A 55,654-nucleotide genomic window follows, 5' to 3' on the forward strand; every position below is an offset into this window, starting at 1 on the left:
GGCCTCCTCCGCCCCGCTCGCGGCCGAGGTCCTCAAGAAGCTGGCCTGAACAACGAGGAGCGCCGGCCTCTTCGAGGAGGCCGGCACGGCCGGGGGCCGGAACAGCCGCGGGCCCGAACGACCGGGAGCCCGGGCGGGGCCGCAACGGCCGGGGCCGGGACCAGGCGGTGGGGCCGGGCGAGGCACCGCCCTCACGCCCGGCCGGAGTCGTTCGCAGACGGACCGCGGCCCGGCGGAGACGCGGCGGAGGGGCCCCGATCGGGCCTGCGGCCGGGAGCCCCGGGGCACGCCGGTCGGCTGCCGCCGGATCCGGCGCCAGCCGTCGCCACCCTGGATACCCGTCGACACCAGTCGACACCCGTCGACACCCGGCGCTCCCGGCGACACCGGCCACACGGAGGACTCCCGGCCGTGCCCGGGCGGCGCCCAGGCCCCGGCGTCGGCGCCCCCGGCCCCCGGCGGCACCCCCCGGCCCCCGGCGGCACCCCCCGGGCCCGGGCAGCGCCCCCGGCCCGGCCGGCGCCCGTCAGCGCCGGTGTGATCCCGTCCGCTCGCCCGCTGCGGTCACTCCCAGTCGTCCCACGGAGGCTCCTCCTCCGGGTCGAACGGGTCGAAGGGCGGTTCCTCGTCCGGCGCCGCCTGCCGTCGCGGGGGCGCGGCGGTCTCGGCCTGCGGGGTCGCAGGCGCCGGCACGGCGGGCGCGTCGGTGGCGGGAGCGGGAGCGGGGGCGCCTGCGGTGTGCTCGGCCAGGGCGGCGAGGACACCCTCGCCGTACTTGGTGAGCTTGGCCTCGCCGACCCCGCCGATCGTGCCCAGCTCGTCGACGGTGCCGGGGAGCCGGGTCGCGATCTCGCGCAGGGTGGCGTCGTGGAAGACGACGTACGCGGGGACGCCCTGCTCGCGCGCCGTCGCGGCCCGCCAGGCGCGGAGCGCCTCGAAGACCGGTACGGCGGCCGGCGGCAGGTCGACAGGGACGCGGGCGGCGCCCTTGCCGGACCGGGCACCGGAGCTCTTGCGGGAGGCGGCGGCCGGTGCCTTCTCCTTGCGCAGGGGGACGCTGCGGCGGCCGCCGAGGACCTCGCCGCTGCCGTCCGTCAGGACGAGCGTCCCGTAGTCTCCCTCGACCGCGAGCAGCCGCTGTGCGAGCAGCTGCCGTACGACGCCGCGCCACTCCGCCGTCGACAGGTCCTCCCCGACGCCGAACACCGAGAGGCTGTCGTGGTCGAACTGGATCACCTTGGCGGTCTTCTTGCCCTGCAGGATGTCGATGATCTGGCCGGCGCCGAACTTCTGGCGGCGCTCCTTCGCCAGCCGCCACACCGTGGACAGCAGCTTCTGCGCGGCGACCGTCCCGTCCCAGGACTCGGCGGGGGTCAGGCAGGTGTCGCAGTTGCCGCACGGCTCGGCCGTCTGGCCGAAGTACTCGAGCAGGCGCACGCGACGGCACTCGACCGTCTCGCACAGGGCGAGCATCGCGTCCAGGTGCGCCGCGAGGGAACGCCGGTGGGCCTCGTCGCCCTCCGAGCCGTCGATGAGCTTGCGCTGCTGGACCACGTCCTGGAGCCCGTACGCGAGCCAGGCCGTGGCCGGCTCGCCGTCCCGCCCGGCGCGGCCGGTCTCCTGGTAGTAGCCCTCGACCGACTTCGGCAGGTCGAGGTGCGCCACGAAGCGCACGTCGGGCTTGTCGATGCCCATGCCGAAGGCGATGGTCGCGACGACCACGACCCCGTCCTCGCGCAGGAAGCGCGCCTGGTTCGCCGCCCGCGAGGCCGCGTCCATGCCCGCGTGGTACGGCACGGCGTCGATCCCGTGCTCGACGAGGAAGGCGGCGGTCTTCTCGACCGACGAGCGCGAGAGGCAGTAGACGACGCCGGCATCGCCCTCGTGCTCCGTGCGGATCAGGTCGAGGAGCTGCTTGAGCGCGTTGACCTTGGGCGCGATGCGGTACTGGATGTTCGGCCGGTCGAAGCTGGCGACGAACTGCCGGGCCTCCTGGAGGGCGAGCCGCTGGGCGATCTCCGCCCGGGTGGCCTCGGTGGCGGTGGCGGTCAGCGCGATCCGCGGCACCTTGGGCCAGCGCTCGTGCAGCATCGAGAGGCCGAGGTAGTCGGGCCGGAAGTCGTGGCCCCACTGGGCGACACAGTGCGCCTCGTCGATCGCGAAGACCGACACGGTGCCGCGGTCGAGCAGCCGCTGCGTGCCCTCGGTGCGCAGCCGCTCGGGGGCCAGGTAGAGGACGTCGAGTTCGCCGGCGAGGAAGGCCTGCTCCACGGCCTGCCGCTCGTACGGGTCCTGGGTCGAATTGAGGAAGCCGGCCCGCACGCCGAGCGCGGTGAGCGCGTCGACCTGGTCCTGCATGAGGGCGATCAGCGGCGAGACCACGACGCCGGTGCCCTGTCTGACCAGCGCCGGGATCTGGTAGCACAGCGATTTGCCGCCGCCGGTCGGCATCAGCACGAGGGCGTCCCCGCCCGACACGACCTGCTCGATGATCGCTTCCTGCTCGCCGCGGAAGGAGTCGTAACCGAAGACGCGGCGGAGCACCTGCAGGGCGTCGGAGGTCTCGGAGGAGGCGTCGGTGAGGGTCATTCCAAAAGCCTAGCGGCCTGCACGGACACCCCCGCCCGCCCGCCGGAAACCTGTGGATGACGCGGGCGGAGTTCCCGGCCGGCCCCCGCGGCCGCTCCCGCTAGGCTTCGCCCAGCACGCGGAGGGCGACGGGCGGGGCAGGGGGACGCATGACGGCGGAAGCTGGGCCGGTACGGACGTGGGGGTCGACCCTCGCGTCGGTCGTGGTGTACGCGCAGGGCGCGCTCTGCCGCCGGGTGGCGCGGGGCACCCTGCCGCCCGGCGGACGGCTCCGGGTGACCGGACTGCCCCGCTCGCTGGACCCGGGGTCCCTCCGGGCCCGTGTGGTGGGCGACGCACCCGGCGTCCGCGTCACCGAGGCGCGGGTGGAGACGCGGGCCGAGCCGCTGGGCGGCGAGTCCCCCGACGAGCTGCGCCGCGAGGTGGACCGGCTGCGTGACGCGTACGCGGCGGCCGAGGCCCGCCGGGACCGGCAGGCGACCCTGATCAGGGAGACCGAGGGCATCTCCCCGGTGCCGCCGCCCCGTCGGCGCGAGGAGCCGCACCGCCGCACCCCGGTGGACGCGTGGCTGGACCTCGTCGCCTTCGTCGACGAGCGGCTCGCCGTGCTGCACGCCCGTCTCGCCGAGTTGGAGGAGGCGCTGCGCGAGATCGGGCACGAGCTCGACCTCGCCGCCGACCGGCTGGCCCGGGCCTCCACCGACGCGGCACGGGACTCCGTGCGGACGACGGTCTCGGCGGTCCTGACCCTCGACGTCCCCGACGGCCCGGCCGACGGCCTCGGCACCGGCGAGGTGGAGCTGGAGCTGGAGTACGGGGTCCCGGGCGCCGTCTGGGTGCCCACCTACCGCCTGGACCACCGTCAGGGCGACGGCACCGGGCGCCTGGTGCTGCGCGCGTCCGTCGCCCAGCGCACCGGCGAGGACTGGAACGGGGTGCGCCTCGCCCTGGCCACCGCCGACCTGCGGCGCCGGACGGACCTGCCCAAGCTCCGTTCGATGCGGATCGGGCGCCGCCAGCCGGTCGCCGCGCCGTCCGGCTGGCGCGAACCCCCGGCGGGCCTCGCCGACCTCTTCACCGGGTACGACGCCGCGGGGCCCCGGCCGGCCGCGCCGAGCGGGGTCCTCGCCGGCGGTCCCCCGGCCGTTCCTCTTCCCGCGGGCCCGCCCCCTCCCCCTCCCCCGGTGACGATGGTCCCGGCGATGGCGCCTCCCGCCTTCGGCGCACCGCCGCCCCCGCCCCCCGCGCCCGGCGGCGGGTACGGGGGGTCCGCGGAGGCCTACGGTTCGCCGGCCGGCGGTCCGCCCGGCGCGGTGAGCCGGTCCGCGGCGGCCGCTGCCCCCAGGGCACCGGCCGCGCCCGGCGCGGCCCCGCCCCCGCAGGCCCGCGCGGCGGTGCCCGCGCCGGCCGCCGCCCCCGCACCCGTGGCGCCTCCCCCGCCGGGCCCGCCGCAGCCCAGTGGTGCCGAGCTCGACTACGCCGGGCTGGTGCTGAGCGGCCCCGACGAGCCGGGCGGCCGCCGCGGCAGGCTGTTTCCCGAGGCCTCCGCCGATCCGGTGGCGACGGAGCACCGCCGCCTGGCCGGGACGGTGGCGTCGCTGCCGCTGCCCGGGCACGCCGTGCGGCCGCGGGAGTCGGCGGGGTCCTTCGACCACCGTTTCGACGCCGCCGCCCCCGCCGACATCCCGTCCGACGGCACCTGGCACACGGTCACGGTGGCCGAGCTGCGGGTCGGTCTGCGCACGGAGTACCTGTCGGTGCCGTCCGTCGAGCCGGCCGTGTACGCGACGCTGGTGGTCTCCAACACCACCGACCAGGCGCTGCTCGCCGGGCCGGTGGAGGTCACGGTCGACGACGACTTCCTGCTGACCGCCGCACTGCCGACGCTCGCCCCCGGCGGGGTCCGGCGGGTGGGGCTGGGACAGGCGGAGGGCATCCGGGTCACCCGGCGCACGCACCTGTACGAGTCGACGGCCGGGCTGCGCAACCACATCGCCGTCCTGGACCACCGCGTCCACGTGGAGCTGGCGAACCGGCTCGCCCGGCCGGTCACCGTCGAGGTCCGCGAGCGGGTGCCCGTCACCTCGGAGCCGGACGTCCGGATCGAGGAGCGGGCCGACTGGGTGACGCCCGAGGACGGCACGGGGCCCGAGCAGCCCGTCCCGGGCACACGCGTCTGGCGGGTGGAACTGCCCGCCGGCGGCAGCACCGCCCTCGACGGCGGCTACGAGATCCGTATCCCGGCCGGCAAGGCCCTGACCGGCGGCAACCGCAGGAGCTGACGACCCCATGTCCACGGATTCCCAGCCGATCGCCCTTCCCGTCACGGCCGTCACCTGTCTGGAGGACCGCGCCCACGTCGAGCGCCGCACCGTGCTCGACCTGGTGGCCGGTGTCCAGCGGCTGCGCCTGGGTCCGGTCGCCGCCCCGGCCGTCGACCGCACCCTGCACGCCGAGCTCGCCGCCGGTCACCCGGCGAGCGTCCTCGACGTGCGGATCGTGCGGGCCTGGACCCCGCGCGGGCCGCGCCCGTCGGCCGGCGACTCGGCGCTCCTCCGGCGCGTCCACGCGCTCGGGGAGGAGCGGTCCGTCCTGGAGCGGCGGCGCGACCGGCTGCGGACCCGTCTCGACCTGCTCGGCCGGCTCGCCGCCGACCTCCTGCGGGAGATCGGCGAGGGCACCGGTCACGGGGAGAGCGAGGCGCCGCGCTGGTCGGCCGAGCTGGCACGGGTCGACGCGGAGCGCGACGGGCACGGAGAGGAGCTGCGTGCCGCGGAGGCCCGTCTGACGTCGCTCGCGGCCGAGCTCGGCGAGGTCGAGCGGGCCGGGGGGCTGGCCGAGACGGAGCCCGCCGAGCTGCTCGCGTACGTGGACCTGACCGTCGAGAGCGAGGTCGCGGGGCCCGTCGGGCTGCGGCTGAGCCACCTCACGCCCTGCGCGCTGTGGCGGCCTGCCTACCGGGCCGTCCTGGAGGGGGACTCCCTGACGCTGGAGACCGACGCCGTGGTGTGGCAGCGCACCGGCGAGGACTGGTCGGACGTACGGCTGACGCTGTCGACCGCCCGGTCCGCCCTCGCGACCGATCCGCCACGGCTCACCGAGGACCGGCTGACGCTGACGGACCGCTCCGCGGCGGAGCGCCGTACGGTCGACGTCGAGCTGCGCGAGGAGGAGATCGGGGACCTCGGCCCCGCCCCGGTGCTCGGGCTGCCGGGCGTGGACGACGGCGGGGAGGTGCGGGTCCTGAGCTCCCCCGCGCCGGTCTCCGTGCGCGCGGACGGTCGCGCGCACCGGGTGCCCGTCTCGTCCTTCACGACCGCCGTGACCCGTGAGTACGCCTGTGCCCCCGAGCTGTCGCCGCTGGTCACCCAGGTGGTGCGGGGCGCCAACCGGTCCGGCCACGCGCTGCTCGCGGGGCCCGTCGACCTGGTCCGCGGGAGCGGCTTCACCGGTCGCGGCACGCTCGACTTCACCGCCCCCGGCGCGCCCCTCGAGCTCGCTTTCGGCAGTGGTGACGACCACCGGGTGGTCCGGCGGACCGAGGAGTCCCGCGAGACCACGGGCCTCACCCAGCGCACCGTGGTCACCCGGACGGTCCGGCTGCACCTGTCGCGGTTCGCCGCGCCGGGCGAGCGGGGCGACCGGGTGGTCGTGGTGCGGGAGCGGATCCCGGTCTCCGAGGTCTCCGCCGTGGAGGTTCGCGTACGCGACGAAGCCTGCTCCCCGGCCCCGGACGCCGTCGACGCGGAGGGCATCGCCCACTGGGCCGTGCCCCTCCCGCCCGGCGGCCGCCGCACGCTCACCCTGGTCTACGAACTCTCGGCGACGGCGAAGGTCAGCGGCCTGTAGCCCCCTGCCGTCGCTTCCCGCGCGGTCCGGCCCCGCCGCCGGACCGCGCCCGGGCCCGACGGCGCCCCGCTGACCGGCCGGTACCGGGCCGGGCGGGCCGAGCCGGTCCTGCGGCGGGGACCGCTACACCCGAACAGCGGCCCGAACAGGGCCCGTCTTCGGCCGGCGCAGGGCGCGTGCCGGCCCGGACATCCGCAGGCGTACCGCCGGCTCACCACCTCAGCACTGCCCGAGCAGGACTCCACCGGACCGCGAACGGGGCCACGGTGAAGCCCGGACCCTTACTTGCAAGCGAGGGTTAACCCTTGCCGCAACACACTTCACTTGCATTTATCCAGCGCATGCAATTATTGTTCTCGCTCGTAAGGCTTCTGCGCAAACACACCTCGGAAGGGTTCGTCCCATGCCTCTCGCGCTCCTGGCCCTGGCCATCGGGGCCTTCGGAATCGGCACCACCGAGTTCGTCATCATGGGCGTCCTGCCCCAGGTCGCCGGTGACTTCGGGGTCTCGATCCCCACCGCCGGCTGGCTGGTGACCGGCTACGCCCTGGGCGTCGTCCTCGGCGCGCCGCTCCTGACCGTGCTCGGGACGAAGGTGTCCCGCAAGAAGATGCTCATGTTCCTCATGGGCCTGTTCATCGTCGGCAACGCGCTCTCCGCGTTCGCGCCGAGCTTCGGCCTGATGCTCGCCGGCCGGGTCGTCGCCTCCCTCGCCCACGGCGCGTTCTTCGGCATCGGGTCCGTCGTCGCCGCCGACCTCGTGGCGCCGGAGAAGAAGGCCTCCGCGATCTCCCTGATGTTCATGGGCCTCACCGTCGCCAACATCGTCGGCGTCCCCGGCGGCACGTACGTCGGCCAGGCGATCGGCTGGCGCGTCACGTTCCTGCTCGTCGCCGCGCTCGGCGTCCTCGGCCTCCTCGGCGTGGCGCGCCTCGTGCCCGGGACGGGACGGCCGCCGGCCGCGAACGTCCGCGCCGAGTTCGCCGCCTTCCGGAACGTACAGGTCTGGCTGGCCATGGCGATGACCGTCCTCGGCTACGGCGGCGTCTTCGCGGCCGTCACCTACATCACGCCGATGATGACCGAGGTCGCCGGCTACACCGAGGGCGCCGTCACCTGGCTGCTCGTCCTCTTCGGCGTCGGCATGTTCCTGGGCAACCTGCTGGGCGGGAAGTTCGCCGACCGGGCCCTGATGCCCATGCTCTTCGTCGCGCTGGGCTCCCTCTCCGCCGCCCTGTTCCTGTTCACCGCGACGGCCCACGACAAGGTCCTCGCGGCGGTCACGCTGACCCTCGTCGGCGCACTCGGCTTCGCGACCGTCCCGCCGCTGCAGAAGTGGGTCCTCGACCAGGCCTCCGCCGCGCCGACGCTCGCCTCCGCCGCCAACATCGGCGCCTTCAACCTCGGCAACGCCCTGGCCGCCTGGCTCGGCGGCGTGGTCATCGCCAGAGGTCTCGGCTACACCTCCCCCAACTGGGTCGGCGGCCTCCTCGCCGCGTCCGCCCTGCTGCTGGCCTTCCTCGCCGCGTTCCTCGACCGGCGCACCCGCCGCTCCCGGATCGTCGCCGGCTCCGCGGAGTCCGTGACCGCGGCGACCGTCCCGGACGCCCGGCAGGTCCCCGCCGGCCTCGGCCGCTGACCGTCCCCCGCACGCCCCGCCCGCACTCCCGCACCACAGATCCAAGGAACGTCATGACCCCCTCCGTCCCCACCGTCACCCTCAACAACGGCGCGGAGATGCCCCGCCTCGGCTTCGGCGTCTTCCAGGTGCCGGACGAGGAGACGACCGCCGCCGTCGCCGCCGCGCTGGAGGCCGGCTACCGCTCGATCGACACCGCGGCGGTCTACGGCAACGAGGCCGGCGTCGGCAAGGCGCTCGCGGACTCGGGCCTCGCGCGTGACGAACTGTTCGTCACCACGAAGCTCTGGAACGCCGACCAGGGCCACGACACCACCCTCAGGGCCTTCGACGCGAGCCTCGCCAAGCTCGGCCTCGACCACGTGGACCTCTACCTCGTCCACTGGCCGGCCCCGGCCCGCGACCTCTACCTCGACAGCTGGAAGGCCATCGAGCAGCTCGTCGCCGAGGGCCGCGTACGCACGGCGGGCGTCTCCAACTTCCGCCCCGCGCACCTGAACCGGCTCCTGGACCACAGCGACCTCGTCCCGGCCGTCAACCAGATCGAGCTCCACCCCGGACTGCAGCAGCGCGAGCTCCGCGAGCTGCACGCCCGCCACTCGATCGTCACCGAGGCCTGGAGCCCGCTCGCCCAGGGCGCGGTCCTGAGGGAGCCGGCGCTGCGGGAGATCGCCGCCCGGTACGGCCGGAGCACCGCCCAGGTCGTGCTGCGCTGGCACCTCCAGCTCGGCAACGTCGTGATCCCCAAGTCCGTCACCCCGGCGCGCATCCGCGAGAACATCGACGTGTTCGACTTCGCCCTCTCCGCGGACGAGATGACGGCCGTCGCCACGCTCGACCGGGGGCTGCGCACCGGCCCCGACCCGGACACCCTGAACTGAGAACGGAACGACGGAGCTCCCGCACCCGGCCGAGGCGGCCGGGTGCGGGAGCACGTCCACGCGCGTCCGCGGGCGTCAGTAGGCGCCGAAGACGTTGTCGATGGAGCCGTAGCGGTCGGCCGCGTAGTTGCAGGCCGCCGCGATGTTGGCGACCGGGTCGTACGGGTCGTTGGCCGTGCCCTCGACGTGGTAGGCCTGGAAGGTCGGGTCGATCACCTGCAGCAGACCCTTGGAGGGGGTGCCGGCGACGGCGTTGGAGTCCCAGTTGTTGATGGCCAGCGGGTTGCCCGACGACTCGCGCATGATGTTGCGGTGAATGCCGTCGTAGCTGCCGGGGATGCCCTTCGCGGCCATGATGTCGAGCGCCTCACGGATCCATCCGTCGAGGTTGTCCGGGTACGAGGTCGCCTTCGCCGGGGCCACGGCCTGTACCACGGCACCCGCGCTCGCGGCGCTCGCCGTCGCCGGGGTCCGGGCCGCCGCGGGCTTCACGCCCGACAGGGCCGCGCCCCGCGCGTCGACGGTCAGCCGCATGCCGGGGCGGATGAGGGCCGGGTCGGCACCGACGGCGGTCCGGTTGTCCTGGTAGACCTTCTTCCAGCCGCCCTTTACCGCGTACTTCCGGGCGATCTTGGAAAGGGAGTCACCCGCGACGACCGAATACCGCACGGTTCCGGGAGCCTTCGTCACCTGCGCGACACGGGCCGTCGCCTTTTCGACTGCGACGGTGTGTACCGCCTGCGGAGTGACCGCCCCGGCGGTCGTCGCGCCGGCCAGCGGCAGGGCCAGGGCGGCGCTGCCGGTGATGCCGACGGCGGCGATGCCACGGGTGAGCGGGAACTTCTTGGAACGGCGGTGCTTGGCGTGTCCACGCATGGCGGGGTCCTCTCCTCCGCCTGCGAGGTGAGCTGTCGGGTTCGGGCAGGAGATGCCCGGCCGTGCCTGAGGCACGGCTTCACCCCGAGCCGCTCCCGGAGTCCGGGGGCGGCGGAGAACCTGGGTCCCCCGCTCCTGCCTGAAGTGGTCGTGTATGCGGTACCCGGGCGGTGGCAGGATTCGGCGTTTCCGTCCGGTTGCCGGGTGACCGTAAGCGAATTCTTCCGGCGAAAACAAGACGGGAATTCATCAAAGCAAATGGATCATTCGGGGAAAGGGAAAGGATCATTCCCCCTCTTTCACCATCACCGCGCCAACGACTCCCCCGGGACTCGGATCTGACGTCACGACAGGATTCTCCCGGCTGGAAAGGCCGTGACCCACATCACGCACTCCCGCCTTTGCGCGCTTCGGGCACAGAAAAGCTCCAATGCCGGAATTCCTTGAGCATTCCGGCATTGGAGCTCAATAGCGGGACATCTACCTCTTTGTCCGAATGGGTACGTTACGGGTCACCGGGCCGGCTCGCGGCCCGGCTCCTCGTCCTGCTGCAGTGCCGCCTCCCCCTCGGTGTCGAGGTGCGGGAGGATGCGGTCCAGCCAGCGCGGGGTCCACCAGGCACGGGCGCCCAGCAGGGTCATCACGGCGGGGACGAGCAGCAGCCGGACGATGGTGGCGTCGATGAGGACGCTGACCGCGAGGCCCAGGCCGAGCATCTTGATCACGATGTTGTCGGACACGATGAAGGCGGCGAAGACGCTCACCATGATCAGCGCGGCGCAGGTGATGACCCTCGCGGTGATCTCCAGGGCATGGGCGACGCTCGCCTCGGCGTCGCCGGTGCGCAGCCACGCCTCGCGCACCCGGGACAGCAGGAAGATCTCGTAGTCCATGCTCAGGCCGAAGACGATGGCGAACATCATCATCGGCACATAGCTCTCGATGGGCACCTTGCCGGAGACACCGAGGGAGGGGCCGCCCCAGCCCCACTGGAACACGGCCACGACGACGCCGTAGGACGCGGCGATCGACAGCACGTTGAGGACGGCGGCCTTGACCGCCACGAGGAGCCCGCGGAACACGGTCAGGATGACCAGGAAGGCGAGCGCGACCACCACCGCGATGATGAGCGGCAGCCGGCTGGAGACGATGTCGAGGAAGTCGACCTGGGCGGCCGTGGTGCCGGTGACGTAGGTCTTCGCGTCCGTACCGGCCACCGCCTGCGGCAGCACGTCGTCCACCAGGTGGTTGGTGAGCTCGGTGGTCTTCTCGTCCTGCGGCGAGGCGACCGAGTAGGCGGTGCCGATCAGGACGTCACCGTCGGGGGTGGGCTTCAGCGCGGTGACCGTGGCCGCGTCGGGCACGTTGGCGAGCGCCTGCTGGAGCTTGCTCGCGAGCGCCGAGCGATCGGAGGCCGGGACCGAGGTCTGGTCCACCACGACGGTCAGCGGCCCGTTGGCGCCCGGACCGAAGGCCGTGGAGATCAGGTCGTAGGCGCGCCGGTCGGTGAACGACTTGGGGTCGGCGCCGTCGCCGATGTGCCCGAGCTGGATGAAGAACACCGGGAAGGCCAGGATCACCAGGGCCACCACGCCGCCGACCAGGAAGTACCAGGGCCGCCGCTCCACCCGCTGGGCGTAGCGGTGCCAGGTGCCGTGCGCGGCTTCGCCCGGTTCGGCGTCGGTCTCCGCGACCGGCTTGCGCACGTGGTAACGGTCGATGCGGCGGCCGACGAGTCCGAGCATGGCCGGGACGAGGGTGAGCGCGGCGATGACCGCGGTGACGACCGTGAAGGCGGCCGCCAGGCCCAGTTTCCCGATGAAGGTGACACCGGAGACCCAGAGGCCGGACAGGGCGATGATCACGGTGCAGCCGGAGACGAGCACCGCCCGGCCGCTGGTCGTCGTCGCCAGCCCCGCGGCGTCGGCGGGATGATGCCCGTTCATGACGTTCTGGCGGTGACGGGTGATCAGGAACAGCGCGTAGTCGATGCCGACGCCCAGGCCGATCATGGTGGCCAGGGTCGGCGAGACCGTGCCGAAGGTGAAGGCCGCCGCCGTCAGACCGAGCAGCGCGAGTCCGCAGATCGCGCCGATGAGAGCGGTGACCAGCGGCATGACTGCGGCGATGATGCTGCCGAAGCCGATCAGGAGCACGACGATCGCGACGGCGAAGCCGATCGCCTCGCTGGTGCGGTCGTCGGCCGTCGGCCGGGCCAGTTCGCCGAGGGAACCCCCGTACTCGACCGTGACACCGGCGTCGCGCAGCGGCTGGACGGCCGTGTCGACGCCGTCGAGATAGCCCGTCCCCAGGGTGGAGGGCGGGACGCTGAAGCGGATGGTGATGTAGGCGGTCTTGCCGTCCGTGGACAGCGGGCCCGTGTTGGGCGTGCCGGGGGGCGGGGTCGGCGGCGGCGTGCCCGGTGGCGGCAGCGGGTTCTGCACGTTGATCACGTCGGGCAGCTTCTGCAGCGACGCGACGGTGGAGTTCACCGTGGAGGCGTCCTGGGTCAGCGGCTCGGAGGGGTTGTTGAGGACGATCTGGGCGCCGTATCCGCCGGCGGCGGGGTCGTGTGCCTGCAGGACGTCGAGCCCGTCGGTGGACTGCACACCGGGGAGCGAGAAGTTGTCCGAGTACTCGCCGCCGAACGCGCGGTCGGCGATCTGCAGTCCGGCCACGGCCGCCAGCCACAGGGCGATGACGATGACGAAGTGCCGGGCGCACCAGCGCCCCAACCGGAAGAGTGAGCCCTTCTGCACCGCGGGGCTGACCGTGGCCTGACGCCCTGATGATCCGCTGCCCTGGGCCGGGCTTGCTGCATTCATGGCACCGCCGAGTCCGGATAGGAGATCCCCGAGCGGAAGTACTGCTCCGACGATGTGCGGATGTGCCGGTCCTGGAGTCAATTGTTCGCCTTCCCCCTGTCGGCGGCATCTCGGCACCCGGAGACGGGCCCCGACCGGCCCCGGGGCCGGGGGCGCACCGCACCCGGCCCACGGCGGGGGCCCGCGCGGACCGGTCGCGACGAGGCCCGCCCGGCGCCGCGGCATCCCGCAAGCGCCCGGCGGGCCGTCGCGCAGGACGGGACGCCCTCCGATGTCGCCATCCCACCGCGTCGCCGATAGTGGAAGCATGAAGCGCTATCCGCTCATCGCCGATCACGGCCTGGTGGGGGATCTGCAGACCGCCGCCCTCGTCTCCGACGAGGGCGTGGTCGACTGGTTCGCGGCGCCCCGCTTCGACTCGCCGGGCATCTTCGCGGCGCTGCTCGACCACGACAAGGGCGGCTACTTCCGGCTCTCGGTCGACGGCCCCGACGTGACGGTCAAGCAGCTCTACTACCCCGACACGGCGCTGCTGGTGACCCGCTTCCTGTCGGCCGACGGCGTGGGCGAGTTGATCGACTGGATGCCTCCCGACCGGACCGGACGGCCCACCGACGAGCACGCCATCCTGCGGGTGATGCGGTGCACCCGCGGGAGCGTCACCTTCGCCCTGGAGTGCCGGCCCCGGTTCGGCTTCGGCAGCAATCCGCACGAGACGCACGTCGACGGGAGCACGGCGACGTTCCGGGCCCCGGGGATCACCGCCTTCCTCCAGACGAACGTCCCGCTGGAGCAGGACGGTCCGTTCGACGTCCGCGGCCGCCTCACCCTGACCGAGGGCAGCATGGCCGGCGCCTCGTTCACCGTGGCGGGCCCGGACGCGCCCGTTCCGCCGCTGCCGGACGAGCAGGGCGTGGAGGCGGCACTGTGGGAGGCCGTCGACTTCTGGCAGACGTGGGTGCGCACCACGCGCTACCGGGGCCGCTGGCCCGACATGGTGCACCGCTCGGCCATCACACTGAAGCTCCTCACCTACCTTCCCACCGGTGCCCCCATCGCCGCGGCCACCCTCGGACTTCCCGAGTTCGTCGGCGGCGAGCGCAACTGGGACTACCGCTACACGTGGATCCGGGACGGCTCGCTCGCCGTGCGGGCGCTGCTGGACCTCGGTTTCGTCGAGGAGGCCGCCGCGTTCACCGGCTGGCTGACCGACCGCGTCACGGAACGGTCCGGCGCGCCCGGTTCCGGCGCCCGCCCGCTGCAGATCATGTACCGGGTGGACGGGGACCCGTGGCTCCCCGAGGAGATCCTGGAGGACTTCGAGGGCTACCGGGGCTCGGCGCCCGTGCGGGTGGGCAACGGCGCGGCGGACCAGCTGCAGCTCGACATCTACGGGGAGGCCATGTACGCCCTCGCGCTCGGCCGCGGCCTCGATCCGCAGCCCACGTACCACGGCTGGAAGGCCGTGTCCGGCCTGCTCGACTGGCTGGCGACGTCCTGGGACAGCCCCGACGAGGGGATCTGGGAGACCCGGGGCGGGCAACAGGACTTCACCTTCAGCCGGGTGATGTCCTGGGTGGCCTTCGACCGGGGGCTGCGGCTCGCCGAGGAGTTCGGCCGGCCCGCCGCCCTGGACACCTGGCGCGCCGCGCGCGACGAGATCTTCGGGCAGATCATGCACCGCGGCTGGAGCGAGCGGCGCCAGGCCCTGGTGCAGAGCTTCGGCGGCGAGGTCCTCGACGCCTCCCTGCTCCTGATCCCCCGTGCGGGGCTGCTGAACCCGACCGACCCGGCGTGGCTGAGCACCCTCGACGCGATCGAACGCGGCCTGGTCCGGGACAGTCTGGTGCACCGTTACGACCCGGGCGCCTCCCCCGACGGCCTGCGGGGCTCGGAGGGCACGTTCAGCCTGTGCACCTTCCTGTACGTGGACGCGCTGGCCCGCGCCGGACGGGTGCGCCCGGCGCGGTTCACCTTCGAGAAGATGCTCACGTACGCCAACCACGTGGGTCTGTTCGCGGAGGAGATCGGCCCGCGCGGCGAGCAACTGGGCAACTTCCCTCAGGCGTTCACCCATCTCTCGCTCATCATGGCGGCGACCACCCTGGACGAGGTCCTGGACCGCGCGAGCTCCGGGTAGGCCCCTCCGGCCGGGGCACGGGCCCGGGGACCCGCGTCCCGCAGGCCGGAACCGGAGGCCGGAAACCGACGGGGCGCCGGGGAGTGTTCACTTCCTGTTCCGTTCACGGGCCAGGCACCGTGCCATCGCACGTCACACCCCGCTTGAACGCTGCGTGCGGATGTGTCCGTGACATGAAGGAGCTTGCAGTGTCCCACCCCCGCACGTGGCGTTCCGGTGTCCTCGCCGCGGCCGTCGTTCCGGTGCTCGCCGTGCTGCTGCCCGGCCAGGCGGCGCAGGCCGCGCCGCTCGGTGCCCTGCCGGAGGTCACCGCCCGTGCCGAGACGGCCGCCCTGTACGACGACGAGGAGGGTGGCAACGCCGACGCCGACGATCCGGCGATCTGGCGCAACGCCGCCGACCCGGGCCGCAGCCTGGTCGTCGCCACCGCCAAGGAGGGCGGCCTGCGGGTCTACGACCTGGACGCCCGCGAGGTGCAGACGGTGCCCGCCCCGCCGGGTCCCGGCGCGGACGACGCCCCCGGCCGGTTCAACAACGTCGATCTGGTGCACGGGCTGCGGCTGTCGACCGGCCGGGCCGACCTCGCCGTGACCACCGACCGCGGCAACGACCGGCTGCGCTTCTACCGGATCGACCGTTCGCGTCCCGGCGGCCCGCTGACCGACGTGACCGCGCCCTCCGTCGCGCCCGTCTTCTCCGCCGACCAGGCGGAGGTCAACGAGCAGCGCACCGCGTACGGGCTCGCCACCTGGACCGACCGGACCAGCGGGCGGTCGTACGCGCTCGTCAGCCGGCGCGAGACGACCCGCGTCGCGCTCCTGGAGATCCTGCCGGCGCCGTCCGGCACCGTCACCTACCGCACGGTCCGCACGCTCGACCTGCCGTCCGCCTTCCGGCTCCCGAACGGGGCGTCGTGGTCCCCGTGCGCCGAGCCCGGCGAACTGCCGCAGGTCGAGGGCATGGTGGTGGACCCCGCGAACGGCACGCTGTACGCCGGTCAGGAGGACGTCGGCATCTGGCGCCTGCGCGCCGACCTCACGGGTACCCCGGTCCTCGTCGACAAGGTCCGCGAGTACGGTGTGCCCGCCACGTACGACGAGGAGACCGAGGAGTGCGCCCCGGGCGCCGACCCCGGCTTCGGCGGTCGCCGGATCAGCGCCGACGTGGAGGGCCTGACCCTGGTCACGGAGCGCGACGGCGACGGCTACCTGCTCGCCTCCAGCCAGGGCGACGACACCTTCGCCGCCTACGACCGCGAGATCGGCGACCACAACGCCTACGAAGGCGGCTTCCGCGTCACGGCCGCCGGCCCGGTGCTCGACGGCTCCGAGGAGTGCGACGGCGCCGCGGCCCTGAACGCCCCGCTGGGCGACCGGTACCCGAACGGTCTGCTCGTCGTGCAGGACGGCCACGCCGGTCCCGAGGACGGCGAGCGCGACGCGACCGGTTTCAAGTTCCTGGACCTCGGCGACGTGCTCGACGCCCTCGACGACTGACCCCCGGCGCACCGCGCGGCAGGAGGGCGGCCCCCGGACCGGACGGTCCGGGGGCCGTGGCGTCAGTCCGCCGGATGGCTCGACACGACCTTGCCCTTGTCGTCGGCGGCGAGGTAGCCGGTCGCGCTGTACTCGTTGGTGAGGTAGAAGCGCATCGTGGGACGGTCCTCGTTGAACGTCCAGCGTTCGACGACGACGTAGCGCATGTTCGGGTCGTCCACCTTCAGTTCGCTCTCGCCGCGCTTGATCAGGGCCGGCAGCTTGTCCCACGCCATGGCCGCCATGTCCATCGGCTGGTCGTCGGCGAAGCCCGCGTTGATGGTGCCGCCGGGGCCGAGCTTCCGTGCGACGCCGCCGCGGTACTCCCACGAGTCGTAGGACTTGGCACCGGGCCGGGTCGGGATGGCGGCGAGCGCGTACTCCTCGTAGATCGTCAGGTCCTTCATCGTCGTGCTCCCGGCGGCCTTGCGGAACGCCTCGATGACGGTGCGGGCGGAGGCCGGCGTCAGGAGGGTGCCGCCGGACACCGGGGCACCCGGTGCGGAGGCCCTCGGCGTGGCTCCGCCGGTCGCGGCGCCCGGCGTCCGGCTGCCGCTCGTCGACGTCGTCCCGCCCTTCGCCCCGTCGCCCTTGTCGTCGCCGTCCGGGAGGAGGTTGACGACACCGACCACCACGAGCGCCGCCACGGCGAGGGAGCCCGCGAGGACCGTGACGCGCCGTCCGGGGCGGCCGCCGGCCGGGCGGGCCGCCCCGGACGGGACGGTCGGCGCCGGTACGGGCGGGCCGAAGCCGCCGGGCGCGGGGTGACCGTGCGTCGCGGGCGGCACTCCGTAGCCGGCGGGCCGCCCGTAGGCGGGGTGGGCGTAGGGCGGGGCGTACGGGCCCGGGGCGCGCGTCCCGGCGTCGGCGGGCGCCGCCGGGGCCTCCGGGCCCGGTCCGGTCCCGGCCCGGGTCTCCGCCTCGGCGAGCAGCTGGTCCAGCCGGGCGCCGTCGGGCCGCAGGGCGGGGTCGCGGACGAGGATCCGGTCGAGGACGGGTGCCAGGGCCCCGGAGCGTACGGGCGGCGGGATCGGGTCGTCCAGGACCGCGACGACCGTGGCCAGGCTGGTGGCGCGGCGCAGCGGGTGGTGGCCCTCGGCCGCGACGTACAGGAGCATGCCGAGCGACCACAGGTCGGAGGCCGGGTTGCCCTCCTCGCCCCGCACCCGCTCGGGGGCGATGAACTCGGCGGAGCCGATGAGGTCGCCGCTGGAGGTGAGCCGGGAGGTGGCCTCGTCGAAGACGGCGATGCCGAAGTCGGTGAGCACCGCTCTTCCGTCGGGCCGCAGCAGGACGTTGGCCGGCTTGACGTCGCGGTGCTGGATGCCGGCCGCGTGGGCGGCGCGCAGGGCGGAGAGTACCTGGCGGCCGAGGGTCACGACCTCGGCGACGGGCATCGGGCCCTCGGCGAGGCGTTCGTAGAGCGAGCGCCCCTCGACGAGCTCCATCACGATCCACGGGTGGGAGCCGTCCAGCGGGTCCACGATGTGGTGGATGGTCACGACGTGCGGGTTCGACAGGCGGGCGAGAGCCCGGGCCTCGCGGACGGCCCGCTCGCGCAGCTGCGCGGCGAATCCGGGGTTGGCCTCCTCGACCGCGGGGTCGGGCGGCCGGACCTCCTTCAGGGCGACATCGCGGTCGAGGGCGATGTCGCGGGCCCGCCAGACGGTGCCCATGCCGCCGCTGCCGAGGCGGGAGATCAGGCGGAACCGTCCGTCGACCAGGGGTCTGCCGTCGTCGTCACTCGTGTTCATGGGCGGTCATCGTAGGCGGTGCCGGTGACAGGCCGGTGCGCGGGCGTGGCCTGCGGGGGTGCGGCCCCCGGCCCGGGTCCGCGGACCCGGGCCGGGGGCCGGCCGCCGGCCACGGCCGGCCCGGCTACGCGGGCATCTCGTACGCGCCCGCGAGGCCCTCGACCCGCTGCCAGACGCGCCCCGTGCGGGCCTCGTCGACGACCGGGCGGCGGACGGCGCCGAGTGCCCACTCCTGCTGCGGGGCGGTCGCGGAGTCCTTGCCGTGCAGTTCGACGGCATGGGCGGAGAAGTCACGGACGAGGACGGCGAACAGCTCGTCGAGCACGTCCTCGTCGAGACCGGTCAGGCCGGCCTGCTCCAGGACCAGCTGGCCGTGCACGACCAGGGCGAAGAGCTGGCCGACGGCCAGGAGGAGGTCGAGGTCACGGCTCTGCGCCTCGTCGGGGGCGGCGGTGGTGACGAACGCGCAGAGGGCGTCGGCCTGCTCGCGGAAGCGGGCGACGTTGGGCAGGTGCGCGTACGCGTCGAAGGCGGGCCGCCAGTCGTGGAAGCGCACCGAGCCCAGGCCGCGGGCCGGCCCCTGCCGGAAGAGGAAGGTGTCGTCGGCGGCGTCGAGGCGGGTCGGGACGGGCTCGTAGGCGACCGGGTCGAGCAGGTGGTTGCGCATGAACTTGAGGATCAGCGCGAGGTTGACGTGGACCGTGCCCTCCAGCTTCGGCAGTCCGCGGATCTCCACGGCGGCCTGGGCGAAGTAGTTGTCCTTCTCGAAGCCCTTGGCGGCGATGACGTCCCACATGAGGTCGATGACCTTCTCGCCCTCGGTGGTCACCTTCATCTTCGTCATCGGGTTGAAGAGGAGGTAGCGGCGGTCGTCGGGGCCGGCGGAGCGGAAGTAGTCCACGGCGCGGTCGCTGAACAGCTTCATGCCGACGAGCCGCACATAGGCGTCGGTCAGCTCGCGCCGCACGTGCGGGAAGGCCGTGACGGGGCGGCCGTAGAGGATGCGCTGGTGGGCGTGGGTGACGGCCTCGTACATCGCGTGCTCGCAGATGCCGATGGAGGCGGTGCACAGGTTGAACTTGCCGACGTTGACGGTGTTCAGGGCGGCGTCGAAGGCGGCGCGCCCGGTGTGCAGGACGTCCTCGGCGGCGACCGGGTAGTCCTCCAGGCGGAACTCGCTGACGAACTTGGAGGAGTCGACGACGTTCTTGACGAGGTGGTAGTCCGGGTGGCGGCTGTCGGCGGCGAAGAAGACGTAGCCGTCGGGGCCCTCGACGTCGGTGCGGCGGCCGAAGACGGAGACGAGGCCGGCCGCGTTGCCGTTGCCGATGTAGTACTTGGAGCCGGTGGCGCGGAAGCCGCCGTCGCCGTCGGGCTCCAGGAGCATGTCGGTGGAGTAGATGTCGGCGCCGTGGGTCTTCTCGGACAGGCCGAACGCGAACACCTCGCCCTGGGTGAGGAGTTCGGTGGCGCGGGCGCGGGCGGCGGCGTTGTCGCTCTGCCACACCGGGCCGAGGCCGAGGATGGTGACCTGCCAGGCGTACCAGTAGTCCAGGCCGTAGAAGCCGAGGATCTCGTTGAGGGCGGCGATCCGGGCGGTGTCCCAGCGCTTGTCGGGGTGCCCCTCGGCGGCGGAGTCCGGGGTGAGGAAGGTGGCGAAGAGGCCTTCCTTGGCGGCGAAGGCGAGGAAGTCGCCGAGCCAGGCGCGGGTGCGGTAGTCCTCGATCAGCCGGCGCTTGCCGCGCTCCTCGAACCAGTCGACGGTGGCCCGCAGGAGCCGGCGGGTCTCGGGGTCGAAGTGCGCCGGGTCGTAGGTCCGCGGGTTGAAGAGCAGCGGGTCGGCCATGGTTGCCGCCTTTCGGCTGTCGGGTTTCGGGTTCGGCTGTCGGGTTCGGCTGGGGTCCTCGGCCGGTGGCCGGGGGGCGATGACGCGGAGCGCGGTGGGGGCGGGCGCCGGGCTCAGGGCCCGGACCTGAAGCGGCCGAGGGTGGCGAGGACGTCGTCGAGCCAGGCGATCATCATGCGTTCGTACGCGACCCCGCCGCGCAGGACGACGTGCTGGAGTTCCCGCTCGGCGTCGGGGGCGCCGTCCGGGGCCGCGGGCATGCGGGCGTCGGGACCGGTGAAGTCGCGGATCTCGCCGGCGAGGTAGTGGGCGAGGCGTTCGGTGTGCGCCCGGCGGTGCCGCTCGACCTCGCGGACCAGGGCGGCCGGGTCGTCGAAGGCGGCGCCGCGGATCTTGACCGCGAGGTCGTGCCGGACGCTCTCGGGCTCGGTCGGCTCGTTCAGCCAGGAGGAGAGCGCCGCCCGGCCGAGGTCGGCGACGGAGTACTCCCGCTTGTCGGGCCTCCCGTGCTGGGGCACCTCCCTGGCCTCCACCCAGCCGTCGCTCTCCATGCGCTTGAGCACGCGGTAGATCTGCTGGTGGGTGGCGGTCCAGAAGTAGCCGATGGACCGTTCGAAGCGCCGGGCCAGCTCGTAACCGGATCCGGGCTTCTCCAGCAGCGAGACGAGGATCGCGTGTTCGAGCGCCATGCCCTCGATCCTTCTATGCAACGAGTTGCATAGCAAGGTGGTCCGGCTCCGATGAGACACGGCTCACCCCGGCGGGGCCCTTCGGGGCAACCGGTGGCGGGCTGCCGCGCGGCACCCGCGGAGCCCGGGGCCGGCGGGCTATCAGTGGTCGCAGTCCCTGTCGTCACTGCCAGGAAAGGCGGGAACCATGGCCGTCCGGCCCGTCCCCGAAGGACACCCGCGCGTCACGCCGTACCTCTGCGTGGACGGAGCCGCGGAGGCGATCGACTTCTACGTCGCCGTGCTCGGCGCGACCGAACGCATGCGGTTGTCCGCTCCCGGCGGCAGGATCGGCCACGCCGAACTGGAGCTGGGCGACTCGGTTCTCATGCTCGCCGACGAGTACCCGGAGATGGACTTCCGCTCGCCGAAGGCGATCGGCGGCACGCCCGTCACCCTGCACGCGTACGTCGAGGACGTCGACGCCGTCTTCGCCGAGGCGCTCGCCAGGGGCTCCAGGGAGCTGCGGCCGGTCAGGGACGAGTTCTACGGCGACCGCAGCGGCCGGTTCGAGGATCCCTTCGGGCACTGCTGGAACATCGCCACGCACATCGAGGACGTGTCGGAGGAGGAGATGGAGAGGCGGGCCGGGGAGGCCCTGCGGTCCATGGAGCCGCCGGCGAGCGGCGGTTGATCCCGGTCCGCGGCCGTCCGCGCCGAGGCCCTCGTCAGGTCCAGGCGAGGGCTGCCCGCGTGCGCCAGTAGGTGTCGGCGGGCTCGGCCAGCGTGGCGAGGCCGGCCAGCTCCCGCGGGCCGAGCGCGAGGGTCGCCGCCCTGAGGTTGGAGGACAGCTGTTCCTCCGTCGCGGCGCCCGAGAGCACCACGTCCGCCCAGGGCTGCGCGGCCGCCGCGGCCAGGGCGACGGCGTCGCAGCCGGCGCCGGTCCGGGCGGCGACGGCACGCAGGGCGGCCGTGTCGGGGCCGGTGGCGTTGCGGTCGGCGAGCCGGCCGTTGGCCATGGCCTCCTTCACGACGACCCGCCAACCCGCGGCGTGCGCCTCGGCGAGGGCCGGCCCCGCGGACGGTTCGAGCGGGTTCCAGGTCGACTGCACGGCCGCGAACAGCGGCTCGCCGCCCACCGTCACGTCCAGCGCCGCACGGATGGTGTCGCCCTGCGCCGGGCCGCTGGTGGACAGGCCCACCCGGACGCCCTCGGCGGCCAGATCCGCCAGCCGGGCGTGCAGCGCGGGATCGGAGAGCGCCGGGCTGTCCGGGGTCACCGAGTGCACGAGGTACAGGTCGGGATTCCGGCCGAACAGTGCCCGGGACTCCGGGACCTGACGGTCGAACACTGCCACCGAGTGCTCCTTGACCTCGTGGGCGGGTACGCCGGAGACCTGCCAGCCGGCCGTGTAGGTGTAGCCCCACTTGCTCCCGACCGTCACCTGGCCCGCGGCCTCGGGGCGGGCGTCGAGCCACCCGGCGAGGAACTCCTCGGCGCGGCCGTAGGAGCGCGCCGTGTCGAAGTACCGCACGCCCGCGGCGTAGGCGGCGTCGAGCAGGGCGTGGGTGCGGTCGCGCAGGGCCCGGACGCTGCGGTCGGCCAGCAGGTCGAGTTCGCGGCCGAGGGTGATGTAGCCGGGGCGCCCGACGGCGGCGGTCCCGAGGCCGAACCGCGCGGGCGGCGGGCCGGCCGCGGTTCCGGTGACGTGCTCGGCCGGCGTCATGTCTTCCCCTTCAGTGGTACGGCGGTGACGGGTCGGGGCCACGGCGGCCGCGCGCGGCCCGCCCGGCCCCCGGCACGACCCTAACCACCCGCGCACGCTCAGGCCCCGCCGGGCGCCGCCGGCGGGGTCGCGCCACGGATCGTCCGAAAGAGGTGCGGCCGAAAGGCGCCGCCCGGTCGTTGGTCCGGACGACACCGGGAACACACGTGACCGCAACCGAGGAGAGGTGAGTGCCGTGTCCGCTTCCGGCTCCGCTTCGGCGCACCGCCGCACGGACGGCCTCAGCACGGCCGTACTGATCGTCAACAGCCGTGGCCAGTACCTTCTGCACCTGCGCGACGCGCACAAGCCGATCCACGATCCCGGGACATGGTCCCTGGTGGGCGGCGCGGCCGAATCGGGCGAGGCCCCGGACCAGGCCGTGGTGCGCGAGATCCGGGAGGAGACGGGCCTCGTCCTCGACGAGGTGGTGCCGTTCACCTCGGCGCGGGCCGGGGGCCCGTACGTCGCCGCGGGCCACATCCTGGTCTACACGGCCCACTGGGACGGCGAGGCCCACACGCTGCCGGTCACGGAGGGCATCGCGTTCCTCTGGGCCGACGTGGACACCATGGCGCACATGACCATGTGCCCGTGGGCGTACGAGGCCGTCAGGACCCATCACGCCGAGTCCCCCGCCGCGCCGCTGCCCGGGCCGCGCGCGGCCGGCGGCCGCGGCGGGCGGCGGGCCTCGGGGGCCGTGCCGAACGTGGTCGGTGCGCATCTGCTCCTGGAGCGCGACGGCACGACCCTGCTGGGCCTGCGCCACCCGGACGTGGCGTTCGCCGGGGGCGAGTGGCACGCCCTCGCGGGGCACGTCGAGCGGGAGAGCGCACGCGCGTGCCTGGTACGGGAGGCGTACGAGGAGGCCGGACTGGTCCTCGAACCGGCCGACCTGACCCTCGTCCACACGGTCCATATGCTCCACCGGCCGGGCGCGGAGCCCCGGATCCAGCTGTTCTTCGCCGCGTCCCGGTGGTCCGGCGAGCCCGCCGTGCGCGAGCCCGACAGGTGCACGCGCTGGGACTGGTGGCCGCTCGACGCCCTGCCGGATCCGATGGTCGGCTACACGCGGGCCGCGATCGAGGGCGTCCGCGCGGGCAGCGCGTACACCGAGACCGGCTGGGACGCCCCGGTCGCCCGGGAAGGACGTCCGGTGTGAGCGAGACGTGGCTGCCGACCGAGGAGTACGCGGCGTCCCTGCCGAAGGCGACGGTGTTCGGCTGCGTGTTCTTCACCGACGAGCGGGACCGGCCGCTGCACCTGCGTTCCGTCTACAGCCCGGAGCACCCCTGGCAGTGGGCGGGCGGTACCGCGGAGGCCGGGGAGCGCCCGTGGGAGACGGCCGTCCGGGAGACGGCGGAGGAGACGGGGCTCGTGGTGTCCGGGCCACCGAGGATGCTGGCGGCGGTCTTCGGGCTGCCGGGTGCCGCGTGGCCGCACGCGTCGGCGGGTTACGTGTTCGACGGCGGCCGGCTGACCGACCGCCAGATCGACGCCATCACGCTCTCCCCGGCGGAGCACGACGAGGTGCGGGTCCTGCCGGTGGAGCAGTGGCGGGAGATCATGCCGGTGCGGGACTTCGACCGGCTCACCGCCGTGATGGACGCCCGTCGCACCGGCACGGCGGCCTATTTCGACACCTGGGACTGGGACCTCTAGGCGGGGGTCGGATCGGACCGGCGTGATCCGGACGACATCGGTCGGGACGCGGGGGCGGCCGCGGGGCGGTGCGCGGGGTGGCATGGTCCGGACGGCATCGGTCGGGATGCGGGGTGGCGGGGTGGTGCGCGGGGCGGCATGGTCCGGACGACATCGGTCGGGATGCGGGGTGGCGGCGGGGCGGTGCGCGGGGCGGCGGGACGGCGGGTCCGCGGGCTGCCCGCCGGGACGGTCGGGGGAAGACGGGTCCGTCGGCGGCGGGCGGCGGGCAGGGGCGCGGGACGGCGGGGCGGGCCGGGCGGTAGGCGGGGCGGCCGGGGCGGTGGAACCGCCCCGTTCCCCCATTCCTCACAGGTCACTGACGTCACATCAGAGATCAGCCAAATCCGACGGGCCACGCAACCTCCGGTCCCTCGCCACCGTCCTCCGGGATCGAGTGGGGCGCCGGGGACCAGGGGGTCCGACGTCGGGTCTCCCGGGGGTGCCCTGACGAATCGGATCGTGAGGAAGACGTCTTGATACGTGTCACACGCGGCGTGACCACCGCCGTGGCGCTACTCGCACTGGCGGGCGCGGCGCCGGGACCGGCGTACGCCCAGCCTTCACCGGGACCGGGGGCGGCGACGCCCTCAGGGAGCCCGGAGACGGGCACCGGGATGCCCGACGGATGGCGGATCACGGGGAGCGGAACCGACCGGCACCTGGTGTGGACGGCGGACGAACGGGTCCCCATGGGCGACGCCCGGGTCGAGTTCCGGGCGGACGGGCGGCTGCTCGGCCGCCCCGTCCAGGAGCCGGACGGACGCTCCTTCCGGCTGCCGCTCGGCGACGAGCGGTTCCCGGAGGGCACCCGTTTCCGCGTGACCGCCGGCGGCCGGGACCTGGACGGGGCCGGTCCGGCCCGCTCCGCCCGCAGGGCGCCCACGGCGCCGCCGGCCGCGCCGGCCGGCACCCCCTTGCCGGCGAACCCGGTGGACCCCGGAAAGGCCGGCCGCTTCCGCACGGTGAGCGGCGAGTACGACCTGGCACCGGTACGGCTGCCCGGGTTCGCGGAGCCCGTAGAGATGCGCGCCGCGGTGGTGGGGCCGGCGGACGCCCCGGGGAAGCGGCCGGTGGCCCTCTTCCTGCACGGCCGGCACGGCACCTGCTACACGCCGGGCACCGAGGACGTGAACGGCGCGTGGCCGTGCCCGGCCGGCATGAAGCCGATACCGAGCCACCAGGGCTATCTCAAGGCCCAGCGTCTGCTGGCCTCCCAGGGCTACGTGACGCTGTCCATAGCGGCCAACGGCATCAACGGCCAGGACCACGCGGCCGAGGACGGCGGCGCCCAGGCCCGCTCGTCGCTGGTCCGCCTGCACCTCGCACGCTGGGCGGACTGGGCCGCGAAGCCCGCGACCGCGCCGGCCGCCGTACGCCGTACCGCCGCGGCGGACCTGTCGCGCGTGCTGCTCGTCGGGCACTCCCGCGGCGGTGAGGGCGTCAACCGGGCCGCCGTCGACAGCCTCGACGCCCCGCCCGCGGACCAGGACGGCTACCACGGCCCGGTCCGGTGGAAGATCCGCGGCAACGTCCTCATCGGCCCCACGATCTTCGGCCAGAACCCGGCACCCGACGTGCCCTCCGCGACGCTCCTGCCGGGCTGCGACGGCGACGTCGCCGACCTCCAGGGCCAGATCTACGCCGACGGCACCCGAGGCGTCAGCCAGGGCGCCGCCCTGCACAGTTCGGTCTACATGGTCGGCGCCAACCACAACTACTTCAACAGCGAGTGGACCCCGGGCCAGGCCAAGGCGCCCGCCATGGACGACTTCTCGTCCGAGGACGGGACCGACCCCGTCTGCTCCCCCGGCACGCCGACCCGGCTGACCGCCCCTCAGCAGCAGACCGCGGGCGCCACCTACATCGCGGCGGCCGCCCGGCTCTTCGTGGACGGTGACGACCGGATCCGTCCGCTGCTCGACGGCACCGGCCGCCGCGCGCCCTCGGCCGACCCGGCCCGGGTGATCACGAACGCCGTCGGCGCGCGGCGCACGCCCGCCTTCCTGCCCGGTGCGTCGGTCTCCGTGTCGGGGGCCGGCCGGCTGTGCGCACAGATCGACCCGGACGCGGCCAAGGCCTGTCTGTCACCCGACGAGCCCGGCCGCTCGCCGCACTTCGCGTACTGGGAGACCTCGTCCGAACCGGGTCGCGACGCCGTCGCGATGCGCTGGACCCGCGCCGGCACCCCCGTCACGGTCCGTTCCGCACGGCCGGTGTCGCTGGCCGGCGCCCCGTCCCTGGCCATGCGGCTCGTCGTGCCGCCGAACAGCACCGGGACCGTGCTCGACGTCGCCGTGACCGACGCGGCGGGCCGCCGCGCGCAGCTCGGCCGGGTCCGTGTGGACGGCCTGCCGGGCACCGAGCGGACCGCCTCGTACTGGGCGCGGGAGATCCGCGTGCCGCTGGCCGCCGCCGCCCGCGCCGGCCTGGACCTCAGGCGGATCGGCGCGCTCCAGCTGACCCCGCGCACCGCCACCGGCCGCGCGTGGCTCATCGACGCCTGGGGCTGGCGGCCCGGCACCCCCGCGGTGCGCCCCGCCGCACTGGCCCGCGTGGACGTCGGCCGGCTGACGGTCGACGAGGGCGACTCCGGGGTCCGCACCTACCGCGTTCCGGTGCGCGTCTCCGGCAAGGGCACCGGGCAGGTGCGTCTGTTCGTGCCGACGCCCGGCAGCGACGAGGTCACGTCGCGCCTGGTCACGGTCCGCCCGGGCCGCCAGGACATCGACGTGCCGGTCCAGGTGAAGGGCAACGACCGCTACGGCTACGACGAGACCCACGACGCCTTCGTCAAGGCGGTCCGCGGCGCCGTGGTCGGCGCGCACCGCGGCGGGGTCACCGCACGGAACGACGACCCGATGCCCACGGTGTCCCTCACGCCCGTCGCCGACGACGTGGCCGAGGGCGAGGCCCTGACCTGGCGGGTGACGCTGTCCACCGCCGCCGACGCGGACATCATGGGCGGCTTCGAGTTCCGTCCGGTCGCCGGCGGCGCGGAGCTGTCGACGGCCGACGTGGACCGCCGCTGGGTCGAGGACACCTTCTTCTTCGTGCCCGATCCGCCCCGGCCGCTGTCCCTGCCGGTCGCCGCCGACGCGTACGCGGCGTTCTCGGTGCCCGCCGGCCGGACGAGCACCGAGGTGCGGGTGCCCACCGTGAAGGACGACGTCGCCGAGCCCACGGAGTCACTGCGGGCCGCGTTGTTCACGTACGACGGGAACTGGGAGCGGGTCCAGGGCCCGGAGATCACGGGCACGGTACGGAACGTGCCGTGACCGGAGCGCTCCCCGCGCCCGGCTGACGGCGGGCAGCGGACCTGCGGCGGCCACCGCCCCCGGATCAGGGGTACGGTGGCCGCCGCAGGCAACTCCGCGAGGCGTCCCGGCGTCCTTCCGGACGACACCGCGCCGGCCGGTCCGGCCGGCCGGCCTGAGCTCCCAGCGGACAGGACAGACGATGAGTGACAAGGCCCGGATCCTCTTCGACGCGCTCGACCTCGACCAGGACGGCACCCTGACGCGCACCGAGGTCATCGGCGCCCTCCGCTCCAAGGGCCCCACCCTCGCCGCGCGGGGCGTACTACCGGTCTGGGGCGTGGGCGATGCCGACGACTCCTCGGCCCTGTTCGACGAGGCCGACCAGAACGGCGACCGGGTGCTGAGCTTCGAGGAGTTCGCGGCCCTGGTGAACCGCCGATTCGGCTGGTGAGCCGGGGCCGGCGGCGCTCCTGCCGCTGCGGCGGGTGCGTCCCGGCATCCTCGTGCCCCGCATCGTCGGATGCCGCGGCCACGGCGTGGAGGAGATGCGCTACGCGAGTCCGGAAGATCGCGGCGGGCACCGGCTCCGGCCGTCCCGGTGCGGGACCCTCGTCGAAGGGGCGGGTCCCGGGCGCTGGGCGATCGGGTCACCACAGGGTTCGGCTCGTCGGGCAGCCCGGCGGCCGGCAGCGCACGCCTCGCCCGGTAGGGGTCACCGCGGCGCGGACCACGTCACCCGGGGCGGCCGGACGGCGGCGCACAACGGCCGGCCCCCGGGGTCGGTGAGGCCGAGCCGGGCGAGCAGCCGGCCGGAGCCGGCGGCGGCCCGGGCGACGTCGTCCGGAACGGCGTCGAGCATGAGCTTGGCCCGGCGGAAGAGTGCCGGGTCCCCGCCGGGGCCGATCGCGACCCAGGACAGGTAGACGAACCGCGCGGCGGGCCGGCCCTGGAGGTAGGGGCCGCGGAAGTCGATGCCGTCGGCGGTCGGGATCGCCGTGCACTCCAGCGTCCAGGCGGCCGAGGGCGCGTCGCCGGGGTGCGGGTCGAGCAGTTCGGCAGGGCGGCCGCGGCGCTGGACGGCGACGTGGATGCCGTCGTAGCCGGGGAATCCGGGTGCCGGGGCGCAGGAGCGGCCGGGGAGGTCGAACGCTTCGATCCGGATCTGCATGTCCCCATCCTGCCCCGGCGCCCGGGAGGGCGCGGGTGCCGGGCGCGGGGGCGCTTCCGTCGGGCGGTGGGCGCCGCCGGGCGGACGTATTCTCGGCGGGCATGCGCGGCGAGGGACGGAAGTGGACGTGAAGAGGTCGAAGCGGGTGGCGGACGTCGGGGGCGTGGCGGTGCCGGACGGCGGTGCGGCGGCGCCGGGCGGCGGTGAGCGCTCGGGCGGCGGCGCCCCCTCGCTGAGCGCGCAGGCGCGCGAGGCCGTGCTGCAGCGGATCGTCGACCGGCGGTACGCGCAGGGTGCACGGCTGGTCGAGCGGGAGGTCGCCGAGGAGCTGAACATGTCCCGCGTCCCGGTGCGCGAGGCGCTGCGCGCGCTGGTCGCCGAGGGGCTCCTCGAACTGCTGCCGCACAGCGGTGTCCGCGTGCGCCGGCTGGAACGCGCCGACGTGGAGCATCTGTACGAGGTGTGGGAGCCGCTCGCCGTACAGGCGTCGCGGCTCGCGGCGCGGGCGGTCGCGGCCGGGGACGTCGAGGGGCTCGCCCGCCTGGAGGCGAGCCTGCGGCAGGCGGAGTCGGCGGCCGCGGAGGACGAGGGGACGCGTGAGGTGGCCGCGCACACGGAGTTCCACGAGGGTGTCGTGGTCATGGCCGGCAATCCGCTGCTCGCGCGGACCATGGAGCAGCTGAGCTGGCAGCTGCGTCTCCTCTTCGGCCTGCGCGCGGAACCCGCGCACATGCGGGCCCAGCACACGGAGATGCACCGGCACATCGCGGCCGGCGACGCGGAGGCCGCAGCCGCGAGCACGCTCCTGCACGTACGCGACAGCAGGGCGGTGGCCTTGCGCACGCTCTTCGGCGAGGCCTGAGAGCTCGTAACCAGGCTTTTGTCGACGGTCCCTGGCCGGCCGCGACGGGTGTGACGATTCGGCCGTTCGGGATGGTGTGAGTACCCGGCGGTGGATCGCCCAGGGCGCGTGTCCTGCCGACTCGGCATCGGCCGGCCCACCGACGTCCCGGTCACCACATTGAGCAGAAGGTGACGGTGACCTGAGGGCCGGCAACCGTCCTAGGCGAGCCTGTCCTGGTCGAGACGAACGCTCAGCTGTGTCCCCAACTCCCGAAAGCCGAGGGCGGCCGCGACCCTGCGGGATTCCACCGGCCGAGCCCGCCACTGAGGCATCAGGTCCGCGGCGAGCGCATGCGCCACCGCTGCGGAAGCGACCTGCCGGGCAAGTCCGCGGCCCCGGTGGTGCGGGGCCGTCAGCACGCTGATGTGCGCGGTCGCGGCCGACCACGTCTGGTACCCGGCCGCGGCTGCCACGTCGGCTCCCTCGCGGACGATGAAGGCAGGAGAGGTGATCTCCTCCATCCCGCTCTCGTCGGCATCCTTCAGCCCTGCCGATCTCACCAACTCGTGGAGCTCTCGATGCCCGGGAGTCAAGGCCTCGATGGCCGCACCGGCCGCCGCGGGGCGGAAGTCGTCCGAGGACGCGTATCCCAAGGTGGCCGGGCCGAGTACCTCGGCAACGGGCAGGATCGTCCGGACCACGTCGGCCTCAGCGAGCGATTCCGCCGGCACCTTGGCCACGGCACACCGCATCGCTCGCGCGGCGGCCTCCGTCGGAGCGGTGACGATCGCCGCGTCACCCAGCACCACCATGCCCGCCCAAGAGGGTGGACAGAGCCCCGAGGCGGGCGAAGCGACCACCGTCACACCGCCGGACGGCGCGAACGAGACGGGCGCGGCGGCCAACATCTCCCACAGGCCACGGGCACGGATCAACAACGGATCAACGCTCATGTCGTGATCCTGCCACCCCAAGATCGCCGCACACCGGGAAAATCGGCCCCCGGCACGACCAGCTCGCGCAGCCCCACCCGAGCCTGGCGCCCGTGGGCGCCAGGCTCACCAACAAGTCCACCCTCCAGCCCAAGAAGCGCGTCTCCGTCCCGAGCGAGATTCAGGGAAAGACTCGACACGCAGAACGTGGCAGGGAACCGCCATGCCAGGCGCGGAGCATGGCGGGCAAGCGTCTTGGGCTGATGGACCAGCCTCTCGCCTGACAGGCTGTCGCCGGCCTTGCCGCCGGCCACCGACCCGGGACACCCGTGAGAAGCCCCTGGCCTCCTGCCGGGACGAGCGGTCCCTCCTCGCGGCAGAACGATCCTCTGATCGAAGGGCGCCTCAGGGTGGCGTTCAGCCATCCCCGGCCCCGAGCACCGAGCCGACACCAGTCATGACGTCGTCTGAAGCAACGACGTCTCAGTTGAGGCAGGTGTCTGTCGCCGTACCCTTTCGGGCGTTGTTCCTGAGGTTGGCGAAGGGCAGGGCCCCTCCGTGGAGTTGTTTGAACTCGTCGACCAGGTCCTGCTCGGCTTCACCCGGGTCGTCCCCGGTCATCAGCCGCCAGGCGACGAGCAGTGCGTCCGAGTCGGCCAGCTGCCAGATGTAGCGGCCGCCCCAGTGGCCGGCCAGCAGACCGAGACCGTGTCGGCGGTAGTCGCCAAGCCTCTGGTTCAGCCCGTTCCGACCCGCCGCCTTGCCGATGTACACGACCGTCGCCCCGTCCACCCAGGCATCGCCGAGCTTCTCTGCGGACACGGACGGGTCGCGGCCCTTGAGGTGCCCGGCAGGGCTGGTGGGGAGGAACGACGGAGGTGCGGTGTCCGCGCGGATCACCACGTAGATTCCGTGCCCGGTAGGGACCTTGCTGCCGGGCAGTTCACGGAACGGCACGAAGCCGCGGAAGCCGCGTGCGGTCAGGGTCCCCTGTGTCAGCTCTGGTATCGGGCTCATCCTGGCATCGTGCCAGGCGATGCTGACCAGCCCGAACGCTTCGCCGTCGCTGGGCCTGAGCGGCCCAGACCATGGCATCTCCAGCCACACGGTGCCGCCTGGGACTGCGGAGGGCCGCGTGAACCTGTGGGGGCCGAGCCGACCCGCCGCAGGAGCCTTTGTATACCGAGTGAGCGGCGATCCTCTACTCCAGCCCGACATATCCCCACAGCGATGCGGAGTCCTTGTTCGTCCTGGCGTGCTTGGTATACAAAATGGGGAGCGGGAGTCATGGTCCCGGCCTGACGAGCCCCCTGTTTGGCGCGCCCTGCTTGACGGCTCCCTCCGGCGCTCCGCTCCCCCTCACCCGTCCGCCGCACCCGAGGAGACCCCGTGCACGCTCCCGCCCCGTCCGCCTCCCCCTCCGCCGCCGGGCCCCTGTCGCGGCGCACCATGCTGGCCGGCGCGGCGGCACTCGCCGGGACCGCGGCCGCCGTGGCCCCGTCCGCCACACCCGCCCAGGCCTCGGTCCCGGCCGGCGCCGGGGGCGCCTCCTCCACCGCCGCGGTGCAGGGCGCCGAGCGGCGGGCGGCCCGGGCGGTCGTCTTCCGCCAGGTGCGCCCCTTCGGCGTGGCGCGGGCCCAGGACCTCGTGGTGGTCGACGGCCGCATCGCCGAAGGACCGGCCCCCCGGGGCGCGAAGGTCGTCGAGGGCGGCGGGCGGATCGCCCTGCCGTCGCTCGTGGACGCGCACATCCACCCCGACAAGACGACCTGGGGCGGTTCCTGGGTGTCGCGGAAGCCCGCGAGCACCATCGCCGACTACGTCGCCCAGGACGCGGAGCTGTTCCGCAGCCGGCGCCGCCCGGTCGCGGAGCGCGCGTACGGCCTGATGTCCCACGCCGTCGCCCGCGGCACCCGGGCCATGCGGGCGCACGCCGACGTGGCCCCGGCCTTTGGCCTGGCGGGCGTGCAGGGCCTCAACGAGGCCCGTGAGCGGCTGCGTCACGCCCTCGACGTCCAGATCGTGGCCTTCCCCCAGCACGGTGTGATCCGCACCCCGGGTACGGCGCGGCTCCTGGAGGAGGCGGCGCGCACCGGGGGCGTCGACATGATCGGCGGCATCGACCCGATCGGTTTCGACCAGGCGCCGGACGAGCAGCTCGATGTCGTCTTCGGCATCGCGGAGCGCCACGGCGTCGGCCTGGACATCCACCTGCACGACCGGGGCGCCAACGGCGTCACGACGCTGCGCGGCATCATCGACCGAACGCGCGCCCTGGGCCTCGCGGGCAGGGTCACGGTGAGCCACGTCTTCTGCCTGCCCGCCCTGTCGGACGCCGAACTCGGTGCCCTCGCGGCCGGCCTGGGCGAGCTCGACATCGCGCTGACGACCGTCGCGCCGTCCGACTCGCTCGTGCTCCCGATCGCCAGGCTGCGCGAGCACGGCGTGCGCGTGGGGCTGGGCTCGGACGGGGTGCGCGACTCGTGGAGCCCGTTCGGCGACGCGGACATGCTGCACCGCGCGCACATCCTGGGCTGGGTGACCGACATCCGCCTCGACGAGGAGCTCGCCGAGTGCTACCGCGTGGCCGCGCACGGCGGCGCGGACGTCATGCACCTCCCGCACGCCGACTTCACGGCCGGGGCGCCGGCCGACTTCGTCCTCGTGCGGGGCGAGTGCCTGCCCCAGGTCGTGGTGGACATGCCCCAGCGCGACCTGGTCGTGCACGGCGGACGCGTGGTGGCCCGAGACGGCGAGTTCCTCGCCTGAGCGACCCCGGGGCCCCGGCGGCCGCAGCAACGCCGCCGCCCCGGCCCTGGGCAGGAAGCGACCTCGGCCGCCCCGGCCCCGGGCGGAGGACGTCCCCGGGCGGGGCACTGCCGAGCCCGCCCGTCCCGCCCTACGCAGCCGTCGGGTGGGGCGGGCGGCTCGGGGCCTTCACGGGACCGACGACGGTGAGCGGGATGCCGAGCGCCTCGCAGAGCCGCCGGGCGCGGGACAGCGCGCTGAGGGAGGCGGGCGACGGGTCGGCGGTGGGGAGCTGCACCCGGACCAGCCGCGGCCGGTGCGAGTGGAGGAGGGCCTCGGTCTCCAGGAACGCCGCGGCCCGGCTGGTGACGTCGAGGTCGCGCAGGAGCGACACGTGCAGAACGCCGTCCTCGAAGGCGTGACTGATGAGCATGACGATCTCCTTCCGGCCGCGCGGTGGATCCCGCCACGTGGCGGGGAGGTCAGGACAGGCGGCTCACCAAGTATCGGGAGAAACGTGCTGCATGCATCCTTCCACGGGGCGTGTCGGGCAGGAACTCCCGACAGGTCGCGGGCGGGCGGACCAGCGGGGGCCTCCGCGGCCCCGGCGACGCCTCGACGGGCGTGTACGAACAGGCTAGGCAGACGCCCCTCGTGATCGCACCCCCACGCCCCGTGAGGCCGGGGACGCGGCCCAGGCCCGGCTTCCCCGTTGCGGCCTGCGGCCGCGCGCGCCTCTGTCAGCGGCGCGGGAGACCCGCCGGTCCGCCGCCCTGCCCGGCCCACCGGTACCCGGTCGCGGCGGTGGAGCAGCCGGTGGACGCCTTGGCCGAGCGATACGAGCGGGTCGTCCGGCGGTCGGCGGGGCGCCAGGAGGAGGCGGTGCGACGGGAGTTCGTCGACGACCTGCTGTGCGGACGGAGTGGACCGGGCCGGCCCGTGGAGGGCCGCGCGCGGCTCGGGCCGCTGCTGTCCCGGCGGGCCGCTGCTGTCCCGGGCGTACGTCGTGGTCCTCGCGCCGGGACCGGAGCCGAGCCGTACGCGGCCGGGTCCGCGGTCGGCCGCGCCCGGTCGAGGGGGCGACGTCAGGTGCGGTCGAGGGCGGCCGCGCCGAAGGACACGTCGAAGCGGTCGCACCAGATGCTGACGCTCGGATAGGCGGCCCAGTCGACGCCGGCGGGCAGCGGGTAGTTCTGGTCACCCTTGTTGCCCTTGAGCCGGGACAGGTTCAGGTACCGCCCCTCGTCGAAGACGCGCCATCCCCCGATCCCCTCCTCGACCGCAGCGTCGCTCAACCAGACGCGCAGGTCGGGCCCGTTGCTGGTGTCCAGGCCCTCGATGCGCAGCACGTGGCTCCCGTCGGCGAGGCGGACGACCTTCACCGTGCCGGTCGTCGTGTGCTCGTGGCTGACGAAGGTCCCGCGCGCGACGACGGTGGGGGCGGCCGGTGCGGCGGAGGCGGGGCCCGGTGCCGGGCCACTCGTGGACGTGACCGGGGGCGCGGACGCCACGACGGGACTGCCGGGGAGCGCGTCGTGCACCGTCTCGTCGATCCACAGGGCCCAGGGCCTGAACCAGACCAGTCCCGCCGCGACGAGCACCGTCGCCACGACGACGGCCCCCCACAGCTTCCTTCCGCGGCGTTCCACGGCACTCCCCCTGATCTCGGCATCGGCTTCCGAGGTCTCATCCAACGCGCGGACGTGGCGCTCCGGAAGGCGCCACGGGATGACGAAACCCTTACGGCGCCCGGCGATGGCGGCGGAGCGCGTCGCGGCGCGGCGCTCGCGGCGCCGTAAGAATGACGGAAGTCTTACGCGCGGCGCGGCCGGGCCCACCGGGGCGGGGGATGTCCCTAGCGTGCCCCTCATGCGCGTACTCGTCACCGGAGGAGCCGGCTTCGTCGGCTCGCACATCGTCACGGCCCTGTTGTCCGCGGGGCACGAGCCCGTCGTCCTCGACGCGTTGCTGCCGAGCGCGCACGCCGCCGCCCCGGAGCCGCCCGCGGCCCCCTTCACCCACGGGGACGTGCGCGACGCCGCCGCCGTGCGGGCGGTACTGGCGGGCGTCGACGCGGTCTGCCACCAGGCGGCCATGGTCGGCCTCGGCAAGGACTTCGCCGACGCGCCCGCGTACGTCGGCTGCAACGACCTCGGCACGGCGACCCTTCTCGCGCAGATGGCGGAGGCCGGGGTGCGCCGGCTCGTGCTCGCGGGCTCGATGGTCGTGTACGGCGAGGGACGCTACGAGTGCCCACGGCACGGCCTCGTCCGGCCCGGCCCCCGCCTTCCCGGCGACCTCGCCGCGGGCCGCTTCGAACCGCGCTGCCCCGACTGCGGCGCCGACCTGACCCCCGGAGCGGTCGGCGAGGAGGCACCGACCGATCCCCGCAACGTGTACGCCACGACCAAGCTCGCCCAGGAGCACCTGGCGGCGGCGTGGGCACGAGCCGTGGGGGGAACGGCGGTGTCACTGCGCTACCACAACGTCTACGGGCCCGGCATGCCCCGCGACACCCCGTACGCCGGCGTGGCCTCCCTGTTCCGCTCGGCCCTGGCCCGTGGGGAGGCCCCCCGCGTGTTCGAGGACGGCGGCCAGCGCCGGGACTTCGTCCACGTGCGCGACGTGGCCGCGGCCAACGTCCTCGCCCTGGAGGCCGTCGGCGCCTTCCCGGCCGGCGCGCTCACGCCGTACAACACCGGCAGCGGACACCCGCACACCGTGGGCGAGATGGCGACGGAGCTGGCGCGGGCGCACGGCGGCCCCGTGCCGGTCGTGACGGGCGAGTTCCGTCTGGAGGACGTCCGGCACATCACGGCCGACTCGGCCCGGCTGCGGCGCGACCTCGGCTGGCGCCCGGAGGTGGGCTTCGCCGAGGGCATGGCGGAGTTCGCGCGGGCCGGGCAGCGGGCGCCGGCGGCGGCCTGAGGGGCGGAGGGGTGAGGCTCGCGTCGGGACGCCGGCGCGAGCCCGCCGTACGGCGGCGAGGGCGCGCGACAGCGGTCCTCGGGACGGCAGTGAGGGGACGCGCCGGGGAAGCGACAGCAGCGGGAAGCGGCGCGTCGGGGGAAGCAGTACGACGGGAATCCCTGCGGCGACAGGCCGCACGGCGGGTCCCCAGGCGACTCCCCCGGGAGGAGCGACCGACCCGCACGGCACGTCCCGCCCAGCCACCGGCCCGCACTGCGGCGGGGCCCCAAACGGCTCCCCCCGGAGCCACCGGCCTGCCCGGCACCCGTCCCAGCCCCGTAGGTATAACCACCCCGCGCCACCCCGCCACGTCGGAGCGACCGGCCCGCACGGCACGTCCCCCGGCGCGACGCCCGCCCCGGGGTTCCGCCGCAGCGGCCGCCCCGCGTCACCGGCCGCGCCGGGATCACCCACCCCACATCCGCCCCGTTATCCGAACGGGGCGGCGGTCAGCTGCCGAGGACGAGCCGGCCGGCCGTGGGGAGCGTCACGTCGAAGCGGCAGCCGCCCGGGACGTTGTGGACCTCGGTGCTGCCCGCGTGGGCTTCGACGATGCCGCGGACGATGGCGAGGCCGAGGCCGGCGCCGGGTGGGGTGCGGGCCTCGGAACCTCGCCAGCCGGTGTCGAAGACCCGGGGCAGGTCCTCGTCGGGGATGCCGCCGCAGCCGTCGGTGACGGACAGGACCACGGCGCCGTCGAGGCGGCGGGCGGCCACCGCGACGGTGCCGTCGGCCGGGGTGTGGCGGATCGCGTTGACCAGGAGGTTGGCCAGGACCCGCGTCATCTCCTTGCCGTCGACCTCGACCGGCACGGCCTCGACGCCCTCCCCCACCAGGCGTACGCCCTGCTCGCGGGCGAGCGCGTCGGCGCCGCTCAGGGCGTCGCCGACCAGGTCGTACACCGACATGCGACTCGGGGCGAGGGTCAGCGCACCGGCGTGGATGCGGGAGAGCTCGAAGAGGTCGGTGACCATCGCGGTGAGGCGTTCGACCTCCGTGCGCATCTGGCGGTGGTAGCGGGCCGGGTCGGCGGCCATGCCGTCCTCCAGGGCCTCGGCCATCGCCCGCAGTCCGGCCAGCGGGGTGCGCAGGTCGTGGGAGATCCAGGCGACCAGCTCGCGGCGGGACGCCTCCAGCGCGCGTTCGCGACTGCGCGAGGCGTCGAGTTTGGCACTGGTGGCGGCCAGTTCGCGGGTGAGGGCCGCGAGTTCGGCGGTGCCGGTGCCGTCGGGCGCCGAGAAGCTGCCGCCGTCGCCGAAGTCGCGGGCGGCCCGGGCGAGGGCGCGGCTGCGGGCGACCACCCACCGGCCGAGCACGAGGGCGGTGCCGAGCGAGACGAGGGCGGCCATCGCGACGACGACGGTCACCACCCACAGGTCGTGCGCGGACAGGAACATCGCCTGGGCGACGGCGAGCGTCCCGGCGAGCATGGCCGTCACGGTGACGGCCGCGACGACGGTCAGCGAGACCGCGACCGAGCGACGGCGCACCAGGCGCAGCACGACCGCTCCGGCCAGGGCGGCACACAGCGCCCCGGCGAGCGCGAAGGCGGCGATGAGCAGGACGTCCTTCATGGCGTGGGGTCCTCTTCCGGTCCGGGCTCGAAGCGGTAGCCGACGCCCCACACGGTGCGGATCAGCGAGGGTCGGGCCGGGTCGTCCTCGATCTTCGACCGCAGTCGGCGTACGTGCACCGTGACGGTCGACAGGTCGCCGAAGTCCCAGCCCCAGACGCGGCGCATCAGCTCCTCCCGGGTGTGGGCGGTGCCGGGATGTTCCAGGAAGTACGCCAGGAGGTCGAACTCGCGGAGCGTCAGGGCGAGTTCGACTCCCGCGCGGGTGACCCTGCGGGTCGCCGGGTCGATGGCGAGCGGGCCCGCCCGCAGCGGGGCCGGGGCGGGCCTCCCCGGGGGCGCGGCGCGGCTCCGGCGGAGGACGGACTCGACGCGGAGCACCAGTTCGCGCGGGCTGAACGGCTTGGTCACGTAGTCGTCCGCGCCGACCTCGAGGCCGGTGATCCGGTCCTCCTCGTCACCCCGGGCGGTCAGCATGATCACCGGCACCGGGCCGGCGGCCCGCAGCCGCCGGCACACCTCCAGGCCGTCCGGTCCCGGCAGCATCAGGTCGAGGACGACCAGGTCCGGCCGCCGGTCTCCGGCCCGCCGCAGGGCGTCGTGGCCGTCGGCGGCGTGCTCGACGGCGAATCCGCTCCGCTCCAGGTAGCCGGTGACCACCTCGGCGACCGTCGGGTCGTCGTCCACCACCAGGATCCGGGCCGGGGTCGCCGGTCCGCCGCTGCTCTCGCTCATGCCGCACAGCGTCGCATCCGGACGGGGCGACGGTCACGGCCGATCGGGGTACGAAACGCGACGTCCGCGTTTCGTAAGGTCTTCCGGGGCCTCCGGCCGCCTTCCGATTCCTACGGTGGGACCTGTGATCCCCATGACCGTAGACGTCGTCCTCCCCTGTCTCGACGAGGCCGAGGCCCTGCCCTGGGTCCTGGCGCGGGTCCCCGCCGGCTGGCGGGCGATCGTCGTCGACAACGGCTCCACCGACGGTTCCCCCGACCTCGCGGCCGAGCTCGGCGCGACCGTGGTGCACGAGCCGCGGCGCGGCTTCGGTGCGGCCAGCCACGCCGGGCTGCTCGCCGCGGACGCCGAGTTCGTCTGCTTCTGCGACTGCGACGCCAGCCTGGACCCAGGACTGCTGCCCGGCCTGGTCGCCCCCGTCGCCGACGGCTCGGCCGACCTCGTCCTCGGGCGGCGCCGCCCCACCCGGCGGGGCGCCTGGCCCGTTCACGCCCGGGCCGGCAACCTCGCCCTCGCGCGACTGCTGCGCCGCCGGACCGGGCTGCGGCTGCGGGACCTCGGCCCGATGCGTGCGGCCCGGCGTGAGGGGCTCCTCGGTCTCGGCCTGACCGACCGGCGCAGCGGATACCCGCTGCAGATGGTCGTCCGTGCCGCGGACGCGGGCTGGCGGGTGCGGGAGACCGACGTGCCGTATCTGCCCCGGGCCGGCCGTTCCAAGGTGACCGGCACGTGGAAGGGGACGTGGCAGGCCGTGCACGACATGCGCACGGTGCTCGACGAGCCGGCGATCGTACGGGGGCCCGAGGCCGCCGTCTCTCCCGAAGGCGGGTTCCGCCCGTGACCTCGCTCCTCGTCATCGCGAAGCAGCCGGTCCCCGGCCGGGTGAAGACCCGCCTGACGCCGCCCTTCAGCCCCGGGGAGGCAGCCTCCCTGGCCGAGGCCGCCCTCGCCGACACCCTCGCGGTCGTGCGGCGGGTTCCCGCCGCACGGCACGTGCTCGTCCTGGAGGGTGAGCCGGGGCCCTGGCTGCCGCCCGGTTTCGAGGTCGTCCCGCAGACGGCCGGTGGGCTCGACGCACGGCTCGCGGCGGCCTTCGCCGTCAGCCACGGACGGCCGGCCCTGCTCGTCGGCATGGACACCCCGCAGATCACCCCCGACCTGCTGGCACCGGCCCTGTGCTGGGAGTCGTACGACGCGTGGTTCGGGCCCGCCGCGGACGGAGGCTTCTGGGCCCTCGGTCTCGCCCGGCCCGATCCGGCCCTGCTGCTCGGCGTGCCGATGTCGCGGCCCGACACGGGCGCCGTCCAGCGGGAGCGGCTGCGCGCGGCCGGGTTGCGCGTCGGCACGCTGCCCGTGCTGCGGGACGTGGACACCGCCGACGACGCGCGGCGGGTGGCGGCCGAGGCGCCGGCCACCCGCTTCGCCGCACGGCACGCGGCCCTGACCGCGACCCCTGCGGGCACGGGCCGGTGACGGCGACGACGGCGTGGCGCGCCGATCCGTACAACGACGCCCTCCGGACGGGCCGCGGTCCGCTCTTCCTGCGGCGCGACGACGGCTGGCTGCTTCCTCTGGAGGTGGAACGCTGGTGCGAGGCTCCCGACCGGGCCGACCGTTCCGTCCTGGACCGCTGCCGCGGCGCGGTCCTCGACATCGGCTGCGGCCCCGGGCGGCTGGTCGCCGCCCTCGCCGCCGGGGGTGGGCGGGCGATGGGCATCGACATCAGTCCGGAGGCGGTGGCCCACACCGTACGGCTCGGCGGCACGGCCCTGTGCCGGTCGGTGTTCGATCCGCTTCCCGCGGAGGGCCGTTGGGACACCGCGCTGCTGATCGACGGCAACATCGGCATCGGCGGCGACCCCGCCGCCCTGCTCCGGCGGCTGCGCCAGGTCGTGTCCCCGACCGGGACGGTCCTCGTCGAATGCGCGCCGCCGGACGTGGACGAGCGGTGCGCGGTGCGGGTGGACGACGGCCGCGGCGGGCTGGGCGCCCCGTTCTCGTGGGCCCGCGTCGGTGTCCGCGCCTTGACCGCCCACGCGGAACGCGCCGGGTGGGCGGTCTCGGAGCGGTGGGCCCTCGGCGGGCGCCCGTTCGTCGCGCTGATACCTCAGGCGTCGTCCGCGTCGCGCGGCTGAGGCCGCGCCCGGCGCCGCCGGACGAGGAGGAGCGCACCCGCCGTCACGGCCACGGCCGCGAGGACGACGGCGAGGTTCCGGCCGTACGGGAGGGGCAGCGCGGACGGGTTCGGCGGCTCCCCAGGGCGTACCAGCAGCGGCAGCGTCACCAGGGTGACGCCGCCCATGACGATGAGGGCGCCCCGCAGTACGCCGCGAGCGGGGCGGGCGGCGACGAGCAGCCCGACGGCGAGCACCAGCGGCGCGATCACACCGTCGTGCAGGACGACGGCTCCGGCCAGCCAGAGCGGCACCGCCGGGGCATGGGGCAGGACGGCCAGCTGCCAGGCCCCGATGCCGGTCAGGGCGAGTCCCGCACCGCCGAGCACGTACCGCAGCACGTTCGCGTTCCTCACAGCACCTCCAGGCGGTGGACCCACTTGGTCTGCAGCACGCCGGGACGGTTCGGCGCGATGATCCGGGCCGGGAAGCCGTGGTCCAGGGAGAGCGTCCGCCCGTTCAGGGTGAGGGCGAGGAGGGTGAGGGGATCGTCGGCGTAGCCGGCGCCCATCTCCATGACCCGGTAGGCACCGCTCGCCTCCAGCGAGGTGACGCGCAGCGCGTCCGTCCCGGGCCGGCCGCCGGCCAGCCGGATCAGGTCGCGCACGCGGATCCCGGCCCAGTCGGCCGCGACGCTCCAGCCCTCGACGCAGGCGATCGGCAGCCGGACCCGGGTCTGCGGCATGGCACGCAGCGCGTCGAGCGTGAGCGTGCGGGGGCGGGGGCCGACGACCTCGAGCCGCCAGTCCGCCAGGGCACGCCCGGACACTCCGGCCGCGGCGGCGGTCCGGTTCACCGGCAGGCCCTGGGGACCGTGGTCCGGATGCCGTGGGGCGAGCAGGTCGAGCGCCTTCAGCGGGGTGAGGGCCTGCCCGGCCGTGGTCACCGTGACGACGCCGACGGCGGCGCCCACGCCGAGCAGCAGCGACCGGCGGTCGCGGACGTCCTCGGCGGGCAGTTCGCGCGTGCCGGGCGACAGGCGTCCCCAATGGGCCCTGATCTCGGGGGCCTTGACGGCGATGTGCAACAGGATCGAACCGGCGGCGATCCAGGCGACGGCGAAGTGCACCGGGACGAAGGAGAACGGCCAGGGGTACCACTCGGCGATGTTGAGCAGTCCGCTGAACACCTGGAAGACGGCGGCCGCCACGAGGACCGCGACGGAGAGGCGTTCGAGGGCGTGCCGCACGGACCGGACCGGTGGCCACACGAAGAGCCGCGGATACACCGCCCACAGCTTGACCGGCAGCAGCACGATCGCCGCCAGCCCGGTGGCGACGTGCAGGCCCTGGCTGAGCCGGTAGCCCCACACCGGCCGGGGCGGTAGGAGGTCGGCGAGCCATCCCGGCGGGTGCTGCAGGTAGTGGCTGACGAGCCCGGTCACGAAGCACACCGCGAAGGCGGCGCCCAGCCACCGTCCGACGGCGGTCGCCGTGCGCGCGTCGTGCAGACGCCCGGAGAAGGCAGGGGGCCGGAAGGCCGGCGGCGCCCATCGCGGCCGTCGGGGCATGGGTGAAGTCATACCGACCATGACACCGCCGCGCGGCGCTGCACGGGGCGTCCGACACCTTACGAAACCCGAACGGCGCGGCGGGGAGCGCCGAACCGCCGCCCCCGGCTGCCCACCGCGCACCGGGCGCCGGCACGACGGCGCCCACGCCCCCGCTCCCCAGTCCTTACGAAACCCGAACGCCCCGCCGGGTCGCCCCCCGGGCGCCCGCGGGCGGTGCCAGGCTGCGCCCATGACCCACCCCGCCCGCATCGTCGCCCTCACCGCGTCCCTGCTCGCCGCCCTGGTCACCGCGCTCGTGGCGCTGCTCCGCGGCGGGGACCGCGGGGCCGCGTTCCTGGGGCCCTATGCCGTCGCCTGGCTGCTCTTCGGCGCGGCGGTGGTGGTCCTGCGCCGGGTGCCGGCCTGGGCCGTCGTGCCGTCGGTCCTCGCCGGGGCGGTCCTGGTCACGCTCACGGGCCTCGTGGCGCCGCCGCGGACCAGCACGGACTCGTTTCGCTATGCGTGGGACGGGCGGGTGCAGGCCGCCGGGATCTCCCCCTACGACCACGCGCCCGCGGACCCCGCGCTCCTCGGGCTGCGGGACGGCTGGCTCTTCCCCGACAGGGCCGGGTGTGCGCACGGCGCCGACCTGTCCGCGCTCGGCGGCGGGCTGTGCACCCGGATCAACCGGCCCGGCGTCCACACCGTCTACCCGCCGGCCGCGGAGGGCTGGTTCCTCCTCGTCCACCGGCTCTCGCCGCCGGGCGTGCGGCACAAGGCGCTCCAGGCCGGCGGCGCACTGCTGTCCCTCTCCGTCAGTGCCCTGCTGGTCGTCGTCCTGCGGCGGCGGGGCGATCCGCGGCGGGCGGCGTGGTGGGCGTGGTGCCCGGCGGTGCCGGTGGAGGGGGTGAACAACGCCCATGTCGACGTGCTGGCGGTGCTCCTGTCCGTGGCGGCACTGGTGGTCGTGGCACGGCGGCGGCTGTGGGGCGGGGTGCTGCTCGGTCTGGCCGTCGCGGCGAAGCTGCTGCCGGCGCTGCTGGTGCCGGGGGCGCTGTCCGGCGTGCGGAAGCCCCGTACGGCGCTGACGGTCCTCGGGTCTGCGGCGGTCACGGTCGCGGCGCTGTACGCGCCGTACGTGCTGTGGTCCGACGGCTCCGTCCTGGGCTATCTGGGCGGGTACGCGCAGGAGGAGGGCTACGACGACGCCGGCGCGGGCGGGCGCTACGCGTTGCTGCGGCTCGTGCTGCCCGATGCCTGGGCGCTGCCCGCCGCGCTGCTGTGCCTGGCGGCGGTGGCCGTGCGGGTCGTCGTGCGCGGTGACCCCGAACGGCCCTGGCAGGGTGCCCTGCTGACGATCGGCGCGGCGTTCCTGCTCCTGACGCCCGGCTATTCCTGGTACGCCCTGCTACTCGTCGCGCTCGTGGCGCTCGACGGCCGGTGGGAGTGGCTGGGCGTCGCCATGGCCGGGGCGGTCGCCTATCTCGCGGGGGCATGTGCCGGGGGCGCGGCGGTGACGGCCGCCTACGCGACGGCGGGCCTCGGCGTCGCCGCGGGCGCATGGCTCCGGCGGCGCTCCGGAACCCCGGTGGCGTCCTCGGGGGACCCGGTCGGGGTGCCGGGCGGGCAGACGGGCGGGGGGCCGGGCGGGCAGACGGGCGGGGTGCCGGGCGGGCAGACGGCCGGCGACACGGCCGGCGGCGGGTGACGGGCCGGGGACATGGCCGACACCACTGTCCGCCCCCTCGGCGTGTGACGGGCCGGGGTGCCCGCCCCGCCGAGAGCGAGAGGGGGCAGGACTCGGGCCGTGACGGTTACGGCAGGGGCTCACGGGTATCCGCGCTGCCGACGGCGCAGGTGACCACCGAGGGAGATGACGCGCGATGGTGCACGACACGATCGAGGTCGAGGCTCCCCTCCGGCAGGTCTACGACCAGTGGACCCAGTTCGAGGAGTTCCCCCGCTTCATGGACGGCGTGGAGGAGGTCCGGCAGCTGGACGACCGGCTCTGCCACTGGCGCACCAGAATCGCCGGGGTGACCCGCGAGTTCGACACGGAGATCGTCGACCAGCTCCCGGACGAGCGGATCTCGTGGCGCACGGTCGGCGGTGACGTACGGCAGCGGGGCGTGGTGACCTTCCGGCGCGTCGACGACGACCACACCAGGGTGAGCCTGACGATGGACGTCGAGCCGCAGGGCCTGGTCCAGAGGGCCGGAGCCGCGCTGGGCATGGTGGACAGCCGCGTGGAGGGCGACCTGTACCGGTTCAAGCAGTTCATGGAGGGCCGCGACCGGGCCACCGGCGCGTGGCGCGGCAGGCTCCGGCCCGGCGACGCGCCGGCCCACCCTCCGCACGCGTCTCCGGAACCCCCGGCGGCCCCGGACCTCCCGGGCGCCCCTCCGGGCGACCCTGGGCCCCCTGATCCCGTACCCCCGGGCCACATGTAGCCCCGGGCCCGACCCGAGGTGGGGGTGCTCCGGTCCCGCTGCGCGGCGCGGGCAGCCGCGGATGATCGCCCACGGGACCCGGATCGCCGTAGACTCGCCGTAGACGCCTTGCGCCCTCCGCGGCCGGCCGAGCCCGGCCCGGTGCACCGCCCCCGTTCCGAAAGGCGGTGACCCGTCGTGAACGACGACCGGGTCGAGAAGGACTTCGAACTTCTGGACGTCTGCCTGCACACGGAGGAGCTGGGGCGCGTCGAAGTGCCCCTCCAGGACACCGAGGGGCGGGAGCCCCTGGTGATTCCCGAGGGGTCGGTGGTCAGTCTGGGACTGACCTTCCGGCTGGGCCGGGAGATCGACGGCCTGACCTACGAGGACACCCGCGAATGGGACGGCGGCGTGCTGGGGAGCACCCGAACCCTCCTCGGCGGCTTCCGGCCCGGCGGCCCGTACGAGGTCCGGCTGCCCCCGGAACGCCTGCCGGTGGGCCGGGCGCATTGCGGTGTGTACGAGGTGTCCGGCCGTTTCACCGACGCCGACGGCCGCGAGCTGGCGGCGGAGCACCACCGTCTCGTGGTGCAGCACCAGCCGGCCCCGCCGCGGGCGCCCCGCGCGTACGGGCCCGCCGGGTCCGCGCCGGGGGCGGGTGCGCGCACGGTGCCGCCGTCGGCGGCGGCGTGACGCCCCGCGCGTGACTTCTGTGGCGGAATGCGCGACAGAAGGGACGTGCCGGCCGGCACGCGGCGTGTCCCCGCTCCGGCGTCCGGTCCCGGTACCCGCGGTCCCCGGCTCCGAGCCTCCGATGCCCCGTGCCGGGTGCCACGGTGTCCCGGTCCCCGTACACCCCTGCTCCGGAGACGGCTCCGCTTCCGGCACGGGAAGCACCGGAAGCGGGGGGACCTGGCCTGGTCGGCTGTCGTTCCCGGTCAGCTGTCGTTCGCGGCGGCCGCGGGATCGGCGTCGTCGCCCGCGCCGGTCACGGAACCGTCGTCCGCGTCGGCGAGCAACCCCTCGCGGAGTTCGGCGAGGATGCGGGTGAGCAGACGGGAGATGTGCATCTGGGACAGACCGACGCGCTCGCCTATCTCGGCCTGGGTCAGGTCCTCGCCGAAGCGGAGGACCAGGATGCGCCGGTCGCGCTCGTCGAGGCGGGCGATGAGCGGCTTGAGCGAGGTGAGGTCCTCGATGAGCTCGTACGAGGGTTCCGCCGTCGCGAGGCGGCGCAGCCCGGACTGCGGGGGGGCGCCCTCGTCGGTCGCGGTGACGTCCAGGGAGCGCGCGGTGTAGCCGCGGGCGGCCAGTTCGGCCTCGGCCACCCGGTCCTCGGGCAGGTGGAGGTGCGCGGCGACCTCGGCGCGGGTGGGGCGGTGGCCGAGCCGCTGTTCCAGGGTGTCGCCCGCCTTGGCCAGGTCGATCCGGAGCTCCTGGAGGCGCCGGGGGACCCTGACGGCCCAGCTGGTGTCCCGGAAGAATCGTTTCATCTCGCCGACGACGGTCGGCAGCGCGAAAGCGGAGAACTCGATGCCGCGGTCCGGGTCGAAGCGGTCGATCGCCTTGATCAGGCCGATCGTGCCGACCTGGACGATGTCCTCCCGCTGCTCTGGCCGGTTCCGGAACCGGCGAGCGGCGAACCGCACCAGGCTCACGTTGAGCTCCACCAGGGTGTTGCGTACGTAGGCGTGCTCGGGGGTGCCCGGGTCCAGTTCCCGCAGCCGGGTCAGCAGGGCGGCGGACAGCGTCTGGGCGTCGTCCGTGGAGACCTGCGTCGGCCGGTCGATCTCGGGCAGGCCGTGCAACGCGTCGCGCCGCACCGCGGCCCCCGAGGTGGGGAGAGCGGAAGGGGAACGGCCGGTGTGGGGGGACATGAGGCTCCTCCGACGGTGGCGACGGACCTTGGCCGCCCGGGTGGCGACGGGGGTCCGTCTGTCCAGCGTCCATTAACCATGATTCCCGATTTGCACCACTTTGACACCCTGGCCCGCATGAACCGGGCCGGTCGGGGCAGCGGTCGAGAGAAGGCCACCCGCCGTCGGAAGGACCGGGAGATGCCCCGCGGATCGAACGCCAAACGCGAACGCCAGTACGAGCACATCAAGGAGAGCGCCCTGGAGCGGGGTGAGAGCACCGACCGCGCGGAGGAGATCGCGGCCCGCACCGTGAACAAGGAGCGCGCCCGCGCCGGCGAGTCCAAGACCGCCTCCCGGAGTTCCCTCCAGGACATGTCCTCCTCGCGCCGCGGCGGACTGCGCTCGCACAGCGGCTCGCAGGGACCCACCTACGACCAGCTGTACGCGGAGGCCCGACGGCGGAATCTGCACGGCCGGTCCCGGATGAACAAAGCCGAGCTGAAGCGGTCACTGGGCCACTGACGCGCGGGCACCGAAGGAGCGACGAACGTGACGCTGGACGGGACGAACATCCTCTTCCTGACGACGAACTACGGCACCGAGCAGGACGAGCTGCGCAGACCGATGGAACACCTGCGGGCGGCGGGCGCCCGCGTCACGGTCGCGGCGCGGCGCCACGAGCCCGTGCTCACCGTGGTCTCCGACCGCCGGCCGGGCCTCGTCGTCGAACCGGACACGACCCTCGAAAAGGCCGACGCCGAGGAGTACGACGCCGTCGTCGTGCCGGGCGGCACGGTGAACGCCGACCGGCTGCGCACCGACGTGACGGCGCAACGCCTGGTCGCCGCCTTCGCGGACGCCGGCAAACCGGTCGCCGCGATCTGCCACGGCCCCTGGCTCCTGCTGGAGAGCGGTGTCGCAGGCGGCCGCGACCTCACCTCGTACCCCTCGCTGCGCACGGACCTGGAGAACGCCGGGGCGAGCTGGCACGACCGGCAGGTCGTCGTCGACCGCTCGGGCGGCCATACGCTGATCACCTCCCGCCGCCCGGCCGACCTGGACGCCTTCGCGGCGGCGATCGTCGACGCCCTTGAGGAGAGCACGCGCGCGGGCGGGCGCCGGACGGCGACGAGGTGAACACGCCGGTGCTCCTCACCCTCCACGGAGGGTGAGGAGCACCGTCGTGGGGCGGCGTCCCGGATCACCGCTGCGGAGGCTCCTCCGGAGGCCGCGGCGCCGATCCGCCCATCTGGTCCTTGAGCCTGTCCTGGGCCGTGTCGACCTGCCCGCTGTACTTGCCCTGCGTCTTCTCGTCGACGAGGTCGCCGGCCTTGTCGACGCCCTTGCCGGCCTGCTCCTCATGGCCCTTGAGCATCTGCTTGAGCTTGTCCATCACGGACATCGCGGCCCTCCTAGAGTGGCCCCCCTGTCCCGTACAGGATCCCGGACCGCGCGGCGGGCCGCATCCGCAGACGGCGGCCGGAGCACCCGATCGCACCGCTCACGCGCCATGAGGGGTACGGCGGCGTCCGCCTTCGGGGCTACCCGGACGGCAGGGGTTCCGACCGTGGTCTGACGCGGGTCGCCCGGCGCCCGCCGTAGCGTCCTGGGCATGGTCAAACTGACTCGTGCGGCCGCGGCCGCCCTTCTCGCCTGCGCGGTCGTGTTACCCGCGACCGCCCTGCCCGCGACGGCGGCGAGCCCTGCGGCGCCCGCCGCCACCGCCTTCCGTTCCTCCGTCCCCGTCACCGCCTCACCCGGCTCCCCCGCCTCGGCCGCCGCTCCCGCCTCCGTCGGCCGACTCGAGCTTCCGGCGCCCACCGGGAAGCTCGGCGTGGGGACCTCCGTGCTCCATCTCGTCGACCGCTCCCGGCCCGACCCCTGGGTCCCCGGGGCCGACGGACGCGAGCTCATGGTGACGCTGCACTACCCCTCGTCCCGCAAGGGGCACGGGCCGTCCGCTCCGTACGCGACCGAGGAGGAGGCGCGGCTGGTCCTGAAGGGCGTCGGCGTCACGGACCCGGCGTCGGTGCGCGCGCTGGCCGGCATGGGCACGTACAGCACCCGGGACGTACGGCCGGCTCCGGGGAGGCATCCGCTGGTGATCCTCTCGCCCGGGTTCGGGGTGCCGCGCTTCACGCTCACGAACCTGGCCGTCGACCTCGCCTCGCGCGGCTACGTCGTCGCCTCGGTCGACCACGCCTACGAGACCTCGGGCACCTCGGTGCCGGGCGGGCGGGTCCTCACCTGTGTGGCCTGCGAGGCCCTGGAGGACGGCCGGGCGAAGGGCGGGGACGTCACCGCGGCGCGGGCGGCGGACGTGCGCTTCGTGCTCGACCGGCTGACCGGTGCCCGCCCGTCCTGGGCCTACGCGCGGACGATCGACCGGACCCGGATCGGCATGGCGGGGCACTCGATCGGCGGCGCGAGCGCCGCGACGGCGATGCTCGCGGACCGGCGGATCGACGCAGGCGTGAACATGGACGGCGCCTTCTGGGACACTCTGCCGGCCGGTGGCCTGGGCGGGCGTCCCTTCCTCTTCCTGGGCACGGACGACGAGACCCACCGCCCGGGTGGCGAGGACGCCACCTGGGACACCACCTGGCGGGCACTGGACGGCTGGAAGCGCTGGCTGACGGTCGCGGGCGCCGACCACTTCACGTTCTCGGACGCTCCGGTGATCCAGCACCACTTCGGGCTGCCCGCCGGGCCCATCCCGGCGGACCGGGCGTCGGCCGTGACGCGCGCCTATCTCGCCGCGTTCTTCGACGAGCACCTGAAGGGCGTCCCCCAGCCGCTGCTGACGGGGCCGAGCGCCACCCATCCGGAGGTGCGGTTCCAGCAGCCGTAGCGACGCCGAGCGGCGACCGGAGCGACCCCGGGCGGGCGCTCCGGCCGCCCGGGGTCGCGGGTCGTGCCTCCGAGCGGGATCAGGCGCGCCCCGCGGCCTTCTGGCTGCGGCGGGACAGGGAGTCGACGACCACCGCGGCGAGCAGCACCGCGCCGGTGATCATGAACTGGACGGCGTTGCTGACGCCCATGATGTTCATGCCGGACTGGATGGAGCCGATCACGAGGGCGCCGAGCAGGGCGGACCAGACCGAGCCGCGGCCGCCGAAGAGGCTCGTGCCGCCGATGACCGCCGCGGCGATGACGTTCATCAGGAGGTTGCCGCCGCCGGAGGTCTGGCTGGCCGACTGGATCTGGCCGGCGAGGAAGATGCCGCCCACCGCGGCCATGGTCCCGGCGATGGTGAAGACGCTCATCCGGACGAAGGCCACGCTGATGCCGGCCCGCCGGGCGCCCTCGATGTTGCCGCCGACCGCGAAGATCTGCCGGCCGTAACGGGTGCGCCGCAGCACGAAGTCGAGGACGACCAGCAGGATCAGGAAGATCAGCAGGGCGAGCGGCAGCCCCTGGTACTGGTTGAGGATGTAGGCGGCGGCGAAGGCGATGGCGCCGATGAGGACCGTGCGCAGCACGATCTCGGCGATCGGCCGGAACGGCACGTGGGCCGTCTGCCGGCGCCGGGCGTCCTGGAGCGAGGCGAGCAGGAAGAGTCCGACCCCCACGCCGGCGGCGACGTAGGCGGTGGCGGGGCTGTGGAAGATGGTCGAGTAGAGCTTGGAGACGATGCTCTCGCTGGGGATGTTGACGGTGCCGGTGCTGCCGAGCACCTGGAGCATGAGCCCGTTCCAGAAGAGGTTGCCGGCCAGGGTGACGACGAAGGCGGGCACGCCCACCTTGGCGAAGAAGAAGCCCTGGATGAGTCCGACGGCGGCTCCCCCGGCGATGGCGACGAGCAGCGCGAGCCATTCGTTCATGCCGTTGAGGACGTTGAGCACGGCGAAGATGGCAGCGCACAGTCCGCTCACGGAGCCGACGGAGAGGTCGATCTCGCCGAGCAGCAGGACGAAGACGATGCCGACGGCGATCATGCCGGTGCCGACGATCTGCTGACTCAGGTCGGAGAGGTTCTGGGCCGAGAGGAAGGTGCTGTCGAGGCTGCCGAAGACGGTCCAGATGATGGCGATGGCGACGACGACCGGCAGGGAGCCCAGCTCGCCGCTGCGCAGCTTGCGCCGGAACTCGCCGAGGTAGCCGCGGAAGCCCTCCTCGCGGACGATCAGCCGGCTGTCGACGGCCGGTACGGCCTCGGGCGCGGCCCGCTGGTCGGACGGGCCACCGGGGTCGCCGGGTGCGCCGCTCCTCCGGTCACCGCTCATCACTCCTCCTCCCCGCGGGCCTGCCGCTGTTCCCGGATCCGGGCCTGGCGCCGGGTCACGGCGCTCTCGCCGGCTCCGGTGATGGCGGAGATGATCTCCTCGGTACTGGTGGCGCGTTTGTCGAAGACGCCGTTGTTGCGCCCCAGCCGCAGCACCGCGATGGTGTCGGCGACGGCCATCACGTCCACCATGTTGTGGCTGATGAGGATGGTCCCCAGGCCGTGCTCGCGGAGGCGTTCGACCAGGTCGAGGACCTCGGCGGTCTGCTCGACGCCCAGCGCGGCGGTGGGCTCGTCCAGGATGACGACCTTGGGGTCGCCGATGAGGGAGCGGGCGATGGCCACCGTCTGGCGCTGGCCGCCGGACAGGGAGGCGACCGGGATGCGGACGCTGGGGATGCGGATGGACAGCGTCTCCAGGAGTTCGCGGGAGCGCTGCTCCATGCGGACCTCGTCGAGCACGCCGAAGCGGCGCAGTTCGCGGCCGAGGAAGAGATTGCCGACCACGTCGAGGTTGTCGCACAGCGCGAGGTCCTGGTAGACGGTGGCGATGCCGAGGTGCTGGGCATCGTGGGGCCGGTTGATGGAGACCGGCTTTCCCTGCCATTCGATGACCCCGCCGTCGGGCGGATTCACCCCGGCGATCGCCTTGACGGCGGTCGACTTGCCGGCGCCGTTGTCGCCGACCAGGGCGACGACCTCACCGGCGTGGACCTCCAGGTCGAGGTCCGACAGGGCTTGGACCGCGCCGAACCGTTTGGAGATCCCCCGCAGCGACAGCACAGGTGCTTCCGGCACCGCAACCGCCTCCGACCCGTTCCCGGGGCCCTTACGGGCCGGTTACTGGAGCCCGGCCTGCTTGCAGGCGGCCGCGTACGTCGGCGTGCAGATCTCGTCGACCGTGTAGAGGCCGTCCTTGACGACGGTGTCGCCGATGTTGGTCTTGTCGACGACGACCGGGGTCAGCAGGTTGGCCGGGACCTTGTTTCCGCTGCCGTTGGTGACGGTGAGGGGGACGAGGTCCTTCGGAAGCGGCTTGCCCTCGGCGAAGTTGACGGCCATCTGGGCGGCGATGTCGGCCTCGGGCTTGTACGGCTTCATGATCGTGATGGTCTGGTCACCGATCAGGATGCGCTGGATGGCGTCCAGTTGGGCGTCCTGTCCGGTCAGCGGCACGTTCATGCCGGCTGCCTTGAGCGCGGTGGAGATGCCGGCCGCGAGGCCGTCGTTGGCGGAGTAGACACCGACGATCTTGTCCTTGCCGAGCGCGCTGATGGCACCGGACATCTGCTGGTTGGCGTTGTTCGGGTCCCAGTTCGGGGTGTCGTACTCCTTGCCGATCTTCACCTTGCCGTCGAGTACGGAGTGCGCGCCGGCCTTGAAGTCGGCCGCGTTCGGGTCCGTGGGCGAGCCGTTGTGCATCACGATCACGCCGGACTTGGCCTTGCCGCCGAGCGCGTCGAGCAGGGCCTTGCCCTGCAGTTCGCCGACCTTGTGGTTGTCGTACGAGACATAGGAGTCGACCGGGCCCTGGGCGAGGCGGTCGTAGGCGACGACCTTCACTCCGGCCTGGTTGGCCTTCTCCACGGAGGACTGGATCGACTTGGCGTCCACGGCGTCCAGGATGAGGACCTTGTCGCCCTTGGCGAGCGCGGTGTTCACCTGTTGTTGCTGGGTGGTCGCGCTCTCGGCGGCGTTGTAGTAGTCGACTTGGGCACCGGGGGCCAGTTCCTGGATCTTCTGCTCGATGTAGGGCTTGTCGAACTTCTCGTACCGGGTGGTCTTGCTCTCCGGCAGCAGCAGCCCGATCTTGATGGTCTGCCGCTGGGCCGAGTTCGACGCCGACTGGGCGACGCCGCTCGTGGCGACCACGCCGAGGGACAGGATCGCGGTTCCCGCGACGGCGATCGCCGCGCGCACTGTACGGGTCATTGCAGGCTCCTTCCGCGCGCCCTCGAGCCTGCACCGCGGGGCCTGGAGGCCGGCAGAAATGCCTGACCGCGGGAGCGTCGGCGCACCTATGGCCTATGTAACGACATTAACTCCCGCCCCTGCGCCGGTCCATTCGCGGAACGTCCGCGGCGCCGCGCCCCCCGTGGGCGCGGCGCCGCGGACGCGGGACCGGGCGCGGTCAGCCGGCGTGCCGGGCCATCCACGCCTCGACCTCGTCGGAGGACCGGGGCAGGCCGGCGGACAGGTTCTCGTGACCGTCCGCGGTGACGAGCAGGTCGTCCTCGATGCGGACACCGATGCCGCGCCACTCCTCGGGGACCGTGAGGTCGTCCGGCTGGAAGTACAGGCCGGGCTCGACGGTGAGCACCATGCCGGGCTGCAGGACGGCGTCGACGTACTCCTCGTTGCGGGCCTGGGCGCAGTCGTGGACGTCGAGGCCGAGCATGTGGCCGGTGCCGGCCATGGTGAAGCGGCGCTGGAGGCCGAGTGCGTAGGCGCGCTCGGCGGGGCCCTCCAGGAAGCCCCACTCGACGAGCCGGGCCGCGAGGTGGCGCTGGGCGGCCTCGTGGAAGTCGCGGTAGGCGGCGCCGGGCTTCACGGCGGCCATGCCCGCCTCCTGGGCCTCGTACACCGCGTCGTAGACCTTGCGCTGCACGGGCGTGAAGGTGCCGCTGATCGGGAGGGTGCGGGTGACGTCCGCGGTGTAGAGGCTGTTCGTCTCGACGCCGGCGTCGAAGAGGAGCAGGTCGCCGGGGCGCACGGGGCCGTCGTTGTCGGTCCAGTGCATGATCGTGGCGTGGTCGCCTGCGGCACAGATCGATCCGTAGCCGACGGAGTTGCCCTCCAGGCGGGCGCGGCGGAAGAAGGTTCCCTCGATCCAGCGCTCGGAGGTGTCGACGGCGCGGGAGAGCTCGGCGACGGCGTCGGTGAAGCCGCGCACGGTGGAGTCGACGGCCTTGCGCATCTCGCCGATCTCCCAGGCGTCCTTGACGAGCCGCAGCTCGCTCAGCGCCTCTTCGAGGTCGGCGTCGCGCCCCTCCTCGGTGGTGACGGCGGCTTCCAGGGCCGGGTCGACGCCGCGGACGACGCGCGTGGGGGTGGTGGAGGCGGCGAGGTCCCGGGTCGCGGTGCGGATGTCGCGGCAGGGCAGGCCGAGGACGCGCTCGGACTCCGCGAGGGAGCGGCGGCGGCCGGTCCACAGTTCGGCGTGGTAGCCGCTCCAGAACTCGTCGTCGTCACGGCTGTCGCGGGGCAGTCGGTAGCAGTACGCGTCGTGGCCGCCGTCCTCGCGCGGTTCGAGGACGAGGGCGCAGTCCCGGGCCTGGTCGCCGGTGAGGTGCACGTAGCCCGAGTAGGGCCGGAAGGGGTAGGTGTCGTCGTTGGAGCGGGTCTTGAGGTTCCCGGAGGGGATCACCAGGCGCTCGCCGGGGAAGCGCGCGGACAGCGCGGCGCGGCGGCGGGCCGCGTAGGGGGCCTGCTCGTCGAGCGTGAGGTCGTGCCGTTCGGTGTCCGCCCAGCCGGTGCGCATGAGCGCGGACAGCTCGTCGGAGATCCCTGCGTACAGACCGTTCTTTCGGCCCTTGGCCACGTCGTGTCCCTTCGTGTTCGTCCGGGTGGGTTCCCGTCACGTCGGCAGGGACGCTAGCCGCGGGCGGGGACCGTGGGTGCCGGGAAGTGCCAGTGGCACTGATCGGACACGCGGTGGGCCGGACGGCGCCGACAATGGACCCATGACGAACGAGAGACTGGGCGAGGCGCTGCGGCTCCTGGGCATCGAGGGGGTCGCGGGCCGGGTCTATCTGGCGCTGCTGGACGGGGCGCCCGCTCCGCTCGGTTCGATCGGCGAGGCGGCGGGCGTGACCGGCGCCCCGCTCGCGGCGGCCTACGCGGAGCTCGTGGACGCCGGTCTGGCCAGCGCGGCGGACGGGGAGGGGGACGTGGTGGCGCCGGTGCCGCCGGCGGCGGGGCTGGAGATCCTGGCCCGGCACCGTGCGGCGGAGCTGGAGGAGTCCCGGATCGCGGTGGGCGGCGCCTTCGAGTCGTTCCGCCGGCACCGGCTCGCCGCGTACAACGACGGTCTCGTGGAGGTCGTCACCGGGGAGGCGATCGGGCGCCGGATGCGGCACGCGTGGGCGAGCGCGCGCGAGCAGATCCGCCAGTTCGAGTCGCCGCCGTACGTGCCCCTGGTCGGCGCCACGGAGGACGCGCTGGCGACGCTCGCGCGCGGGGTGACCCAGCGTGTCGTGTACTCCCGGGAGTCGCTGGAGCACCCGGGGCATCTGAAGGACGTCGTCGAGCCGTGCATCGAGGCGGGCGAGCAGGCCCGGGTGCTGCCCTCGGTGCCGGTGAAGCTGCTGATCATCGATGACGCGTACGCCCTGGTGTCGCTGTCGATCCGGGAGGCGGACGTGGTGAACACGATGCTGGTGGTGCAGCCGTGCGGGCTGCTCTCGGCGCTCGTGGCCCTCTTCGAGCAGTCGTGGAACAACGCCCTGCCCTTCCACGGCCGCGCGACCCGCCCGGCCGGCCTCGCGCCCGCCGACCGGCGGCTGCTGCGGCTGCTCGCCGGCGGCGCGAGCGACGAGGTCATCGCCCGTGAACTGGGCGTCAGCCGGCGCACGCTGTTCCGCCGGCTGCAGATCCTGATGGCGCGTCTCGGCGCCGCGAACCGCTTCCAGATGGCGCTGCAGGCGCAGCGCGCCGGGTGGCTGTGAACCCTTCGCGCAGACCCCGGCGCCGCCTGCCGAGAACTTGCACATTGTGTGCTTACTGCGGACCGGCCCTCCCCGGCCGCTCCGCGCCGGTGTGCGGAGCGGGTGCCCTTCCGTCCGGGTGCGCCCTGTTTCTCCCCTGAGGTGCCGGGGGCGGGCGAATGTGTTACTCGGTCCTGAGGAGAAGCTGTCGCCATTCGGTGAAACAAGCTGCACGCCCGGCAACCGGGGAGTCACAAACGGCCCTGAAAAGGCGTCAACGGAATTGGCTCGGGCAGGTGTTCGCGTGCTTTGATCTGGCCCGCCGCGGCGAAACGGAGGGGTGGCTTCCCCCCATCGTCGCCGAGCCCCGCCGGGCAGCCGCGGCGTGAGACGGATTCCCCCCAATGAGATGAAAGGTGCGCTCCCATGCGTAACGACCTCGAGACCCGTGAGATCGCCGACACCGAGCTCGACGCCGTGTCCGGTGGTGTCATCAGCGTCAACGGCGGCCTCGTCGGCGCCGTGAC

48 protein-coding genes, 1 pseudogene and 1 riboswitch (2 of these 50 cut by a window edge) are annotated in these 55,654 nt (G+C 74.2%); of the genes and pseudogenes, 27 read left to right on the plus strand and 22 right to left on the minus strand.

Annotated features, from left to right (window positions below):
* On the plus strand, positions 1 to 49 hold the 3' portion of the coding sequence (locus ACGF1Z_RS02570; protein WP_392999078.1) for a type 1 glutamine amidotransferase domain-containing protein. The gene continues 647 nt to the left of window position 1, outside the view; the window shows 49 of its 696 coding nt (coding positions 648-696); its start codon lies beyond the left edge, outside the window; its stop codon occupies positions 47 to 49.
* A gap of 515 nt (positions 50 to 564) precedes the next feature.
* Here ACGF1Z_RS02570 and recQ read toward each other — a convergent pair.
* The gene (recQ, locus tag ACGF1Z_RS02575; RefSeq protein WP_392999080.1) at positions 565 to 2,589 is read right to left on the minus strand and encodes a DNA helicase RecQ; all 2,025 of its coding nucleotides are present in this window, start codon (positions 2,587 to 2,589) and stop codon (positions 565 to 567) included.
* Between the two features lie 149 nt (positions 2,590 to 2,738).
* On the opposite strand from recQ, the gene ACGF1Z_RS02580 reads away from it, so the two are divergent.
* The 4 genes from ACGF1Z_RS02580 (at position 2,739) to ACGF1Z_RS02595 (ending at position 8,958) form a co-directional block, all read left to right on the plus strand.
* Entirely contained in the window at positions 2,739 to 4,871 is a 2,133-nt protein-coding gene (locus ACGF1Z_RS02580) for a DUF4139 domain-containing protein (protein ID WP_392999082.1), read from the plus strand.
* Between the two features lie 7 nt (positions 4,872 to 4,878).
* Positions 4,879 to 6,438, plus strand: a complete 1,560-nt coding sequence (locus tag ACGF1Z_RS02585) for a DUF4139 domain-containing protein (protein WP_392999084.1) — start codon at positions 4,879 to 4,881, stop codon at positions 6,436 to 6,438.
* Between the two features lie 403 nt (positions 6,439 to 6,841).
* Positions 6,842 to 8,077 (plus strand): MFS transporter, encoded by a 1,236-nt coding sequence (locus ACGF1Z_RS02590; RefSeq protein WP_392999086.1) that lies wholly within the window; start codon positions 6,842 to 6,844, stop codon positions 8,075 to 8,077.
* A gap of 53 nt (positions 8,078 to 8,130) precedes the next feature.
* Entirely contained in the window at positions 8,131 to 8,958 is an 828-nt protein-coding gene (locus ACGF1Z_RS02595; protein ID WP_392999088.1) for an aldo/keto reductase, read from the plus strand.
* A gap of 75 nt (positions 8,959 to 9,033) precedes the next feature.
* On the opposite strand, the gene ACGF1Z_RS02600 is transcribed toward ACGF1Z_RS02595, so the two are convergent.
* A complete protein-coding gene (locus ACGF1Z_RS02600) occupies positions 9,034 to 9,834 on the minus strand; it encodes a transglycosylase SLT domain-containing protein (protein ID WP_392999090.1) in 801 nt (266 codons plus the stop codon).
* Between the two features lie 4 nt (positions 9,835 to 9,838).
* Positions 9,839 to 9,995: riboswitch (cyclic di-AMP (ydaO/yuaA leader) on the minus strand.
* 351 nt (positions 9,996 to 10,346) lie between these two features.
* The gene (locus ACGF1Z_RS02605) at positions 10,347 to 12,659 is read right to left on the minus strand and encodes an MMPL family transporter (protein ID WP_392999092.1); all 2,313 of its coding nucleotides are present in this window, start codon (positions 12,657 to 12,659) and stop codon (positions 10,347 to 10,349) included.
* 307 nt (positions 12,660 to 12,966) lie between these two features.
* Here ACGF1Z_RS02605 and ACGF1Z_RS02610 point away from each other — a divergent pair, with 307 nt between their 5' ends.
* Together ACGF1Z_RS02610 and ACGF1Z_RS02615 are read left to right on the plus strand one after the other, a co-directional pair.
* A complete protein-coding gene (locus ACGF1Z_RS02610; protein WP_392999094.1) occupies positions 12,967 to 14,799 on the plus strand; it encodes a glycoside hydrolase family 15 protein in 1,833 nt (610 codons plus the stop codon).
* A gap of 173 nt (positions 14,800 to 14,972) precedes the next feature.
* Positions 14,973 to 16,295: a phytase gene (locus ACGF1Z_RS02615; RefSeq protein WP_392999096.1), complete on the plus strand. Its 1,323-nt coding sequence runs from the start codon at positions 14,973 to 14,975 to the stop codon at positions 16,293 to 16,295.
* 62 nt (positions 16,296 to 16,357) lie between these two features.
* Here ACGF1Z_RS02615 and ACGF1Z_RS02620 read toward each other — a convergent pair whose 3' ends face one another.
* The 3 genes from ACGF1Z_RS02620 to ACGF1Z_RS02630 all read right to left on the minus strand — a co-directional run bounded on the left by ACGF1Z_RS02620 (position 16,358) and on the right by ACGF1Z_RS02630 (position 20,623).
* Positions 16,358 to 18,088 (minus strand): protein kinase, encoded by a 1,731-nt coding sequence (locus ACGF1Z_RS02620; protein WP_392999098.1) that lies wholly within the window; start codon positions 18,086 to 18,088, stop codon positions 16,358 to 16,360.
* A gap of 124 nt (positions 18,089 to 18,212) precedes the next feature.
* Positions 18,213 to 19,934, minus strand: a complete 1,722-nt coding sequence (locus ACGF1Z_RS02625) for an acyl-CoA dehydrogenase family protein (protein WP_392999100.1) — start codon at positions 19,932 to 19,934, stop codon at positions 18,213 to 18,215.
* A gap of 113 nt (positions 19,935 to 20,047) precedes the next feature.
* Positions 20,048 to 20,623, minus strand: a complete 576-nt coding sequence (locus tag ACGF1Z_RS02630) for a PadR family transcriptional regulator (RefSeq protein ID WP_392999102.1) — start codon at positions 20,621 to 20,623, stop codon at positions 20,048 to 20,050.
* A 187-nt stretch (positions 20,624 to 20,810) separates the two neighbouring features.
* Between ACGF1Z_RS02630 and ACGF1Z_RS02635 the strand changes: the two genes are divergently transcribed.
* Complete coding sequence (locus ACGF1Z_RS02635; protein ID WP_392999104.1) at positions 20,811 to 21,296, plus strand: VOC family protein; 486 nt, start codon at positions 20,811 to 20,813, stop codon at positions 21,294 to 21,296.
* Between the two features lie 34 nt (positions 21,297 to 21,330).
* On the opposite strand, the gene ACGF1Z_RS02640 is transcribed toward ACGF1Z_RS02635, so the two are convergent.
* On the minus strand, positions 21,331 to 22,329 hold the full coding sequence (locus ACGF1Z_RS02640) for an aldo/keto reductase (protein WP_392999106.1): 999 nt from the start codon (positions 22,327 to 22,329) through the stop codon (positions 21,331 to 21,333).
* 235 nt (positions 22,330 to 22,564) lie between these two features.
* On the opposite strand from ACGF1Z_RS02640, the gene ACGF1Z_RS02645 reads away from it, so the two are divergent.
* From ACGF1Z_RS02645 to ACGF1Z_RS02660, 4 genes are all read left to right on the plus strand, one after another.
* The gene (locus tag ACGF1Z_RS02645; RefSeq protein ID WP_392999108.1) at positions 22,565 to 23,530 is read left to right on the plus strand and encodes an NUDIX domain-containing protein; all 966 of its coding nucleotides are present in this window, start codon (positions 22,565 to 22,567) and stop codon (positions 23,528 to 23,530) included.
* A complete protein-coding gene (locus ACGF1Z_RS02650) occupies positions 23,527 to 24,030 on the plus strand; it encodes an NUDIX domain-containing protein (RefSeq protein ID WP_392999110.1) in 504 nt (167 codons plus the stop codon). The genes ACGF1Z_RS02645 and ACGF1Z_RS02650 overlap by 4 nt, the downstream gene beginning before the upstream one ends.
* A 515-nt stretch (positions 24,031 to 24,545) precedes the next feature.
* Positions 24,546 to 27,347: an alpha/beta hydrolase family protein gene (locus tag ACGF1Z_RS02655; RefSeq protein WP_392999112.1), complete on the plus strand. Its 2,802-nt coding sequence runs from the start codon at positions 24,546 to 24,548 to the stop codon at positions 27,345 to 27,347.
* Positions 27,348 to 27,528: 181 nt separating this feature from the next.
* Positions 27,529 to 27,780, plus strand: a complete 252-nt coding sequence (locus ACGF1Z_RS02660) for an EF-hand domain-containing protein (RefSeq protein WP_392999114.1) — start codon at positions 27,529 to 27,531, stop codon at positions 27,778 to 27,780.
* Between the two features lie 261 nt (positions 27,781 to 28,041).
* On the opposite strand, the gene ACGF1Z_RS02665 is transcribed toward ACGF1Z_RS02660, so the two are convergent.
* A complete protein-coding gene (locus ACGF1Z_RS02665) occupies positions 28,042 to 28,497 on the minus strand; it encodes a DUF5990 family protein (RefSeq protein ID WP_392999116.1) in 456 nt (151 codons plus the stop codon).
* Between the two features lie 169 nt (positions 28,498 to 28,666).
* Between ACGF1Z_RS02665 and ACGF1Z_RS02670 the strand changes: the two genes are divergently transcribed.
* Positions 28,667 to 29,359, plus strand: coding sequence for a GntR family transcriptional regulator (locus ACGF1Z_RS02670; RefSeq protein WP_393000280.1), 693 nt, complete (start codon positions 28,667 to 28,669; stop codon positions 29,357 to 29,359).
* A gap of 200 nt (positions 29,360 to 29,559) precedes the next feature.
* On the opposite strand, the gene ACGF1Z_RS02675 is transcribed toward ACGF1Z_RS02670, so the two are convergent.
* Positions 29,560 to 30,294: a GNAT family N-acetyltransferase gene (locus tag ACGF1Z_RS02675; RefSeq protein ID WP_392999118.1), complete on the minus strand. Its 735-nt coding sequence runs from the start codon at positions 30,292 to 30,294 to the stop codon at positions 29,560 to 29,562.
* A 197-nt stretch (positions 30,295 to 30,491) separates the two neighbouring features.
* On the opposite strand from ACGF1Z_RS02675, the pseudogene ACGF1Z_RS02680 reads away from it, so the two are divergent.
* Positions 30,492 to 30,655: pseudogene (locus tag ACGF1Z_RS02680) on the plus strand (DNA cytosine methyltransferase); the annotation flags it as partial.
* A gap of 101 nt (positions 30,656 to 30,756) precedes the next feature.
* On the opposite strand, the gene ACGF1Z_RS02685 reads toward ACGF1Z_RS02680, so the two are convergent.
* Positions 30,757 to 31,290, minus strand: coding sequence for a hypothetical protein (locus ACGF1Z_RS02685; protein ID WP_392999120.1), 534 nt, complete (start codon positions 31,288 to 31,290; stop codon positions 30,757 to 30,759).
* 432 nt (positions 31,291 to 31,722) lie between these two features.
* Between ACGF1Z_RS02685 and ACGF1Z_RS02690 the strand changes: the two genes are divergently transcribed.
* The gene (locus ACGF1Z_RS02690) at positions 31,723 to 33,042 is read left to right on the plus strand and encodes an amidohydrolase (RefSeq protein WP_393000282.1); all 1,320 of its coding nucleotides are present in this window, start codon (positions 31,723 to 31,725) and stop codon (positions 33,040 to 33,042) included.
* Between the two features lie 130 nt (positions 33,043 to 33,172).
* Here ACGF1Z_RS02690 and ACGF1Z_RS02695 read toward each other — a convergent pair whose 3' ends face one another.
* Together ACGF1Z_RS02695 and ACGF1Z_RS02700 are read right to left on the minus strand one after the other, a co-directional pair.
* On the minus strand, positions 33,173 to 33,454 hold the full coding sequence (locus tag ACGF1Z_RS02695; RefSeq protein WP_392999122.1) for a hypothetical protein: 282 nt from the start codon (positions 33,452 to 33,454) through the stop codon (positions 33,173 to 33,175).
* Positions 33,455 to 34,106: 652 nt separating this feature from the next.
* The gene (locus tag ACGF1Z_RS02700; protein WP_392999124.1) at positions 34,107 to 34,670 is read right to left on the minus strand and encodes a DM13 domain-containing protein; all 564 of its coding nucleotides are present in this window, start codon (positions 34,668 to 34,670) and stop codon (positions 34,107 to 34,109) included.
* A 220-nt stretch (positions 34,671 to 34,890) separates the two neighbouring features.
* Here ACGF1Z_RS02700 and ACGF1Z_RS02705 point away from each other — a divergent pair, with 220 nt between their 5' ends.
* On the plus strand, positions 34,891 to 35,949 hold the full coding sequence (locus tag ACGF1Z_RS02705; protein ID WP_392999126.1) for an NAD-dependent epimerase/dehydratase family protein: 1,059 nt from the start codon (positions 34,891 to 34,893) through the stop codon (positions 35,947 to 35,949).
* 491 nt (positions 35,950 to 36,440) lie between these two features.
* On the opposite strand, the gene ACGF1Z_RS02710 is transcribed toward ACGF1Z_RS02705, so the two are convergent.
* A complete protein-coding gene (locus tag ACGF1Z_RS02710) occupies positions 36,441 to 37,565 on the minus strand; it encodes a sensor histidine kinase (protein WP_392999128.1) in 1,125 nt (374 codons plus the stop codon).
* Positions 37,562 to 38,299, minus strand: coding sequence for a response regulator transcription factor (locus ACGF1Z_RS02715; protein ID WP_392999130.1), 738 nt, complete (start codon positions 38,297 to 38,299; stop codon positions 37,562 to 37,564). Before ACGF1Z_RS02715 ends, ACGF1Z_RS02710 begins: the two co-directional genes overlap by 4 nt.
* 133 nt (positions 38,300 to 38,432) lie before the next feature.
* On the opposite strand from ACGF1Z_RS02715, the gene ACGF1Z_RS02720 reads away from it, so the two are divergent.
* The 3 genes from ACGF1Z_RS02720 to ACGF1Z_RS02730 are packed head-to-tail and all read left to right on the plus strand — an operon-like array spanning position 38,433 to position 40,434.
* Positions 38,433 to 39,140, plus strand: a complete 708-nt coding sequence (locus ACGF1Z_RS02720; RefSeq protein ID WP_393000284.1) for a glycosyltransferase family 2 protein — start codon at positions 38,433 to 38,435, stop codon at positions 39,138 to 39,140.
* Positions 39,137 to 39,772, plus strand: a complete 636-nt coding sequence (locus ACGF1Z_RS02725) for a DUF2064 domain-containing protein (protein WP_392999132.1) — start codon at positions 39,137 to 39,139, stop codon at positions 39,770 to 39,772. The genes ACGF1Z_RS02720 and ACGF1Z_RS02725 overlap by 4 nt, the downstream gene beginning before the upstream one ends.
* Entirely contained in the window at positions 39,769 to 40,434 is a 666-nt protein-coding gene (locus ACGF1Z_RS02730) for a methyltransferase domain-containing protein (protein WP_392999134.1), read from the plus strand. Before ACGF1Z_RS02725 ends, ACGF1Z_RS02730 begins: the two co-directional genes overlap by 4 nt.
* Here ACGF1Z_RS02730 and ACGF1Z_RS02735 read toward each other — a convergent pair.
* A complete protein-coding gene (locus ACGF1Z_RS02735) occupies positions 40,407 to 40,829 on the minus strand; it encodes a hypothetical protein (protein WP_392999136.1) in 423 nt (140 codons plus the stop codon). The two genes, ACGF1Z_RS02730 and ACGF1Z_RS02735, sit on opposite strands and share 28 nt — an antisense overlap.
* Positions 40,826 to 41,983 carry a molybdopterin-dependent oxidoreductase gene (locus tag ACGF1Z_RS02740; RefSeq protein ID WP_392999138.1) on the minus strand — a complete coding sequence of 386 codons (1,158 nt, stop codon included), beginning with the start codon at positions 41,981 to 41,983 and terminating at the stop codon, positions 40,826 to 40,828. Before ACGF1Z_RS02740 ends, ACGF1Z_RS02735 begins: the two co-directional genes overlap by 4 nt.
* Before the next feature lie 232 nt (positions 41,984 to 42,215).
* On the opposite strand from ACGF1Z_RS02740, the gene ACGF1Z_RS02745 reads away from it, so the two are divergent.
* From ACGF1Z_RS02745 to ACGF1Z_RS02755, 3 genes are all read left to right on the plus strand, one after another.
* The gene (locus ACGF1Z_RS02745; RefSeq protein ID WP_392999140.1) at positions 42,216 to 43,673 is read left to right on the plus strand and encodes a glycosyltransferase 87 family protein; all 1,458 of its coding nucleotides are present in this window, start codon (positions 42,216 to 42,218) and stop codon (positions 43,671 to 43,673) included.
* 175 nt (positions 43,674 to 43,848) lie between these two features.
* Positions 43,849 to 44,415, plus strand: a complete 567-nt coding sequence (locus ACGF1Z_RS02750) for an SRPBCC family protein (RefSeq protein WP_392999143.1) — start codon at positions 43,849 to 43,851, stop codon at positions 44,413 to 44,415.
* Between the two features lie 177 nt (positions 44,416 to 44,592).
* Complete coding sequence (locus ACGF1Z_RS02755; RefSeq protein ID WP_392999145.1) at positions 44,593 to 45,090, plus strand: hypothetical protein; 498 nt, start codon at positions 44,593 to 44,595, stop codon at positions 45,088 to 45,090.
* Positions 45,091 to 45,335: 245 nt separating this feature from the next.
* Here the strand turns inward: ACGF1Z_RS02755 and ACGF1Z_RS02760 are convergent, their stop codons facing one another.
* A complete protein-coding gene (locus ACGF1Z_RS02760; RefSeq protein WP_392999147.1) occupies positions 45,336 to 46,274 on the minus strand; it encodes a SigB/SigF/SigG family RNA polymerase sigma factor in 939 nt (312 codons plus the stop codon).
* Between the two features lie 180 nt (positions 46,275 to 46,454).
* Between ACGF1Z_RS02760 and ACGF1Z_RS02765 the strand changes: the two genes are divergently transcribed.
* Complete coding sequence (locus ACGF1Z_RS02765) at positions 46,455 to 46,778, plus strand: plasmid stabilization protein (protein WP_392999149.1); 324 nt, start codon at positions 46,455 to 46,457, stop codon at positions 46,776 to 46,778.
* Positions 46,779 to 46,805: 27 nt separating this feature from the next.
* Positions 46,806 to 47,393 (plus strand): type 1 glutamine amidotransferase domain-containing protein, encoded by a 588-nt coding sequence (locus ACGF1Z_RS02770; RefSeq protein ID WP_392999151.1) that lies wholly within the window; start codon positions 46,806 to 46,808, stop codon positions 47,391 to 47,393.
* Positions 47,394 to 47,457: 64 nt separating this feature from the next.
* Here ACGF1Z_RS02770 and ACGF1Z_RS02775 read toward each other — a convergent pair whose 3' ends face one another.
* Positions 47,458 to 47,658 carry an antitoxin gene (locus tag ACGF1Z_RS02775; protein WP_392999153.1) on the minus strand — a complete coding sequence of 67 codons (201 nt, stop codon included), beginning with the start codon at positions 47,656 to 47,658 and terminating at the stop codon, positions 47,458 to 47,460.
* Positions 47,659 to 47,868: 210 nt separating this feature from the next.
* Here ACGF1Z_RS02775 and ACGF1Z_RS02780 point away from each other — a divergent pair, with 210 nt between their 5' ends.
* Entirely contained in the window at positions 47,869 to 49,107 is a 1,239-nt protein-coding gene (locus ACGF1Z_RS02780; RefSeq protein ID WP_392999155.1) for an alpha/beta hydrolase family protein, read from the plus strand.
* 79 nt (positions 49,108 to 49,186) lie between these two features.
* Here ACGF1Z_RS02780 and ACGF1Z_RS02785 read toward each other — a convergent pair whose 3' ends face one another.
* The 4 genes from ACGF1Z_RS02785 to ACGF1Z_RS02800 all read right to left on the minus strand — a co-directional run bounded on the left by ACGF1Z_RS02785 (position 49,187) and on the right by ACGF1Z_RS02800 (position 54,022).
* A complete protein-coding gene (locus ACGF1Z_RS02785) occupies positions 49,187 to 50,482 on the minus strand; it encodes a sugar ABC transporter permease (RefSeq protein WP_392999157.1) in 1,296 nt (431 codons plus the stop codon).
* Positions 50,482 to 51,279 (minus strand): ATP-binding cassette domain-containing protein, encoded by a 798-nt coding sequence (locus ACGF1Z_RS02790; RefSeq protein WP_392999159.1) that lies wholly within the window; start codon positions 51,277 to 51,279, stop codon positions 50,482 to 50,484. The genes ACGF1Z_RS02785 and ACGF1Z_RS02790 overlap by 1 nt, the downstream gene beginning before the upstream one ends.
* 42 nt (positions 51,280 to 51,321) lie before the next feature.
* Complete coding sequence (locus tag ACGF1Z_RS02795) at positions 51,322 to 52,413, minus strand: substrate-binding domain-containing protein (protein WP_392999161.1); 1,092 nt, start codon at positions 52,411 to 52,413, stop codon at positions 51,322 to 51,324.
* A 199-nt stretch (positions 52,414 to 52,612) separates the two neighbouring features.
* Entirely contained in the window at positions 52,613 to 54,022 is a 1,410-nt protein-coding gene (locus ACGF1Z_RS02800) for an aminopeptidase P family protein (protein ID WP_392999163.1), read from the minus strand.
* Positions 54,023 to 54,164: 142 nt separating this feature from the next.
* On the opposite strand from ACGF1Z_RS02800, the gene ACGF1Z_RS02805 reads away from it, so the two are divergent.
* Together ACGF1Z_RS02805 and ACGF1Z_RS02810 are read left to right on the plus strand one after the other, a co-directional pair.
* Complete coding sequence (locus ACGF1Z_RS02805; protein ID WP_392999165.1) at positions 54,165 to 55,148, plus strand: LuxR family transcriptional regulator; 984 nt, start codon at positions 54,165 to 54,167, stop codon at positions 55,146 to 55,148.
* Positions 55,149 to 55,553: 405 nt separating this feature from the next.
* On the plus strand, positions 55,554 to 55,654 hold the 5' portion of the coding sequence (locus ACGF1Z_RS02810; protein WP_376636818.1) for a hypothetical protein. It continues 151 nt past the right edge of the window; the window shows 101 of its 252 coding nt (coding positions 1-101); its start codon is at positions 55,554 to 55,556; its stop codon lies off the right edge, out of view.

Origin of the sequence: Streptomyces sp. NPDC048018 (assembly GCF_043202995.1) — a bacterium.
Taxonomy (GTDB): domain Bacteria; phylum Actinomycetota; class Actinomycetes; order Streptomycetales; family Streptomycetaceae; genus Streptomyces.

Coding starts and splice junctions, on each gene's coding strand:
- ACGF1Z_RS02740 (WP_392999138.1), bottom strand. CDS start 41,983: ATGCCCCGACGGCCGCGATGGGCGCCGCCGGCCTTCCGGCCCCCTGCC.
- ACGF1Z_RS02795 (WP_392999161.1), bottom strand. CDS start 52,413: ATGACCCGTACAGTGCGCGCGGCGATCGCCGTCGCGGGAACCGCGATC.
- ACGF1Z_RS02760 (WP_392999147.1), bottom strand. CDS start 46,274: ATGTCCCCCCACACCGGCCGTTCCCCTTCCGCTCTCCCCACCTCGGGG.
- ACGF1Z_RS02580 (WP_392999082.1), top strand. CDS start 2,739: ATGACGGCGGAAGCTGGGCCGGTACGGACGTGGGGGTCGACCCTCGCG.
- ACGF1Z_RS02765 (WP_392999149.1), top strand. CDS start 46,455: ATGCCCCGCGGATCGAACGCCAAACGCGAACGCCAGTACGAGCACATC.
- ACGF1Z_RS02630 (WP_392999102.1), bottom strand. CDS start 20,623: ATGGCGCTCGAACACGCGATCCTCGTCTCGCTGCTGGAGAAGCCCGGA.
- ACGF1Z_RS02620 (WP_392999098.1), bottom strand. CDS start 18,088: ATGAACACGAGTGACGACGACGGCAGACCCCTGGTCGACGGACGGTTC.
- recQ (WP_392999080.1), bottom strand. CDS start 2,589: ATGACCCTCACCGACGCCTCCTCCGAGACCTCCGACGCCCTGCAGGTG.
- ACGF1Z_RS02745 (WP_392999140.1), top strand. CDS start 42,216: ATGACCCACCCCGCCCGCATCGTCGCCCTCACCGCGTCCCTGCTCGCC.
- ACGF1Z_RS02640 (WP_392999106.1), bottom strand. CDS start 22,329: ATGACGCCGGCCGAGCACGTCACCGGAACCGCGGCCGGCCCGCCGCCC.
- ACGF1Z_RS02660 (WP_392999114.1), top strand. CDS start 27,529: ATGAGTGACAAGGCCCGGATCCTCTTCGACGCGCTCGACCTCGACCAG.
- ACGF1Z_RS02615 (WP_392999096.1), top strand. CDS start 14,973: ATGAAGGAGCTTGCAGTGTCCCACCCCCGCACGTGGCGTTCCGGTGTC.
- ACGF1Z_RS02710 (WP_392999128.1), bottom strand. CDS start 37,565: ATGAAGGACGTCCTGCTCATCGCCGCCTTCGCGCTCGCCGGGGCGCTG.
- ACGF1Z_RS02675 (WP_392999118.1), bottom strand. CDS start 30,294: ATGAGCGTTGATCCGTTGTTGATCCGTGCCCGTGGCCTGTGGGAGATG.
- ACGF1Z_RS02750 (WP_392999143.1), top strand. CDS start 43,849: ATGGTGCACGACACGATCGAGGTCGAGGCTCCCCTCCGGCAGGTCTAC.
- ACGF1Z_RS02635 (WP_392999104.1), top strand. CDS start 20,811: ATGGCCGTCCGGCCCGTCCCCGAAGGACACCCGCGCGTCACGCCGTAC.
- ACGF1Z_RS02625 (WP_392999100.1), bottom strand. CDS start 19,934: ATGGCCGACCCGCTGCTCTTCAACCCGCGGACCTACGACCCGGCGCAC.
- ACGF1Z_RS02785 (WP_392999157.1), bottom strand. CDS start 50,482: ATGAGCGGTGACCGGAGGAGCGGCGCACCCGGCGACCCCGGTGGCCCG.
- ACGF1Z_RS02690 (WP_393000282.1), top strand. CDS start 31,723: ATGCTGGCCGGCGCGGCGGCACTCGCCGGGACCGCGGCCGCCGTGGCC.
- ACGF1Z_RS02780 (WP_392999155.1), top strand. CDS start 47,869: ATGGTCAAACTGACTCGTGCGGCCGCGGCCGCCCTTCTCGCCTGCGCG.
- ACGF1Z_RS02695 (WP_392999122.1), bottom strand. CDS start 33,454: ATGCTCATCAGTCACGCCTTCGAGGACGGCGTTCTGCACGTGTCGCTC.
- ACGF1Z_RS02805 (WP_392999165.1), top strand. CDS start 54,165: ATGACGAACGAGAGACTGGGCGAGGCGCTGCGGCTCCTGGGCATCGAG.
- ACGF1Z_RS02605 (WP_392999092.1), bottom strand. CDS start 12,659: ATGAATGCAGCAAGCCCGGCCCAGGGCAGCGGATCATCAGGGCGTCAG.
- ACGF1Z_RS02600 (WP_392999090.1), bottom strand. CDS start 9,834: ATGCGTGGACACGCCAAGCACCGCCGTTCCAAGAAGTTCCCGCTCACC.
- ACGF1Z_RS02610 (WP_392999094.1), top strand. CDS start 12,967: ATGAAGCGCTATCCGCTCATCGCCGATCACGGCCTGGTGGGGGATCTG.
- ACGF1Z_RS02715 (WP_392999130.1), bottom strand. CDS start 38,299: ATGAGCGAGAGCAGCGGCGGACCGGCGACCCCGGCCCGGATCCTGGTG.
- ACGF1Z_RS02590 (WP_392999086.1), top strand. CDS start 6,842: ATGCCTCTCGCGCTCCTGGCCCTGGCCATCGGGGCCTTCGGAATCGGC.
- ACGF1Z_RS02585 (WP_392999084.1), top strand. CDS start 4,879: ATGTCCACGGATTCCCAGCCGATCGCCCTTCCCGTCACGGCCGTCACC.
- ACGF1Z_RS02595 (WP_392999088.1), top strand. CDS start 8,131: ATGACCCCCTCCGTCCCCACCGTCACCCTCAACAACGGCGCGGAGATG.
- ACGF1Z_RS02775 (WP_392999153.1), bottom strand. CDS start 47,658: ATGTCCGTGATGGACAAGCTCAAGCAGATGCTCAAGGGCCATGAGGAG.
- ACGF1Z_RS02705 (WP_392999126.1), top strand. CDS start 34,891: ATGCGCGTACTCGTCACCGGAGGAGCCGGCTTCGTCGGCTCGCACATC.
- ACGF1Z_RS02685 (WP_392999120.1), bottom strand. CDS start 31,290: ATGAGCCCGATACCAGAGCTGACACAGGGGACCCTGACCGCACGCGGC.
- ACGF1Z_RS02720 (WP_393000284.1), top strand. CDS start 38,433: ATGACCGTAGACGTCGTCCTCCCCTGTCTCGACGAGGCCGAGGCCCTG.
- ACGF1Z_RS02665 (WP_392999116.1), bottom strand. CDS start 28,497: ATGCAGATCCGGATCGAAGCGTTCGACCTCCCCGGCCGCTCCTGCGCC.